Origin of the sequence: Inquilinus limosus DSM 16000 (assembly GCF_000423185.1) — a bacterium.
GTDB lineage: Bacteria > Pseudomonadota > Alphaproteobacteria > DSM-16000 > Inquilinaceae > Inquilinus > Inquilinus limosus.
The window spans coordinates 1-55,543 of the sequence record NZ_AUHM01000034.1 but is presented as its reverse complement, the minus strand read 5'-3'; the positions used below and the strand labels follow the sequence as shown (position 1 = coordinate 55,543).

Here is a 55,543-nt window from a genome sequence, read left to right as displayed (position 1 = left end):
CGCGGTCTCGACCACGGCGCTGGCGATCCTGCTGGGCACTCCGGCCGCCTACGCCCTGGCGCGCTTCGAGTTCCGCGGCAAGTCGGATCTGTGGTTCTGGTTCATCACCAACCGCATGGTCAGCCCGATCGTGCTGGCCCTGCCCATCTTCCTGCTCGCGCGCAGCCTGAACCTGATCGACACCCATCTGGTGCTGATCCTGCTCTATCTCACCTTCAACCTGCCGATCGTGGTCTGGATCTGCGCCGACCAGTTCCGCGGCATCCCGCGCGACCTGGACGACGCGGCGCGGATCGACGGCGCCTCGCGCTTCGCCACCTTCTGGCGCATCGCCCTGCCGCTGGCGGCGCCGGGCGTCGCCGTCTCGGCGATCTTCTCCTTCATCTTTTCCTGGAACGAGCTGCTCTATGCCCTGGTGCTGACGCGCAGTGCCAGCCGCACCGCGCCGGTCGCCGCGACCAGCTTCATGAGCGGCTACGACCTGCCCTGGGGCGAGATCATGGCCACCGGCACGCTGATCGTGCTGCCGGTCATCGTCTTCGCCCTGATCGTCTCGCGCCAGCTGGTGCGCGGCCTGACCATGGGCGCGGTGAAGTAGGGGAGCGGCTGCGTAGGTTGGGTTCGCGCCCGCGAACCCAACATTCACCAAGCACCGATCGGCCGGATGTTGGGTTCGCAATGCGAACCCAACCTACGCGGCACTACTGCCATTCGTCCCGAAGCCGCGTTTGATGCTCCGATCCGTCGACGGCAAGCCCATGCCGCTGCCACAGGCCGAAGGCATCGTCCTGGGCCCTTTGCCGGCGGGCTGCGAGGTAGCTGGCGATCGCGTCACGGATGATCGCTGCTCGGGAGGTGCCTTCCCGGGCGCAAATCTCAGCGAGTTCCCGAAGCTGCCCGTCAGGGATATCGATCGCGATGCGCATGTGAGTTGCTGGACTGGGGAGCCAGCCTCAAATTCTCCCCCAATCGTCATTCCCGCGAAAGCGGGAATCTCTGTCCGAAAGATCTGCGAGAGATCCCCGCTTCCGCGGGGATGACGTTCGAATCGAACGAAGAGGGCGTCTACGTCCCGGCCTTCCCCGGCCGGTAGAACTCGGCGTCGTCCGGGCCGATCCGCTCGGGCCGCCACCAGCGCGCCGGCTGGAAGGTCTTCTCGATGCCGTCGGCGACGTCCAGGGTCAGGGCGAACAGCGCCATGCGCACCGGCACGCCGTTGTCGGTCTGGCGGAAGATCGCCAGGCGCGGATCGGTGTTCAGGTCCTGCGCCAGGTCGTTGGCGCCCGGCCGGCTGTCGCGCGGCAGCGGGTGCATCACCACCGTGTGCGGCGCGCCGTAGCTGTCGAGGATGCCGAGGCTGATCTGGAAATCCGGCGCGTAGTCGGCCGAGATCTCGCCCTCGGCGAAACGCTCCTTCTGCACCCGCGTGGCGTAGATCAGGTCGGCCTTGGCGACGCCGCGGGGCACCTCGTCATGCTCCTCCACCATGTGGCCCCGGCTGCGGGCGTGCTCCACCAGCTCGGCCGGCATGCGCAGCGGCTCGGGCGAGACCAGGCTGAGGGTCAGGCCCTTGTAGAGCGACAGGATGTGGATCAGCGAATGGACCGTGCGGCCATACTTGAGGTCGCCGACCAGGGCGATGCGGGCGCCGTCGACCGGCCGGCCGATGCGCGCGAACTCCTTCTCGATGGTGTAGATGTCGAGCAGCGCCTGGGTCGGGTGCTCGCCGGCGCCGTTGCCGCCGTTGATCACCGGGATGTGGGTGGCGGCGGCGAATTCATGGATCGCCCGCTCCTCCGGGTGGCGCATCACCACCGCGTCGACATAGCCCGAGACCACGCGGGCGGTGTCGTAGATCGACTCGCCCTTGGCGATCGAGGAGAAGGTGAAGCCGGTGGTGTTGACCACGGCGCCGCCCAGGCGCTGGAACGCCGCCTCGAAGCTCAGCCGGGTGCGGGTCGAGGCCTCGAAGAACAGGCTGCCCAGCACCGCCCCCTCCAGCACCCGGGTGGTGGCGCGGCCCTGGGCGACCGGGGCCAGGAGGTCGGCAACGCGGAACACCGCGGCGAGCGAGTCGAGGGTCAGCTCGCGCGTCGAGAGGAAGTGCCTGCCTTGGAAGTCCATGGTGTCAGCCCGCATTCCGGAGAGGGGCGGCGCGGTCGGCGCCGATGCGGAGCCGAGTCATCTCAGCCTTCGCGATCTTCCGCAAGCCGTTCCGCCAGCTTCTCGTCGGTGATCAGGACGTTGACGCAGCGGCGGCGCAGCGCGGCGCGGATGATCTCGAACTTGTAGCTGCCGCCGGAGGCCAGGACCACGGTCGGGATCCGGGCCAGGTCCTCCAGCGACAGTGCCACCATGCGCCGGTTCAGCGGATGGTCGACCGGGCGGCCCTCCGCGTCCAGCCAGTTGCCGAGGATGTCGCCGACAGCGCCAGCCGCGCGCAGCGCCGCGACCTCGCGGTCGACGACGCCGAGCGCCAGCATGAGGTTCTGGTCGGAGACGTTGCCGACGCTGATCAGCGCCAGATCGGCCGATTTCGCCTTGTCGTAGATCTCGCGCAGCACGCCGCGGGCCAGGAGGCCCTCGCGCTGGGCCTCGTCATCGGCGTAGACTGGGGCGGCGAGGTAGAAGCGCTCGGCGTCGTGCAGGTCGGCGAAGCGCGAGACGATCTCGAAGGTGTTCTCGCCCGAGCCACGCGTCATGCTGCCGATCAGCGAAACCACCGACAGGTCGGTCATCCGCCGCCGCCGCATCGACTGCAGGCCGAGGCGCAGGGTCAGGCCCCAGCCGATGCCGACAAGCATGCCGTCATGCACGGCATTCTCGACATAGGATCCGAGAGCCACGCCGATGGCGGTGCGGATCTTGTCCTCGTCGCGCGGCGTCGGCACCACCACGGCGTCGCGCAGCCCGTAGCGGCGGATCAGCGCCCGCTCCAGCGCCACGCAGGAGGCGAGGGGGGACTGGATGCGGATCTGGATCACGCCGGTCTCGCGGCAGATCTGCAGGATCCGGTTGACCCGGAGGCGGGTCAGCCCCAGCCGTTCGGCGATCTCGGCCTGGGTCAGGCCCTCGACGAAATAGGCCCAGGCGATGCGGATCTGCTGCTGCTGCTCGGGGTCGACCGGGGTGTCGGCCGAATCCCGTTCCGGCACGCGTGGCGCCGGACGGGTCTTCACGGTCTCCAGGCGGCGGCGCGTCTCGCTCATGCGGTGTCCGGTCGGGCGTTTCTCCGCCGCCATGGTGCGGGCACGGGCGTCTCGCTGCAAGCGGTCCCGCAGCCGGAAGCGGAACGGGCCGCGTCGGCGTTTCCCGACGCGGCCCGCTGCCTTTCGATGAAGGGACAATAGCAAGTCCCGCCGCGGCCGACCAGCCGAGAAGCGGCAGGCCAGATCGGCTCGGCGCGGGCTTGCAGATGCCGCCGTCCCCGCCATGTCTGGGGGCGTGAGGCGGCAGGGAGAGACGGCATGCGCAAGGGCGATCTGACGCGGCTGATCCGGATCCTGGGGATGCTCGGTTCCGACCATGTCGGGGAACGCGCGGCCGCGGCCCTGGCGGCGGACAAGCTCGTGCGCGGCGGCGGCTGGAGCTGGTCGGACCTGCTGGCGCCGTCCCGGCCATCGCGGCCGGCCCGGACGGAATGGGGCGACCCGCTCACCGACCGCCTCGCCGCCGCGGAGTCGCGGATGCGGCAGCTGCGCAGCGAGAACGCCCGGCTGCAGGAGGAGGTCAAGCGGCTGAAGCGGCGGCTCGATCTGCGGAGCCGGCCGTTCCGTCCCGCCGAGGCGGCATCGCCGCCGGCATCGGGGGCTCGGACGGCCCATCCGGGGTCGTGTGAGTCAAACGATTCGAAGTGAAATATAAAATTCAAATAAACGTTCATCTTCATAAATAAACGAGAATCATTCGGCCCGAAAGGAACATAAGGCGCTTTGAATCGCTAAAATAGGGCTGTCATTCCAGAAGCGTGGGAGGGCGCGGACAGATGGCTTCTACCCATTGTATTCCCGATACTCGAATCGACAATCTGCAGAAGGTCAGCGATATCTATGATTGGTTCGATCCCGCCGTGGATCATATAGTGCGCCAGCATCTCAAGGTGGTGCCGGGCACGTCGCGCCGAACCTGGGAATTCGCGATGATCTTCCTGGCCCTGCATCGGGCCGGAAAGCTGCACGGCACTGCGCGGGGGCTGGCCCTCGGCGCCGGCACCGAGCGTCTGATCTTCGCCATCGCGGATCAGGTCGAGCACGTCGTGGTCACCGATCTGTACCAGACCGACAGCCGCTGGGTCGGGGTGCGGACCGACAATCCGCAGGACCTGGTGATGGCTCATGCGCCCTGGCCGGTCCCGGACGGGCGGATCCGGGCGATGCGGATGGACATGCGGCAGATCGAGCTCCCTGACGACAGCTTCGACTTCGCCTGGTCGACCGGCTCCTTCGAGCATATCGGCGAGGACGAGGACTTCATCCGCCACCTGAACGAGGTGCACCGCGTGCTGAAGCCCGGCGGCGTCTACGCCTTCACCACGGTTGTGTCCTACGGCAGCGAAAGCCACCGTATTCCCAACAACTACTATTTCCACCCGGAGCATTTCGCCGACCTGCTGCACGCCTCCAATCTGCGGCCGGAGCCGGTGTTCGACTGCGCCGTCCGCGAGCATCACTTCAACAAGCCGAGCCTGGAGACGCTCGAGGATTTCGGCTGCGCCGCCGCCGATGCGCAGCTGCACGCCGTGGTCGCCTGGCGGCGCGGCACGATCAACGTCGCCAACCTGGCGGTGCTGCGGAAGGACGACGCCCTGCCCAAGGTCCGGCCGGAGGTGCGGGGATTCGCCGAGACCAAGGCCCGGCTGTGGCGAGAGGCCGACATGCTGACCCGCCGCCTGTGGACCGATTGGCAGGAGCTGAAGCCGCATCGCAGCGGGACCGGCTACGTCACCGGCCCGCAGTATTTCGGCAGCGGGACGGTGGAGGTCGAGGTCGATGCGATCGACCGCAACGGCTCCGCGATCGAGGTGGAGGTGCTGGTGCGCCGTCCGGCCCCGCCGCTCGGCCGGCGGGTCATGGCGACGCTGCAGCACGATCCCGGCGACGCACCGCTGACCTTCCAGGCCAGGGCGGACCATCTCTACGCGCTGCGGGTCGCGCGGAAGGACGGCGGCGATGCCGGCTCCGTCCGGCTGCGCCTGCGCCGAGCGAGGAGGAGCGGTGCGCAGCTCAAACCGGTCGCGGCGACCGCCACGGCGGCCTGATCGTCGCTTCTCGGCATTCGATGCGGGCAGAATGGTTGTCTCGGAATCACTCGCCCGCATCGAGGTTCACGAACAATTCACGGTTGCTGCCGATGATGACGTCTGCCGGGGGTGAGCCGGATCAGCCGAGGGCAGTCGCATGTTCGGGGGAATATCCAGCTATTACGATCTGTTTTCAGCTTCGCTGGCGGGGCGGTATTTGCGGAAGCTCGATGACGTCCTGGATCACTGGGAGGCGCATTTCCTGCGCCGTGGGTATGAATTCCTGCAACGCGGGATTCCGGAAGGCGCAATTTCGGCGCTGAACTATCTCGAGCTGCCGCCCGAGCGCCGGGCGGCAGCCTTCGCCGGCCCCATGCCGGTCACGCCGATCACCGATCGCGAGGCACGGGGGATGCGTTACGGGCTCGAGCGCCTTCTCGCCGCGGAGGAGGCGCGGGTGGCGTTTCCGGCACCGCCCGCGGCCGCGCCCGGCGGCGAGAAGCTGGTTCGGTTCGCCTAGAGACCTCGCCGGATCAGACTTCGACCAGCGCCTTGATCACGCCGGTCTCGGGGCGGCTCCATCCCGGCACCAGGTCCGGCACCTCGGCCAGGGGCCCGCGATGGCTGGCCAGGGCCGCTGTCGGCACATGCCCGGACCGCATCGCCACCAGGACGGTCTCGAAATCCTCGCGCGTGGCGTTGCGGCTGGCCAGCAGGGTGGTCTCGCGCTTGTGGAACTCGGGGTCGGAGAAGCCGATCTCGCCGAGGACGATGCTCAGCAGCACATAGGCGCCGGCATGGGCGACATAGGAGAAGCCCTTGCGCATCGCCGCCGGGCTGCCCGTGGCGTCGACCACCAGATCGAAGAACTCGCCGTCCGTCGCCTGCTTCAGCCGATCGTCGATATCGCCGCCGCCCTCGAACACGGCATCGGCCTTCAGGACGTCGCGGCTGAAGGCCAGGCGCCCGGGATTCAGGTCCAACACGCTGACATGGGCGCCGCGCAGCTTGGCGAAGATGGTCGCGGCGATGCCGATGGGGCCGGCGCCGACCACCAGCACCCGGTCGCCGGCACCCGGCGCGCCGCGGCGGATGCCATGGGCGCCGATCGCCAGGAACTCGACCATCGCCGCCTGGTCCAGGCTCAGCCCCTCGGCCGGGACGACATTCTCCTCCGGCACCGACAGCCATTCGCACAAGCCCCCGTCGCGGTGCACGCCCAGCACCGACAGGCTCCGGCAGCAATTGGTGCGGCCGCGCCGGCAGGCGCCGCAGGTGCCGCAATGCAGATAGGGCTGGATGGCCACCGCCTGGCCGGGGCGGAGGGCGCTGCCGGCATCGGCTTCCACCACCTCGCCGCCGAGCTCGTGGCCGATGACGCGCGGGTATTCGAAGTAGGGCTGGTTGCCCTTGTAGATGTGGTAGTCGGTGCCGCAGACGCCGACCCGGCGGATCCGCACCAGCACCTCGCCCGGGCGCCGCTGCGGCTCCGGCCGGTCGATCAGGCGCAGGGTCTCGGGCTTCTCGCAGAGGATCGCTTTCATCGTGGTCCGTGCCGGTCGGGGTGGGTGGCCCCAAATTGATCGGACAAATCGCGATTGTCGAGCGCGTTTGACTGGAAAGCCGGGTCGGATCTGGGACAGACTGCCGCCCGAGTCCGAAAAGGCCCGTCCAGGGCCAGCCATCCGGGGGAAGCCAGGAGTGCAGAGAGTCGCCGAGGCGGCGCGCAGTGGGGAAGCCCCGCCGGCCATCGCGTTTTCCGGAGTTTCCGTCGCCTATCCGCTGAAGGGCGGCGGGCGCTACGTCGCGCTGGGCGAGACCGATCTGGTCGTGGCCGACGGCGAGTTCACCGCCATCGTCGGCCCGACCGGCTGCGGCAAGTCGACCCTGCTGAACGTCGCCGCCGGGCTGGTGCCGGCGGCCTCCGGCGGCTGCGCCGTGTTCGGCCGGAAGCTGCAGGGGCTGAACCGCGACGCCGGTTACCTGTTCCAGGCCGACCCGCTGATGCCGTGGAAGACCGCGCGCGACAATGTCGCCGTCGGCCTCTTGGTGCGCGGCGTGCCGCCGGCCGAGGCGCGGGAGCGGGCGCAGGCCTGGCTGGCCCGGGTCGGGCTGGCGTCGATGGGCGACCGCTACCCGCATCAGCTCTCCGGCGGCCAGAAGAAGCGCGTCGCCCTGGCCCAGGTGCTGATCCTGGAGCCGAAGCTGCTGCTGATGGACGAGCCCTTCGGCCCGCTCGACGCCCAGACCCGGATCGTGATGGGCGACCTCTTGCTGTCGCTGTGGTCGGCCGAGCGCAAGGCGGTGCTGTTCGTCACCCATGACCTCGAGGAGGCGATCGCCCTGGCCGACCGGGTGGTGGTGCTGTCGGCCGGGCCGCAGGCACGGATCATCGCCGACCACAAGATCGGGCTGGCGCGGCCGCGCGAGCTGGCCGAATCCCGGCACGACCCGGAATTCGTGGCGCTGCACCGGGCGATCTGGGCGGCGCTCAAGGACGAGGTGATGAAGGCCTATGGCGATGTCGTCTGAAGGCGGGCGCGGCCGCATCCTGTTCTGGCAGATCGCGGTCGCCGTGATCTGCCTTCTGCTCTGGCACGTGCTGACGGCGACGAAGATCCTCGACCCGTTCTTCTTCGCCACGCCGCTCGGCGTGATCGAGCGCACCTGGAAGGACTTTGCCTCGGGCGTGATCTGGCGCCATCTCGGCGTCACCCTGCTGGAGACGGTGCTGGCCTTCGCCATCGGCGCCCTCGGCGGCGTCGCGCTCGGCTTCTGGTTCGCCCGGCGGGCCATGGCGGCGGCGGTGTTCGACCCCTACATCAAGGCCGCCAACGCGCTGCCGCGGGTGGTGCTGGCGCCGATCTTCGCCCTCTGGTTCGGCCTCGGCATCTGGTCGAAGGTGGCGCTCGGCGTCACGCTGGTGTTCTTCATCGTCTTCTTCAACGTCTACCAGGGCGTGCGCGAGGTCAGCCCGACCGTGCTGGCCAACGCCCGCATGCTGGGGATGAACGACCGGCAGCTGCTGCGCCACGTCTATCTGCCTTCGGCGCTGTCCTGGGTGTTCTCCAGCCTGCACACCTCGGTCGGCTTCGCCCTGGTCGGCGCCGTGGTCGGCGAATATCTCGGCGCCACCGCCGGGCTCGGCTACCGCATCGCCCAGGCCGAGGGGGTGTTCGACGTGGTCGGCGTGTTCTCCGGCATGCTGGTGCTGGCGGCCTTCGTGGTGGCGATCGACGCCGCCGTCTCGGTGATCGAGCGGCGGCTTCTGGTGTGGCGGCCGGAGAGCGCAGCGAGCGCCTCGGCCCAAGGGTGATGGGAGGAAACGGATGAAAACCCTGCTGCGCGGAATGGCGCTGGCCCTCGGCCTGGCCCAAATTCTTTGCCTAACGCCAACGGTGCCGGCCATGGCGGCGCCGGAGAAGACGCATGTCACCATCGGCGTCGGCGGCAAGCCGCTGCTCTATTACCTGCCGCTGACCATCGCGGAGAAGAAGGGCTTCTTCAAGGAGGAGGGGCTGGACGTCGAGATCAGCGACTTCGCCGGCGGCGCCAAGAGCCTGCAGGCGATGATGGGCGGGTCGACCGACGTCACCACCGGCGCCTATGAGCACACCATCCTGATGCAGGCCAGGGGCCAGGACATCCGGGCGCTGGTCGAGCTCGGCCGCTTCCCCGGTATCGTGCTGGTGGTGCGCCAGTCCCTGGCCGGCGAGATCAAGTCGGTGGCCGACCTCAAGGGCCGCAAGGTCGGTGTCACCGCCCCCGGCTCCTCGACCAACTTCTTCGTCAACGCCCTCCTGGCGAAGGAGGGGCTGACGCCGGAGGACGTGTCCTTCGTCTCGGTCGGCGGCGGCCCCAGCGCCGTCGCGGCGATGCAGCATGGCGAGATCGACGCCATGGCCAATCTCGACCCGGTGATCTCGAAGCTGCAGTCCACCGGCGCTGCCACCGTCCTGGTCGACACGCGGACGGAGGAGGGGGTGAAGTCCGTGTTCGGCGGTCCGGTCCCGGCTGCGGTGCTCTATGCCAAGGAGGATTTCATCGAGGAGAATCCGGAGACGGCGCAGGCGCTGGTCAACGCCTTCATGAAGGCGCTGCGCTGGCTGTCCACCGCAAAGCCGGAGGATGTGGCGGCCGTGGTGCCGGAGGAGTTCCTGCTGGGCGACCGCGACCTTTACGTCCAGTCGGTGACGAACTCCCTGCCGATGTATTCCCGCGACGGGCTGATCAAGGCAGAGGGGATGCAGACCTCGCTCGACATCCTGCACCGCTTCAGCCCCGAGCTGAAGGATGCAGAGATCGACCTGTCGAAGACCTGGGATCCGCGCTTCGCCGAGAAGGCGCAGGCGATCAAGTAGCCGGCGGAGGCAGGTCGGGCTCGCCCGGGCGAACCCGACCTTCTTCTTGACTAGATATTTCTCTATGGCGTTAAATATTTCAATAGCAGTGAAGGAGCTGAGCGATGGCTGATCCCGCTTCGCGCCCGGCGCTGACGACGGGCGTGTTCTACAAGGACCCCTGGGCGGCGCTCGACTGGCTGGAAAAGGCGTTCGGCTTCGAGCGCAGCATGGTCATCACCGACCAGGGCGGGAACCTCGCGCATTCGGAGATGCGGTTCGGCGACGGCCTGATCTATGTCGGATCGGAATGGGCGGACTTCACCGCCAGCCCGGCCTCGATCGGCGGCAAGAACACCCAGTCGATCCATGTCCATCTCGATCACGGCATCGACGAGCATTGCGCCCGGGCGAGGGCGGCCGGGGCGGTGATCCTGCAGGATCCGACCGACCAGTTCTATGGCGACCGCACCTATCGCGCGCGCGATCCGGAAGGGCATGTCTGGACGTTCGGCCAGACCGTCCGCCAGGTCTCGCGCGAGGAGGCGGAGCAGGCGTCGGGGCTGAAGATCGAAGGCTGGGTGTGAGGACTGCCGCCCGACCCGACCAGACGCTGCTCGACCGGACCCTGGCGGCGCTCGCCGACCCGCATCGGCGGCGGCTGATCGAGCTGCTGCGCGAGCGGCCGCGGCGGGCGGGGGAGCTGGCGGAGGCGCTGGGCCTCAACCCGCCGGCGCTCAGCCGGCACCTGCGCACGCTGAAGGCGGGCGGGCTGGTCGAGGAGGCCCATCCGGAGTTCGATGCGCGGGTGCGCATCTACAGCCTGAGGCCGGAGCCGATGGCGGATCTGAAGGCATGGCTGGCCGAGACCGAGCGGCTGTGGGTCGACCAGCTCGCCGCTTTCAGGGCGCATCTGGAGCGGACGCCATGACGTCGAGCATCCTCGTCTCTCTGCGTGTCGCGGCGACGGCGGAACGGGCCTTCACCGCCTTCGTCGAGAATATCGGCCTGTGGTGGCAGCCGAACCCGTTGTTCCGGTTCACGCCGGGCGAGCCCGGGGTGCTGCGCTTCGAGCCCGGGCCCGGCGGCCGCTTCGTCGAGACGCGGCCGGACGGACACATCTTCGAGATCGGCCGGATCCTGGTGTGGGAGCCGGGCAGCCGCCTGGTCTTCTCCTGGCGGCAGGCGAGCTTCTCGCCCGGGCAGTCGACCGAGGTCGAGGTCCGGTTCGAGCCCGTTGGCGACCAGACGCGCGTGACCGTCGAGCATCGCGGCTGGGACAGCGTGCCGCAAGACCATGTCGCCCGGCACCATTTCCCGGACGCGGTCTTCCTGCAGCGGCACGGCGAATGGTGGCAGGCCCTCCTGGGGGCGTATCGGGCGTCGGTTTGACGAATCGGATCTCGTTTCCCCGGGCCCTGTCCGCAGTCAGCCCCGCGCTTCCGCGATCTTCTGCCGGATCTCCCCGGCGAAGGTCGCGGCCTGGATCGGCTTCTGGATGTAGGAGGAGCCGCCGGCGGTCAGGGCCTGGTCGATCAGGCTCATGTCGCGGGTGGCGCTGATCATGATCACCGGCAGGTCGCCATAGCCGGCATGGGCCCGGATCAGCGAGCACAGCTCGGTGCCCGACACCTCCGGCATGACGATGTCGATCAGCACGGCATCGAAGTCCCGTGCCGGCTTGCCTTCGTCGTCGAGGTTGAGCGCGGCGATGGCGTCGCCCGCGCTGGCGCAGGTCTCGACGGCGGCGCCGTCGGCGCGCAGCATGGCCGCCGCGAATTCCAGGAACAGCTCGTCGTCGTCGACGAGAAGGATCTTCATCGCAGTCGTGTGCTTCCTCAAAGCCATGTTGCCCGCCGGATCAAGATGGATGCCTTCCCCGAGGGCGAGGCCGGCGGCTTCCGACATGGCTCACTTCCCGTTGTTGCTCCGCTGACCGAGACGCCATAGCCCCACCCACACCGGACCGACTGGTCCCGGCCGGCGACGAGTTGCAGATCATCGATGCGGCGGCAAATGGTCCCGGTCACCGATGTGAACGTTACCATCGATCCGGTCCGGACGCTATGTGCAGCGGTGAACCGCGCGCACCGCGGCGGCGAGATCGCCGGCGGGCACGGGCTGGCCGAAGAGATAACCCTGGCCCTGCTCGACGCCCAGCCGTCGCAGGATGTCGCATTGCGCCTGGCTTTCGACATGCTCGGCGCAGAGCGAGACGCCGAAGGTCTCGGCGAAGCGGGCGACGCCGTCGATCAGCCTCTCGCAGCGGGGCTCGGTCGCCACAGTCTGCACGATCTCGCCGGCGATCTTGATGGCGGAGAAGGGCAGCCGCGACAGCGCCGCCAGATTGGCCTCGCCGCTGCCGAAATCGTCGAGCTCGAAGGTGACGCCGAGCCCGACCATGCGCGCCACCACCGCCTCGACCTCGGCGGGCATGCGGGTCAAGGCGCGCTCGACGATCTCGACCCGCAGCAGGCTCAGCGGCAGCCCGGCCTCGGTCATGCGGCCCAGCATGGCGGTGAACACGGCGTCCGACTGCATCACCGCGACCGGGATGTTGATCGAGATCGGCACCAGGGCGTCGCGCGGCAGCTGGATCAGGGTGTCGGCCAGCGCCCGCAGCAGCCATTCGGTGTATTTCACGGCCAGGTCGGGCCGGCGCTCGACCCAGGGGATGAAATGGCTCGGCGCCAGCACGCCGAGGGTCGGGTGGTTCCAGCGGGCCAGCGCCTCGAAGCCGGCCACCCGGCCGCTGGCGAGCTTGACGCGCGGCTGGAACACCAGCCCGATCTGGCCCGACTGCAGCGCCGCCGGAATGTCGAATTCCACCGCGGAGATCGACATCGCGCGGCGCACCTCCGGCGTGGCGGCGGAGGCGATGCCGGTGGCGGATTGCTTGGCGTAATACATCGCCATGTCGGCCAGGCGCTTCAGCAGGGCCGGGTCGGTTTCATGGTCGGGACAGGTGGCGATGCCGATGCTGCAATAAATCGGCAGCCGATACCCACGCAGCATCGCCGGTTCCTTCAGCGCCTTGGCGATCCGGCCGGCGGCGGTCAGCGCGGCGCCGGCATCGGCGGCGACGATGGCGGCGAATTCGTCGCCGCCCAGCCGGGCGACGAAGGCCTCGCTCGACAGCGCCCGGCGCAGCCGGCTGCCGACGATGGCCAGCAGCAGGTCGCCGACTTCGTGGCCCAGGGTGTCGTTGACCTTCTTGAACTCGTCCAGATCCATGAACAGGACCGAGACCGGGCAAGCGGCATCGACCCCACGGGCGAAGATCCGGGCCAGACGCTCCTCGAAGCAGCGTCGGTTCGGCAGGCCGGTCAGCGGGTCGCGATAGATCAGATCCTGCACCTCGCGATCGCGCCGGTCGCGCCGCAGGGCCATGGCGAACAGCCGGCCGACGGTCTGCCGCAGCGCCTCCGGCATCGCCACCGGGGAAGCCGTGCCGACGAACACCAGGGCGCCGGCGATCCGTCCGTCGTCGTCGGTCAGCGGCTCGGCGATGACGGCGACGGTATCATCGGCCGGGCCGAGGGAGCCGGTGGCCGGTGCGTTCGTGAACACGGCGACTCCCGGCGGCGGGCCGGACGGGCCGACGCGGATAGAGGCCAGCGCATCCAGCACGGGTCCCTGCAGCCCGCTCTGCGCCAGGAGGGAGAGGCTGGCGCCGCTTTCGTCGAGCCGCAGGAAGGCGATGCTGGCCGATGCGAGCAGACGGCCTGCCATCTCGGCCACGGTGGCCAGGATGGCCTCGATCGGGTCGCCGTCGACCAGGGCCTGGAGCGCGTCGCGCTCCAGCGCGATCAGGGATGGAGAGGAGGACGTTGTCGGATCGGGGGTGACCCTCTCTGCGGGCACGGCAGCACGCGCCGTCATGGAGAGCGGCTGGCCGGTCGAAGATCTGCCGCTCATATCTCCCCTGTCTCCCGATCGGACGAGTGGCCCGGCGGCGGCGCCGGTCCTCCGCCGATTAGAGCCGGATCAAGCCGGCGGCGGAAGGCAAATCAGATATATACAATTTTATTAAACTTCAATTTCTCCGCGCTGTCCAGCCGAGGCTCGCGGATATCCATGTTCACCGCTTTCCGCTCCTTGACAGCCGCGCCGGCTGCCTGTCGCGGGCTGTCAGGCCACCCTGGTGACGGCCGGCTCGGGCTCCCATTCCGCGCCCCAGAGCATCACCGCGTGGCCGGGCGAGACCTCGCGGTACTGCCGCGCCGGCGGCACGTAGTCGGGCGGGCGCACCGGGCTCTTAATCTCGTCATTAGAGACCGGCCGCTTCTGCAGCCGCCGTGCCGGGTCGGGGACCGGCACCGCCGCGAGCAGGCGCTTGGTGTAGGGATGCTGCGGATTGCTGAACACCGCCTCGCGCGGGCCGATCTCGACGATCTCGCCGAGATACATCACCGCGACCCGGTGGCTGACGCGCTCGACCACCGCCATGTCGTGCGAGATGAAGAGATAGGCGAGCTTCATCCGCTCCTGCAGCTCGAGCATCAGGTTGATCACCTGCGCCTTGACCGAGACGTCGAGCGCCGACACCGACTCGTCCGCCACGATCAGCCGCGGCTCGACCGAAAGGGCGCGCGCGATGCAGATGCGCTGGCGCTGGCCGCCCGAGAACTCGTGCGGGAAGCGGCCCGCCATGTCGGGCTGGAGGCCGACGCGGCGCAGCAACTCGGCGACCTTCTCGCGCGCCTGCGAACGGGTGGCGAGATTGTTGATCAGCAGCGGCTCGGCGATCGTGGCGCCGATATTCATGCGCGGATTCAGGCTGGCGAACGGGTCCTGGAAGATCATCTGCATACGCTTGCGCCGTTCGCGCAATCTGCGCTGGTCGAGCTTGAGGATGTCCTCGCCGTCGAGCAGGACCGAGCCGGAGAGCGGCTCGATCAGGCGCATCACCGAGCGGCCGGTCGTCGACTTGCCGCAGCCGGATTCACCGACCAGAGCCAATGTCTCGCCGGATCGCAGGCTGAACGAGACGTTCTCGACCGCGTGCACCCGGCCCTTGAGGCCGCCGAGCAGCCCGGAGCGGATCTCGAACCGCGTCGTCAGCCCGCTGACCTCGAGCACCGGCCGCTCGCTGACGCCGACGGTGTCGGCGGTCTCGGTCGGCGTGTCGGAGAGGCCGGTGGCGCGGTCGACGACCGGAAAGCGCATCGGCCGCCGGTGGCCGGCCATGGAGCCCAGCTTCGGCACGGCCGAGAGCAGCGAGCGGGTATAGGGATGGTTGGCGCGGGCGAAGATGTCGTCGGTCCGCCCGCTCTCGACGGCCCGGCCGTCATACATCACGACCGTGCGGTCGGCGATCTCGGCGACCACCCCCATATCGTGGGTGATGAAGAGGACGGACATGCCCTCTTCCTCCTGCAGCAGCTTGATCAGCGCCAGGATCTGGGCCTGGATCGTCACGTCGAGCGCCGTCGTCGGCTCGTCGGCGATCAGCAGCCTCGGCTTGCAGGCCAGCGCCATGGCGATCATCACGCGCTGGCGCATGCCGCCGGAGAAGTGGTGCGGATATTCGTGGAAGCGCGATTTCGCCGCCGGAATGCGCACCTTCTCGAGCAGCCGCACGGTCTCGGCCTCGGCCTCGGCGCGCGACAGGCCGCGATGCAGGACCAGCGCCTCGGCGATCTGGAAGCCGATGGTCAGCACCGGGTTCAGCGAGGTCATCGGCTCCTGGAAGATCATCGCGATATCGTCGCCGCGGATCTTGCGCATCCCGGCATCGGGCAGCCTGAGCAGGTCGGTGCCGCCGAGCCTGACGCTGCCTTCGACCTTACTCGAGCCGGCCGGCGTCAGCCGCATGATCGACAGCGCCGTGACGCTCTTGCCCGACCCGGATTCGCCGACCAGCGCGACGGTCTGCTTCGGTGCGATGTCGAAGGAGACATCGCGGACGACGGTGCGCCACCGGCCGTCGACGCGGAAGGCGGTGGTCAGGTTGGAAACGGACAGGATCGGGCTTGTCATGTGCGGTCCGATCGTTCTGGTCAGACGACGCGGCGGGGATCGAGCGCGTCCCGCAGGCCGTCGCCGATGAAGTTGATGGCGAGGACGGTGAGGAAGATCGCCGCCCCCGGGAACAGCGCCCAGTGCGGGGCGACGTCGAGGTAGTCCTTGGCGTCGAACAGGAGCCGCCCCCAGGTCGGGATGTCCGGCGGGAAGCCGAGGCCGAGGAAGGACAGGGTCGATTCCGCGATGATCGCGGACGACACCTCGATCGAGCTGGCGACGATGACCGGGCCGACGGCGTTGGGCAGGATGTGGTGGACCGTCTGCCGCCAGCGCGTCGCGCCCGCGGCGCGCGCCGCCTCGACGAACTCCTTCTCGCGCAGCGACAGGAACTGCGCGCGCACCAGCCGCGCCACCGGCATCCAGCGCAGCCCGCCGATCACGATCACGATCAGGACGAAGACGCCGCCCTCGACCCCGAACACGGCCTTCAGCTGCTCGCGGAACAGATAGATCACCAGCAGCAGCAGCGGCAGCTGCGGCAGCGACAGGAACAGGTCCGTCACCCACATCAGAAACGGATCGAGCGCGCGGCGGGACATGCCGGCCAAGGCCCCGACCACGACGCCGACGACGGTGGACACCACCATGGCGGCGAGCCCGACGGCGAGCGAGATGCGTCCGCCATAGATCATCCGCGCGAGCAGGTCCTGGCCGAGATCGTCCGTGCCGAAGGGATGGGCCCAGGACGGGCCCTCAAGCTGGGCGGCGAAGTCGATCTCGTTGATCGGCACCGGCCAGAACAGGGGGCCGACGAGGACGCCGATGACGAGCAGGCCGAGCACGGCCGTGCTGACCATCGCCAGGCGGTGGCGTCGGAAGCGGCGCCACGTCTCCCGCGCGGGCGAAACCGAGACGCTCTGCCCCGGCGCCGTCGCCTCAGCGGAAGGAGATGCGAGGGTCGAGCCAGCCATAGAGCAGATCCGCGATCAGGTTGAAGAGGACGACGAGGCAGGCGAAGACGAAGGTGACCGCCATCACCACGGGCGTGTCGTTGGCGAGGATGGCGGTGATCAGCAGCGAGCCGATGCCGGGCACCCGGAAGATCTGCTCGGTGACGATCGCGCCGCCGAAGACGGCCGGCATCTGCAGCGCGACCATCGTCACCACCGGGATCAGCGCGTTGCGGGCGACGTGCCGGCGGGTGATGATCCTCTCGCTGAGGCCCTTGGCGCGCGCCGTGGTGACATAGTCGAGCCTGACGACGTCGAGCACGGCCGAGCGCACATAGCGCGTGTAGGACGCCGCCTGGAACAGGCCGAGCACGGTGATCGGCATGATCGCCTGCCGCAGCATCTCCCAGTACCAGCGCCACCCCGTCGCCGCGATGTCGGAGCGGTAGACGAAGGGCAGCCAGTCCAGCTTGATCGAGAACAGCAGGATGAAGAGGAGGCCGGTGAAGAAGGTCGGCAGCGAGAAGCCGATGAAGGCGAAGGTGTTGGCGATCTGGTCGAACACCGAATAGGGCCGCGTCGCGGCGTAGATGCCGATCGGCAAAGCGACCGCGAGCGCCAGGATCTGGGACGAGCCGACGACGAAGAGCGTGGCCGGGAGGCTCTGCAGGATGAGATCGTCGACGTCGATCCGGCTGGCGAAGGAAAAGCCCCAGTCGCCCTGCGCCATCGCCGTCAGCCAGCGCAGATAGCGCACCATCACCGGGTCATCCATGCCGAACTTGGCGCGCAGGGCCATCCGCACCTCGGGGGGCACGTTGGGGTTGGTCGCGAGTTCGGAGAACGGATCGCCCGGCGCCAGCGCCAGGATCGTGAACAGGATCAGGCTGATGGCCAGAAGGCTCGGAATGGCGATCAGCAGTCGCCGCAGCAGGTAACTCGCCATGAGCGATCTCCTCGGCCCGGTCGCGAAGGGGGCGGATCCGATGGAGCGGATCCGCCCGTGCGAAGAGGAGCTAACGCGTCATGCGGGACCGTTGCGGTACCAGCTCGCCAGCGCCCAGAGATCGTTGTCCCAGCCGCTGAAGTTCGGGGTCAGCGTGTTGGAGGCCGAGGCCACGCGGTTGCGCGACAACAGCGGCAGGATGACGTTGGCCTCGCAGAAGATCTCGTTGACCTTGATCAGCAGCTCGGCGCGCTTGGCCGGGTCGAGCTCCCGCTGCGCCGCCCGGTAGGCCTCGTCCGCCTCCTTGCTGGAGTAGCGCGAGATGTTGCGGCCCAGCCACTTGTTCTCCTTGCTGGCGATTTCCCACGACACGAGCTGGTTCAGGAAGCGCTCGGGGTCGGGCGAATCCTGGGTCGTGGTGTACATCTCCATGTCGGCATAGAGCTTGGTGTAAGTGTCCGGATTGGCGACGTCGGAGGAGAAGAACACCGAGGCGGTCACCGATTTCAGCTCGAGCTCGATGCCGGCCTTCTGACAGGCCTGCTTGATGATCGCCTGCGTCTTCTGGCGCGGCGCGTTGATCGAGGTCTGGAACACGTATTTCAGCTTCTTGCCGTCCTTCTCGCGGATGCCGTCGCTGCCGCGCGTCCAGCCGGCTTGGTCGAGGATCGCGTTCGCCTTCTCGATGTTGAACTCGTAGGTCAGCTTCTTCGACTTGAACCGTTCCGGCTGGTTGACGAAGCTCGCCGTCGCCGTGCCGCCGCGCCCGTAGATGAACTTCTGGATCGAATCGCGGTCGATCAGCAGGTTGATCGCCTGGCGCACCGCCGGGTCGCTCAGGGTCGGGTGCTTGGTCTTGACGCTGGAGCGCTCGCCGTCGACCTCGGTCCAGGGATCGGTGGTGTTGAGGATGATGAACTCGATATTGCCGCTGGCGACGGTCAGCACCCGGCCGCGCCCGCCATCCTCCATGCGCTTCAGGACCTCGTCCTCGACCTGCATGTTCCAGGCGTAGTCGTATTCGCCGGTCTGCAGCACGGCGCGCGCCGCCGAGACCGCATCGCCGCCGCCCTTGATCTCGATCGTGTCGAAATGCGGCTGGTTCTTGACGTGGTAGTCGGGGTTGCGCTCGCCGAGGACGATGTCGCCCGGCTTGAAGTCGACGAATTTGTACGGTCCGGTCCCGACCGGCTTCAGGTTCGCCGGGGCATCGCGCGAATTGGCGCCTTTGTAGTCGCCGAAATGGTGCTTTGGGATGATCGGGCCGACGATGCCGACGAAGGGGCCGGCCCAGAAGGGCTGCGGCTGCGGGAAGATCACCTTGACGGTGTGATCGTCCACCTTCTCGAACTTGATGCCCGCGTAGGACCCGGTGGTATAGGCGGCCGTCTCCGGATCGGCCGCGTATGCGGCGGTGAACATGACGTCGTCGGCGGTGAACGGCTGGCCGTCATGCCATTTGACGTCGCGTTTCAGCTTCCAGGTCACGGTCGTGCCGTCGGCCGAGAGGCCGCCGTTCTCGCGGGTCGGAAGTTCCGCCGCCAGGATGGGAACGAGATTGCCCTCGCGGTCCCAGCCGGCGAGCGGCTCGTAGAACACGCGGGAGGCTTCCTGGTCCTTGGTGCCGCTGGCGAAATGCGGGTTCAGCAAGGTCGGCGCCTGCCACAGAAGGATCTTGAGCGGTCCGCCGCCCCCCGCCTGGGTCGGTTTGTAGTCGGTCGCCGGCTGCGCCATCGCGACGCCGTGCCAGACCAAGAGCTGGCTGGCCACCGGGGCACCGATCCCCGCCGCCACCATCGTCCTGATGAAGTCGCGCCGCGACAAGGCGCCCTGCTTCACATCTGTGATCAGATCTCGCAGAGACTTTTCAGTCACGTCAGGCCCCCTCTGTTTACTGTCGTTGCAATTTGATCCGATTTCTTTGCGATCGGGCTCCCAACCCATATTTCTTTAGTCAGACATAGGGGCATAGGAGGCCCTCTTCGTCAATCTTGGGAACAGCCTCCTCACGCCACTGTGCAAGTCTGCGAGCCGGGCCGCGCGACCGCCGCCATGCGCGTTGACGAATCGACCGGCAGCCGCCAAAGGTGGGGCGGCCGGTGCCGGCGCCCGGTCTGCAGAACCGCCGCCGGCGGTTCCGGGTGTGCCGGCGATCGCGAGGGGAATGGGGAAGGCCATGCGCAACCAGGGACGACCGCGGCATCTGATGGGTTCGATCGCGGCCGCCGCGGCGGCCCTCGTCATCGGCGCCGCCGCGCCGGCCCAGGCGGCGGGCGGCAAGCTCGTCTACGTCTCGCCCGACCCGCTCGGGGTGAACGACTTCCTGAAGCTCGGCAAGAAGGGCATCGAGGACGCCGCGGCCGCGATCGGCGGCGAGGCCAGGGTGTATGAGAGCACCGACCCCGCCACCCGCCGCCAGAATGTCGAGGCCGCGGCGCGCGAAGGCGCCGCGGTGGTGGTCGTGCTGGGCTTCGAGTTCGGCGACATCGTGCCGGATGCGGCGGCCAAGTTCCCGGACGTCAAGTTCCTGATCGTCGACCAGTGCATCCAGAAGCCGATGCCGAACGTCTACTGCGCCGTGTTCCGCGAGCACGAGGGCGCCTATCTGGCCGGCGCCGAGGCGGCGCTGACCTCGGAGAGCGGCACGATCGGCGCCATCGGCGCGCTCGACATCCCCTTCCTGCACCGCTTCACCGACGGCTTCGCCGCCGGCGCCAAGGCGGTCAATGACGAGGTCGTGGTCAGCCCGACCCTCTGGGTCGGCGGCGACAACCCGTTCTCCGACCCGGTGCGCGCGCAGCAGCAGGCGGTGTCGCTGATCAGCGAGGGCGCCGACCGGGTGCTGGCCGCCACCTCCGGCGGCAATGGCGGCATCTTCAAGGCGGCGGAGGCGACGCCCGGGACCCTGACCTTCGGCGTCGACGTCAACCAGTGCCCGCACGCGCCGGGCGTGGTCATGGACAATATCGAGAAGAAGGTCGACATCGCGCTGGTCGAGGCGGTCAAAGGCATCCTCGCCGGCACGCAGGCGCCGCTGACCTCCTACGGGCTGAAGGAGGGCGGCATCACCCTGACCGGCCTCGGCGACGACGTCGCCGGCTCCCAATGCCTGATCGCCGAGCATCCCGACGTGATCGCCAGGGTGCGCGAGATCCGCGACGCCATCGTCGCCGGCACGGTGACGGTGCCCGACCCGATGACGGCCGGCCAGTAGATCCCGGGGAGACGGCGCCGTGGCGTTCCTGGAGATGCGCGGCATCGTCAAGCGCTATCCCGGCGTGCTGGCGAACGACCGTATCGACCTGTCGGTCGAGGCCGGCGAGATCCATGCGGTGATGGGCGAGAACGGGGCCGGCAAGTCGACCCTGATGGGCATCCTCTACGGCCTCGTGCATCCGGACGAGGGCGACATCGTGATCGACGGCCGGAAGCGGCCGTTCCGTTCGCCGATCGACGCCATCGCCGCCGGCCTCGGCATGGTGCACCAGGCGTTCAAGCTGTTCGACAGCCTGACGGTGTGGGAGAACGTGGCCTACCGGGCCGAGCCGCGGCGGGGGCCGTTCATCGACCGCGCCGCCGCCCGCAGGCGGGTGGCGGAGCTGGCGCGGCGCTACGGCCTGCCGGTCGATCCCGACGCCCGGGTCGGCGCCCTGCCGGTCGGGGTGAAGCAGCGGATCGAGATCCTGAAGGCGCTGTACCGCGACGCCCGCATCCTGATCCTGGACGAGCCGACGGCGGTGCTGACCCCGGGCGAGCGCGACGGGCTGTTCCAGGTGATGCGCAGCCTGGCGGCGGACGGGCGCACCATCCTGTTCGTCACCCACAAGATCCACGAGGTGATGGCGGTGACCGACCGCATCACCGTGCTGCGCGACGGCCGGGTGGCCAACCGCATGGTCACCGCCGGGACCGAGCCGCAGGCGATCATCCGGGCGATGACCGGCCGCAACGTCACCCTCACCGTCGCCAGGACGCCGGCCGAGCCCGGCCGGCCGCTGCTGGAGGTCGAGGGGCTGACCCTGAACGCATCGGGCGGTCGACCTGTGGTCGACGGCGTTTCCTTTGCCGTGCGAGCAGGGGAGATCGTCGGCGTCGCCGGCGTCGCCGGCAACGGCCAGACCGAGCTGATCGAGATCGTCGCCGGGCTCAGGGCGGCCGACGCGGGGACGGTGCGGGTCGACGGGCGCGACGTCACCGCCGCCGGGGTGGCCGGCCGCCGCGCCGCCGGCATCGCCTATGTGCCGGAGGACCGCGCCCACACCGGCACGGCGCTGCGCGCCAGCGCCACCGACAACCTCGGCATGGGCTTCCACCGCCGGCCGCCGCTGTCGCGCCGCGGTGTGCTCGCCCCCGCGGCGATGCGGGACCGGGCGCGCGGCCTGATCGCGCGCTTCGGCATCAAGATCCCGGGCGAGGGGACGGCGGTCGGCACCCTGTCCGGCGGCAACCTGCAGAAGGTGGTGGTGGCGCGCGAGCTGGCTCACGAGGCGCCGGTGCTGATCGCCGAGCAGCCGACCCGCGGCGTCGATGTCGGCGCCATCGAGTTCATCCACGCGCAGCTGGTGGCGGAGCGCGACAAGGGCCGCGCCGTGCTGCTGGTCTCGGCCGAGCTAAGCGAGATCCTCGCCCTCTCCGACCGGGTGCTGGTGATGTATGAGGGCCGGGTGATCGCCGAGGTGCCGGGCGCCGCCGCCAACGAAACCAATCTCGGCCTGCTGATGGCCGGCGTCACCGGGGCCGCGGCGTGACCGCCGTATCCGGACCATGCTTATTCTTGTCCCCCCTCCCCTTGCGGGAGGGGGGTAGGGGGAGGGGGCTCGCGCCGAAACTCCGGCGGGCGGTGGCACGCGAGGCCCTTCCATCCGTGTTTCGAGCCCACCGGTCCCGTCCGGCTCCCTTCGTCGACAACCCCCTCCCCCTACCCCCCTCCCGCGAGGGGAGGGGGGACTCACTTTGTTTCAACCCGAGGCTCTCATGACCGCCGCCGGCATGCTGCGCGGCGCCGCGACCTCCTCCGTGCTCTGGGCGATCCTCGGCGGGCTCGTCATCGGGGCGCTGATCACGCTCGCCGCGGGGCACGATCCGGTCGCGGTCTATCGCGAGATCCTGGCCGGCGCCGTCGTCGGGCCGAACCTCGCCGAGACCATCGCCCGGGCGGTGCCGCTGGTCGGCATGACCCTGGTCGCGGCCATCCCGCTGCGCGGCGGCATGGTCAATCTCGGCGGCGACGGCCAGCTGGTGCTGGGCGGGATGGTGGCGGCGCTGGTGGCGCTGTACCTGCCGGCGCCCGGCGCGGTGCGGCTGGTGGCCGCGATCCTGGCGGCGATGGCCGTCTCCGGCGCCTATGCCGCGCTGGCCGCCTGGGGCGAGGTGCGGTTCGGCGTGCCGCTGCTGATCTCGACCCTGCTGCTCAGCTACCCGGCCCAGGGCGTGACCTCCTACCTGGCGCGCTTCCCGCTGCGCGACCCGTCGACCGGCCTGCCGGAGACCTTCCGGGTCGAGGAGGCGGCGCGGCTGCCGGTGCTGGTGCCGGGCACGCCGATCACCTGGGGCCTGGTCCTGCTGCTGCTGGTGATCGCGGCGGTCGTCTTCATCGACCGGCGCGGTGCCGCCGGCTACGAGCTGCGGCTGCGCGGCCTGAACCCGCGCTTCGTCGCCTATGGCGGCGTCGATCTCGGCCGCCAGACCATACGGACGCTGTTCGCCAGCGGCGCCGTCGCCGGGCTGGTCGGCGCCATGCTGGTGCTGGGCGACCAGTTCCGCTTCACCGACGGGGCGCTGCTGTCGCCGGCCTATACCTGGTCCGGGCTGATGGCGGCCCTCCTGGCGATGGGCGAGCCGGTCGGCGCCGTCTGCGCCGGGCTGTTCTTCGCCGCGCTGCAGACCGGCGGCTTCGCCATGGAGCGGGCGACCGAAGTGCCGCGGGTGCTGACCCTGGTGCTGCAGGCGGTGATCATCCTGCTGCTGGCGATGCGCCACGGCCTGCGCCGCCGAAACCTGCGGGGGCGCTGACGCCATGGACTGGCTGTCCCTGCTCAACGCCGTCCTGTTCGCCCAGACCATCCAGGCTGTGACGCCGATCCTCCTGGCCGCGCTGGCCGGGGTGCTGTGCGACCGCGCCGGCGTGTTCAACATCGCGCTGGAAGGCCAGATGCTGATCGGCGCCTTCGCCGCCATCGCCGGCACCTGGTACACCGGCAGCGTCGCCGGCGGCGTGGCGGTCGCGCTCGTCGGCACCATGGCCTTCTCCGCCATCCTGGCGTTCGGCGCCACCTGGTTCCGCGGCGACCCGATCGTCATCGGCATCGGCCTCAACCTGCTGGCCTCTGGCCTGACCGCCTTCCTGCTGCGCATCCTGTTCGGCGTCTCCGGCACCTTCACCGACCCGGCGATGCAGGACCTGCCGCGCGTGGTGCTGCCGCGGATCGCGGCGGTGCCCTGGTTCAACCGCGTCTTCGGCAGCCACAGCGTGCTGACCTGGGCGGCCTGGATCCTGGTGGCGCTGATCGCCGTGTTCCTGTTCCGCACCGTCTGGGGGCTGCGGCTGCGCGGCGTCGGCGAGCGGCCGGACGCGGCCGAGACGCTGGGCGCCGACGTCGGCCGCACCCGCATCGCCGCGGTGCTGGCCGGCGGCGCCCTGTGCGGCCTGGCCGGGGCGCAGCTGTCGCTCGGCAGCGTCACCCTGTTCGCCGAGGACATGAGCGCCGGGCGCGGCTGGATCGCCGTGGTGGCGGTGATGCTGGGCCGCGGCCACCCGGTCGGCGTCGCCCTGGCCTGCCTCTTGTTCGGCTTCGCCGACGCCGCCGGCCTCAGGCTGCAGGGCAGGGGGCTGCCGAACCAGCTGACCGATATGGCACCCTATGTCATCACCCTGGTCGCGCTGGTCGTCGCCCGTGCGCGGCGCCGGCGCGGCGCCATGGCCTGAAGTCGAGAGAGGAGACGCCGCGATGGAAGACCCGTATGCCCTGGCGGAAAGCGCCGCCGCGGCGCTGAAGGCGAAGCTCGGCGCCGACCACCACGCCGCGATCGTGCTCGGCTCCGGCTGGGCGCCGGCGGTGGACCGGATCGGCGAGACCGTGGCCGAGGTGCCGTTCACCGAGATCCCGGGCTTCCCGCCGACCACCGTGCTGGGCCACAAGGGCGTGTTCCGCAGCGTCAAGGCGGGCGACCGGCGCATCCTGGTGATGGCCGGGCGGGTGCATCTCTATGAGGGCCACCCGCCGGCCAAGGTGGTGCACGGCGTGCGCAGCATGGTGCTGGCCGGGACGAAGATCGTGGTCCTGACCAATGCCTGCGGCGGGCTGCGCCCCGGAATGAAGCCGGGCGAGCCGGTGCTGATCCGCGACCATATCAACTTCACCGGCGTGTCGCCGCTGACCGGGCCGAACCCGGAGCGGCTGGGCCCGCGCTTCGTCGACCTGACCGGCTGCTATTCGCCGCGGCTGCGGCAGGCGGCGCAGAAGCTGGATCCGACGCTGACCGAAGGCGTCTATGTCGGCTTCCCCGGCCCGATGTTCGAGACGCCCGCGGAGATCCAGATGGTCGGCCGCTGGGGCGGCGACATGGTCGGCATGTCGACGGTGCTGGAGGCGATCGCCGCCCGCCATCTCGGCGCCGAGGTGCTGGGGCTGTCGCTGGTCACCAACCTCGCCGCCGGCCTGCCGGGCGCCGATCTCGACCACGAGCACATCCTCGACGTCGCGCGCGGCACCGCCGAGCGGATGGGCGGGCTGTTCCACGACCTGGTGCGGGTTATTTGATACCGATCCCGCCCGTTCCTCCTGCCGTCATGGCGAGCCCCGAAGGGGCGTGGCCATCCAGGGCCGCTCGCACCGGCCCCTGGATGGCCACGGCGCTGCCGCGCCTCGCCATGACGATGAGGGTCGACCCGACGCGCGTCAGTGGTTGTTGCGCGGCACGCCCATGGTCTGGGCGACGCGCTGGTACTTGAGAGCCGGCCTGAGCGCCATGCCCTCGGCCAGCTGGTCGGTCATCCCGCGCTGGATCTCCTGCCACGGGGTCTGGCTGGCCGGATACTTGTAGCCGCCCTGGGCCTCCAGCTCGGCCCGGCGGCGCGCCAGCTCCTCGTCGGAGATGAGGACGTTGACGCTGCGCTGGCGCAGGTCGACCCGGACCTTGTCCCCGGTCTTGAGCAAAGCGAGGCCTCCGCCGGCTGCGGCCTCGGGCGAGGCGTTCAGGATCGACGGGGACCCGGACGTGCCGGACTGCCGGCCGTCGCCGATGCAGGGCAGGGCGTGGACGCCCTTCTGGATCAGGCGCGCCGGCGGCTGCATGTTCACCACCTCGGCGGCGCCGGGATAGCCGATCGGCCCGGTGCCGCGGATCACCAGGATCGAGAACGCGTCGATCTCGAGCGACGGGTCCTCGATCCGGTGGTGGTAGTCCTCGGGCCCGTCGAAGACCACGGCCTTGCCCTCGAAGGCGTCCGGGTCCTGCGGGTTCGACAGGTAGCGGTCCCGGAACTCCGGCGAGATCACGCTGGTCTTCATGATCGCGCTGTCGAACAGGTTGCCCTTGAGGTTGAGGAAGCCCGCCTTGGCCTTCAGCGGCCGGTCGACCGGTCGGATCACCTCGGGGTTCAGGTTCTCGACGTTGCGGCAGTTGTCGCCGATGCTGCGGCCGTTGACCGTCATCGCCTCGGGATGCGGCAGCAGGCCGGCTTTCAGCAGCTCCGCCACCACGGCCGGCACGCCGCCCGCCTGGTGGTAGTCCTCGCCGAGATACTCCCCGGCCGGCTGCAGATTGACCAGCAGCGGGATGTCGTGCCCGACCTTCTCCCAGTCGTCATTGTCCAGCTTCACGCCGAGATGGCCGGCGATGGCATTCAGATGGATCGGCGCGTTGGTCGACCCGCCGATGGCGGAGTTGATGACGATCGCGTTCTCGAACGCCTCCCGGGTCATGATGTCGGACGGCTTCACGTCCTGCTGCACCAGCTCGACGATGCGCTTGCCGGTCTCGAAGGCGATCTGGCCGCGCTCCCGGTACGGGGCCGGGATGGCGGCCGAGCCCGGCAGCTGCATGCCCAGCGCCTCGGCCAGCGAGTTCATGGTCGAGGCCGTGCCCATGGTGTTGCAGTAGCCGACCGACGGGGCCGAGGCCGCGACGATGTCCATGAACTCGTTGTAGTCGATCTCGCCGGTCGCCAGCCGCTCGCGCGAGCGCCAGACGATGGTGCCGGACCCGACCCGTTCGCCCTTGTGCCAGCCGTTCAGCATTGGGCCGACCGACAGGGCGATGGCCGGGACGTTGACGGTGGCGGCCGCCATCAGCAGCGCCGGGGTGGTCTTGTCGCAGCCGACGGTCAGCACCACGCCGTCGATCGGATAGCCGTACAGCACCTCGACCAGCGAGAGATAGGCGAGGTTGCGGTCCAGCGTGGCGGACGGACGCTTGCCGGTCTCCTGGATCGGATGGCAGGGGAACTCGAACGGCACGCCGCCGGCGGCGCGGATGCCGTCGCGCACGCGCTTCGCCAGCTCCAGGTGATGCCGGTTGCAGGGCGACAGGTCCGACCCGGTCTGGGCGATGCCGATCATCGGCTTGCCGGACTGGAGCTCCTCGCGCGTGATCCCGAAGTTCAGGTAGCGCTCGATGTAAAGGGCGGTCATCCCGGGATCGTCCGGGTTGTCGAACCACTGCTGGGACCGCAGCGGCCGCGATCGGTCTGGGCCGGCCATCGTTCTTCTTCCTCCAAGCACCGCTCTTACGTCGGCGCTGAACAGCAACGAAATTGTACGACGATATTATGGCACCGGTGCGCCGGTCGGAACCATGCCGATTTGTCGGGCCGGAACCCGGCCGGGCGGCCGTCCATTCTGGTGAAGGAAGAGCAGCATCCGGGAGGCCGTTCCATGCGGCGCCGCATCGGGCGGGTCCCGACGGATTCCAGCGCCGTCGCATCCGTCGGCTACGACCCGAAGAGCAAGGCGCTGGACGTCGAATATGCCGGCGGGGCCGTGTACCGCTACTACCCGGTCCCGGACCGGGTCTACCGGCAGCTGCTGCAGGCCGAATCGAAGGGCCGGTTCGTGAATGCCCGGATTCGTGACGCCTACCCGTTCCGCCGTGTCACTTGAACGGTCTGCCGCAATCCGGCCACCCGATGTTGTTCCGATGGCCGGATGCGACGCCGATTCTTCCTCTCCCTCGGTCTCCTCCTGCCGATCGCCGGCCGTGCCGCCCGGGCGGAGCCGCCGGACTGGCCGCATCGTCTGGTGGCCGCGGCGGAGAGCCAGATCGGGGTGACGGTGACCTACGATCCGGCCTATGTCCGCCTGGCCTATCCAGGCGGCGACGTGCCGCGCGACCGCGGCGTCTGCACCGATGTGGTGATCCGGGCCTATCGCGACGCCTTCGGCATCGATCTGCAGCGCCTGGTGCACGAGGACATGAAGGCGAATTTTTCCCGCTATCCGAGGAACTGGGGGCTGTCCCGGCCGGATCGCAACATCGACCACCGGCGGGTGCCGAATCTGCAGGTCTTCTTCCGCCGGCACGGCCGCGCCCTGCCGGCGGACGCCGCGCCGGCCGGGTTCGCCAAGGGCGACCTCGTCACCCAGATGCTGCCGGGCAACCTGCCGCACATCGCCATTGTGACCGGTCGTCGCGGGGCCAGCGGCGCCCCGCTCGTGGTGCATAATATCGGCGGCGGGACTCGGCTCGAGGACCGGCTGCCCGATTTTCCGATCACCGGCCGCTACCGTTTCATCGGCTAGGGCCACTCTGAGAGGCCCTGCATGAAAGCCGCGATCTTCGATCTCGACGGCACCCTGGTCGACAGCGCGCCGGACATCACCCATGCGGTCAACCGCATGCTGGCCGACCGCGGCGCGCCGGCGCAGGAGGTGTCCTTCATCGAGACCCTGGTGGGGGAGGGGGCGCGGGCGCTGGTGGCCAAGCTGCACAGGGCGCTGGACCTGCCGGCCGAGGATGTCGACCGCGACACCCGGATCTATCTCGATTACTACGCCGCCCGGCCGGTGGCCGAGTCGCGGCTCTACGCCGATGCGGCGACGGCGCTGCCGGCGCTGCGGGCGGCCGGCATCCGCCTCGGCGTCTGCACCAACAAGCCGCAGGCGCTGGCCGAGCAGGTGCTGGACCGGCTCGGGCTGCTCGCCCACCTCTCCGCCGTGGTCGGCGCCGACACCACGCCGCATGTGAAGCCGGACCCGCGGCCGCTGCTGCACACGCTCGACGCGCTGGGGGCGGCGCCGGGCGAGGCGGTCTATGTCGGCGACACCGGCATCGACCTGGCCTGCGCCCGGGCGGCCGGGGTGCCCTGCCGGATCGTCGACTGGGGCACGGGCCGGGCGGTGCCGGTGGAGGATTCCGCGCGGCTGGCCCGCTTCGGAGACCTGCTGCCCGCCTCGGTCCCGGCCGCCTAGAGGGTCAGCGCGACAGGGCGAGGCGCCCGCCGCGATGGGCGAAGGCCCGTTCGGTCAGGGCGCCGAACACCAGGCCGATCGTCGCCCACAGCACGGCGTGCATGCCCAGCGAGGCGATCCGGAACTGCCACAGCAGGTCGGCGGGGAAGCCTTCCGGCACGTCGTTCACCACCGGCAGGGCGACCTGCGCGACGGCGATGATCGCGATGTAGACGGCGCCGCCGATCAGGCCGGCGGACCAGCCGCCATGGCGCCGGGCCAGGCCGAGGGCGAGGTTGACCGCCAGCACCAGGGCCGCGACCGAGATCGCCAGCATGATGAAGAACAGCGCGGTGCGCTGGCCGATCGTGTCCGGGTTGCCGACCGCGGGCGGGTTGGCCGGGTATTTCAGGCCGGGCACCAGAACCAGCGCGATGAAGGCGGCGAGCGCCAGCAGCGCCGCGGTGGCGCGGGCGTCGAGCCGGCCGACACGGCCATAGGTGAAGGCGAAGGCCAGCGCGAACAGCCCGCCGATGGCGGCGCCGTAGACGACCGTGCCGGTCAGGAGGCCGAGCCCGGCCTGGGTCTCGCGGCTGACCGGCCCGGGCTCCTCCGCCCCGCCGGCGGCATGGTCGTGCGGGGCGCCGGCGTCCCCGTGGTCATGGGAATGGCCCAGCGTCCCTTCCAGGGCGATGGCCCGGTCCACCTGCGGCTCGCCGAAGATCCGGGCGAATCCGAAGGCGAGCAGCCCCGCCAGCACGCCGACCAGCATGCCGCGCAACAGAAGGCGTCCAACCATGGAGGCTGGCCTCAGTGGCAGGGGAAACCGAGCAGATGGCGGCCGTCATGCACGAATTCGTGCACGGTGCTGCCGGAGAAGATCGCGGTCGCGCCCTGCTCGGCGCCGACGAAATAGACCGCCAGCAGCAGGAGCAGCCCGGCGAACACCGCCCAGGGCAGCACCTCGCCGACCGGGATCGGGCCGACCGGAACGGAGACCGGGCGAACTGTGGCGGTGATGTCGGACATGATCGAGGCCCCCTGGGAGAAACGCGTCCCGTTGATGTGCACCAGGCCATGGCGAGGTCTGACTTCCGGAACCGCGTCGGGCGACGCGGTCCCGGTCACAGTGGCGCGACCGTGCCGGAGTTGCACCGGCTTCCGCATCCATGGCGACCGCAGCCAGCATGGGTCGCGGCCCGGCTCCTGTCAATCGGAGCCGCCGGGCGGCTGCGGGTCGGCAGGGTGCTGCGCCGCCCATGGCGATGCCCTCAAGGGGTTGCCCGGCGGCGCGGTCCGCATCCCCCCTCACCCTCCCATTCGCTGACGCGAATGGGCCCCTTCCTCTCCCCGAGGAGAGGGGAACTGAGGCCGCGCCATCTACACCTCTCCCCTGGGGAGAGGTCGAAATCGCGCAGCGATTTCGGGTGAGGGGGCGGTCCCGGCCCGACCGCGGCCAGCGCCGATGGCCGGCTGACGCGGGGCGTCAGCCGTACCGGCCCAGGCTGCGGGCGATGATCTGCATCGCGGTCCATTCCCCGCCGGCCTGGCGGCGGCCGCGGTCTTCGGATTTCGGCGGCCCCGGATCGGGCTCGGGCAGGGGCGGTGCGGCGCCGCCGGGATCAGCCCGTGCGGCCCTGGCCAGCCTGACGACGTCGGCGGCACCGGCCCCCCAGGGATTGTCGGGCACGGGCAGCCTCATGATGACGTTGTCGTCGTCGTCGAAGACTTCACCGGTATCGATCCTGACCCGGCAGCCTCCGTCCCCCGGGAGGCCGAGATCGGCGGCGGCGATGTAGCAGTAGTGTGCGGACTCGGTGACGGGCGGCTCGGGTGGTTCGGGCGGCGGGGAGGCCCAGGCGGCCGGCCCGGCGGCGGGGCTGCGGCCCTTGTCCTGCGGACCGGCCCGATCGGCCTTGGCCCCGTCGGGGTCGAGGCCGGCGGCGAGGGCGCGGCGGGACAGGCCGATGTCGCGGCCCAGGCGCAGGATCAGGGTCTCGAGCGGCAGGACGGTATCGGCGAGGTCGGCGTCGATGCGCTCGTCCTCGGTGAGGCGGGTCCAGAGCTCGGTGGTCAGCCGTTCCTTCGCCTCGGGCTTGCCGACGGCGACATCTATGGCGCGGGACAGTCTCTGGGCGACGGCTTGGCGCCGGTCGTCCTTCCCGGCCTGCCGCCGGTCGCGGCGGTCCTCGGCCGCGCGCTGCGCCTCCTCCCGCTGCTGGCGCAGCTTCGCCTTCAGCGCGACGGCGCGGCGGATGCCGAGGAAGAGATTGCTGAAGCGGGTCTCGGCCTTTTCGGCGCGATCGAGGTCGCCGGCCTTGAGGGCGGCGACGCCCGGCGCCTGGAAGCCGCGGGCCATTTCCATGGCGAGCCCGGCCAGCTCGGACAACATCGCGAGGTCGGCCTCGTCCGTGGCCGGCGGAGCGGCGGGCGAAGTCCCGGCTTTGATCGCAGCATCGACCATCGCTGCATTAGAACAAAACAGGAACAAAAAGTCAAGCGAAGCCGTTCGGCGAAGCGCCGATGCGGCAAGCTATGCGACGCAGATGCCCGGCACGGCGATCTTCTGGAACAAATGCGGGGACGCCACGGCCGAGGATGGATAGGCGGACAGCTTCGCCCTGAACTCCGGATGCGTGAAGGCGGCCCGGAACGCGGCGGTCGATTCCCAGACGGCATAGTTCAGATAGGTCGGGCTGTCGCCGATCGCGCGGTGCAGCTGGGTCGAGATGAAGCCCGGCTGGCGCTTCATGATCTCCGCATCGGCCTGCCAGGCCCGGAGGAAGGTCTGCTCGTCGGCCTTGTCGAGCGTGAAGACGTTGACCAGCACGACGGGGGAGGCGTCGACGGCGATCTGGCGGTCGATCGGGAAGGCGGGATCCAGGGGGCGCATCTGCGGCATGACAGGCTCCGTCCGATATGGTTGCATGATGTCAACAAACCATATTGACACTATGGTGTCAATATTGCTGCATGGTGACCTATGGACGAAACGACGCGAACGCCGGCGGGAACCGCTTTGACCGACCTCTTCCTCGACCTGTTCAGGCTGAACAACCGGGTGCTCGCTGCGGGAGACCGGCTGGTCGCCGGGCTCGGCCTGACGAGCGCCCGATGGCAGGTGCTCGGCACCGTCGTCGCGGCGGACCGGCCGCAGCCGGTCGCGTGGCTGGCGCGCGACATGGGGGCCAACCGCCAGAACATCCAGCGCATCGTCAACGACCTGGAGAAGGAGGGGCTGGTCGCCTTCCGGCCCAACCCGCATCACCGGCGGGCTCAGCTGGTCGTGCTGACGGACAAGGGAAGAGAGACCTTCGACGCCGCGATGCGCCTGCAGGCCCCTTGGGTCAACGGGCTGTCTGAAGGGCTCCGGGCCGAGGATATCCGGACAACGCACGGCGTCATCGCGGCGCTCCGCCGGACGCTGGAGGGACATGGAGATGCCGAAGAGTCGGGCTGACTGTTACGGTGCGGCCGCGCCCTTTCGAGGCGCGACCGCGACGCCGCTCGCGTCCGGGAGGTAGATGTCGGGCGTCGTAGAAAAGCAGGCATATCGAAAGGTCGCCGATGGCGGATGCCTCTCCGGGTTCCAGCCTCGATGTTGGAGAAGCGATGAAGCACATTTGTCTGGCATTTGGTTGCGATTTTCAGTTCTGCAAAGATAAGTCCGACAAATAGGTTTAACCGAATATAAGTTTCCAGAAAACGATAATCATTTTCTTGAAAAAGTGGCGTATATCCATTTGCATTTAATGCAATATGGTGCCGTCGCTATCTTGCAGATGATGATGAGGGGCATTTCTATCCTTCTTATTCGGAATGGCGTACCACCCTCATCTGAATTGGCGATGCCGTGTTGGGTTGGGCAGAATTGGTTCGTTGTGAGAAGAGCATCCTATGAGCGCGACCAGTTCTGCCACGAGATCCGCTGCAAGTTACGAACGGGTGCAGAACCTCAATCGGATCACGCGTTTCCTTCATTCCGGCCGATATGCATCTCTCCTCCGCATCGCCGGGGAGCTCAGCACGCAGTCGTCGGGCGCTCCGATGAGGGCCCTGGAAATCGGATGCGGCACGGGCACGGCCGTCGGACCGCTTCTCGATGCATATGACGTCGACTATCTCGGCATCGATCACAATCCGCTGTTCATCGAAGCGGCTCGCCGCTCTCACGGGCATCGGTCGCACTGCACGTTTCTGGAGGCCGATGCCGCCGATCCACGCCACTATCAGCCGGAGAGCGCCGACATCGTGTTTGCGCTCGAGACGCTGGAGCACATCCCCGAAGGAGATGTCGTCCGCATCGTCGAGAACGTCTGCAGGATCGTACGACCGAAGCGCTTCGTGGTCACAGTCCCCGTCGAAATCGGGCCGGCGGTCTGGATCAAGAATCTCGGGTCGGTGATGATGGGGCATAGTCGCCAGTCCGGGAACTTCAGCCAGACGCTGTGGGCCGGGCTCTATCGGATGGACCGCATCCCGGTACACACGGACGGACATTTGGGTTTTGATTGGCGTTGGCTGGCGCAGACGATCAGGCACAATGCGCGGATGGTGGAACTGAGCAGCCTGCCGTTCGGCTGGTTGCCGCGGACGATCGCACCCACCATACTCATGGTGGCAGAGCCTCGATAAGGCGCAGGCTCGGCTGCGGTCGCTGGCGGCCGGCCCGTGCGATTGCGGTGCTGCCGACCGCCGGCGGGCTGTGCTTTGCTGACGGCAAGCACCGCCGCCGAACGGTCCCGCCATGCCGACCCGCCTGACCCTGATCTGCCACGCCGCCACCGCCGCCACCCGATCCGGATCCTTTCCGGGCGACGAGCCGCTGGAGCCGCGCGCCCTGGCCGAAGCCGCGGCCCTGCGCCCCGCGATCCGGCGGGCGGACCGGGCCTGGACCAGCCCGGCGCTGCGGGCGCGGCAGACGGCGGCGGCGCTGGGGCTCGAAGCGGCGGAGGAGCCGGCGCTGCGCGAGGTCGACCATGGCCGCTGGGCCGGGCGGCGGCTGGAGGAGGTGCAGGCCGAGGAGCCGCAGGGAGTCGCCGCTTGGCTGGCCGATCCGGACGCCGCGCCGCATGGCGGGGAAACGCTGTCGGACGTGCTGCGCCGGGCCGCTTCCTGGCTCGACGCCCGCGCCGGCGAAAGCGGCCACGGCATCGCCGTCACCCATGCCGCGGTGATCCGGGCGGCGATCCTGCACGTCCTGGACGCGCCGGCGTCGTCCTTCTGGCGCCTCGACATTGCGCCGCTGAGCGCCACCGAGCTGAGCCATGACGGCCGGCGCTGGGTGTGGAAGGCGGGGAGGCGGTTCATCGATTGACCGGATGGCGGGGGCTTGTTCCGCCGGGCCGGCGATCTCATCCTTTAGCCATCCACGCTCGCGGCCGCGCCCGGCCGCCGGAGACATCCCATGGCCCTGAAGATCGATCCCTGGTCCTTCCCCGACCCCGAGCTGGACGCGGCCGAAGAGGGCCGCCGCTCGATCGTGCTGGGCGGCGGCTGCTTCTGGTGCACCGAGGCGGTGTACAGCCAGCTCGACGGCGTGCTGTCGGTCCGCCCGGGCTATGCCGGCGGCACCCGCGAGACCGCCGACTACCGCACCGTCTGCAGCGGCACCACCGACCATGTCGAGGTGATCGAGGTGGTCTACGACGCCGGCCGGATCAGCCTGGGGCAGATCCTGAAGCTGTTCTTCTCGATCGCGCACGACCCGACGCAGAAGGACCGGCAGGGCAACGACGTCGGCCGCCAGTACCGCTCCGCGATCTTCTATGCCGACCAGGAGCAGAAGCGGGTGACCGAGGCCTATATCGCCCAGATCGAGCGGGCCCGGCTGTTCGACGCGCCGGTGGTGACCGAGGTGGTGCCGCTCGAGGCCTTCTACGAGGCCGAGGAGTATCATCACGATTACGCCGCCCGGAACCCGAACCAGCCCTATATCCGCGCGGTCTCGGCGCCGAAGGTGGAGAAGCTGAAGGCGGTGCATGCCGGCATGCTGAAGCCGGCGGCGAAGGCGGGCTGAGGAGTCAGACCCCGTTGCGCGGGCACAGGCCGCGCAGCGGGCAGGCGCCGCAGGCCGGCGCCTGGGCGGTGCAGACGGTCTGGCCCAGCCGCTTCATCAGCCGGTGCAGTTCGCTGAGATCATCGGCGTCCCACGCATCCGGAAGCCGGCGCATGAACAGCTCGAATCCGGCGTCGTAATCCGCATCGGACGGCAGCAGCCCGAGCCGCTTCCCGAGCCGCAGCAGATGCGTGTCGACCACCAGGGCGCGCTTATGCAGCGTGCTGAAGTTCAGCACCGCGGCGGCGATCTTCGACCCGACCCCGGGCAGGCGGCGCAGCCACTGCATCGCCGCCTCCTCGTCCAGATCGGCCAGGTGGTCGAGGGCGAGGCGGCCGGTGCAGGCGACGATCATGCGCAGGGCCTGGGGCAGCTGCTCCGCCTTCGGCTCCGCCAGGTTGACGGGCCAGATGATGCGCAGGATGACCCGGGGTTCCGCTTCGCGCAGCCGGTCCCAGGAAGGGTAGTGCCGCCGCAATTCCTTGAAGACCCGGCGCGAGACCTCGTCCCGGGTCTTGAAGCCCAGCATGCTGCGGACCAGCTGGCTGACCGGATCGCGGCGCCTTCCGTCGCGCCGCGGTCCGAACCGGGCCAGCAGTCGGCCCCGGATCCGCGGCAGAAGCGGATGGTCGTCGAGGGCGAGGGAGAGCTGCATGGCGGGGTACCGGCCGGTCATCCCCTGTCATATTAGGAACAAAAAGCGAACATATCAAGCCGGGGGCAGTCCGCCTTCGCGGTCCCGCCCCGCTCAGCCGCGGCCGCCGGCGCGATGGCGCGTGATCGCCTCGGCCTCGGCCGCCGCCGGCGCCTGCACCTCGCCGCGCCAGCGGGGCAGGGCGCCGGGATGGGCCTGCTGCAGCCAGGTGACCATCTTCTCCCGCACCTCGCAGCGCAGGTCGAAGGCCCGGCCGGAGGAGCGGGCGCTGACCAGCATGCGGATCTCCATCGTCTGCTCGCGGAAATCCGTCACCTGCAGCACGGCGACCTGGCCGTCCCACAGCGGCGTGGCCTTGACGATCTCGTCCAGCCGGCGCCGCATCTCCTCCACCGGCGCGGTGTAGTCGGCGTAGAGAAAGACGCTGCCGATCAGGGCCGAGCCCTCGCGCGTCCAGTTCTGGAACGGGTGCTCGATGAAGTAGCTGAGGGGCAGCACCAGCCGGCGCCAGTCCCATAGCCGGACCACGACATAGGTCGAGGTGATCTCCTCGATATTCCCCCATTCGTTCTCGACCAGGACGGCATCGTCGATCCTGATCGGCTGGGTCACCGCCAGCTGGATGCCGGCGATCATGTTCTTCAGCATCGGCTGCAGCGCCAGGCCGATGACGAGGCCGGCGGCGCCGGCCGAGGCCAGGAGGCTGATGCCGTATTGCCGCACCTGCTCGAAGGTCATCAGCGCGGCGGAGAGGGTGACCGTCACGATCAGCGTCGCCACCACCCGGCGCAGGATCCGGGTCTGGGTGACGTGCTTGCGCGCCAGCAGGTTGTCCTCGGCATCCAGCGTGAAGCGGCGCAGATAGACCGTCATCCAGATGTGCAAGGCGGTCAGCGCCACCCAGCCGAGCAGGGCGATGAAGGCCAGCAGCAGGATGTGGCGCACGATGCCGACCTGGGCATCGGACAGCGGCGCGACGGTGGCCGCGGCGGATGTGGCCACGATGATGGCGGCGAGGCGCGTCGGCCCATGGGTGCGCGACACCAGGGAGCGCCAGAACAGGTCCTTGCTGGCGACGATGTCGGTCGCGATCCGGAACAGGATCCTGTGCACGGCGATGGCGACGGCCACCGCCAGGGCCAGCAGGCCGGCGCTGATCGCCCAGGACGGCATCCAGGGCAGCTTGGCCTGGACCCAGTCCAGCCAGCGGTCGATGGCGTCGATCATTCGGCGGTCCCCGCGGTTCCTTCTCTGCATGGCAATGCACAGGACCGCAGTCGGTTCCGCCCGGCCGGGACGTCGCTGGCGCGGGATTTTCCGTCGCCGCGGACCTGGATCGGCCGGGCGCCGCGATCCATGATGGCCCGGGCCGCGCGCGCCGGGCGCCGGCCCCAGCGAAAGGCCGCCGCATGAAGATCGCGTCGCTCCGGACCCATGTCGTCGCCGTCCCGCCGCCGCATCTCGGCGGCATGTACTGGATCTTCGTGCAGCTGCAGACCGATGACGGGATCGAGGGTGTCGGCGAGGTCTACACCACCGCCTTCCACCCGAAGGCGGTGGTGCCGCTGATCGAGGACGTGTTCGAGCGGCACCTCTTGGGCCACGACCCGCACCGGATCGAGCGCTTCTGGCGCCAGGCTTATTCCAGCGGCTTCACCCAGCGGCCCGACCCGACGATGATGGGCATCGTCTCGGGTCTCGAGATCGCCTGCTGGGACATCGTCGGCAAGGCGGCGGGCCGGCCGGTCCACGACTTACTGGGCGGGCTGGTGCACGAGAAGCTGCGGGCCTACACCTATCTCTATCCGAAGACCGCGGCCGGGGAGCTCGACTTCAACGACCCCGACCTTGCCGCGGAGTGCGCGGCGGAGATGGTGGCGATGGGCTTCACCGCGGTGAAGTTCGACCCGGCCGGGCCCTACACCGCCTATTCCGGGCACCAGCTCTCCTTGGGCGTGCTCGACCGCTGCGAGACCTTCTGCCGCAAGGTGCGCGAGGCGGTGGGCAGCAGCGCCGACCTGCTGTTCGGCACGCATGGCCAGATGGTGCCGTCCTCGGCCATCCGCCTGGCGAAGCGGCTGGAGCCGTACGACCCGCTGTGGTTCGAGGAGCCGGTGCCGCCGGGGCAGGAGGCGGCGATGGCCGAGGTGGCGCGCGCGACCTCGATCCCGATCGCGACCGGCGAGCGGCTGTGTACGAAATACGAGTTCCAGCGGGTGCTGGAGCTGGGGGCCGCGTCGATCCTGCAGCCGGATGTCGGGCGGGTCGGCGGCCTCCTGGAGAGCAAGAAGATCGCCGGCATGGCCGAGGCCTGCTACGCCCAGATCGCGCCGCATGTCTATTGCGGCCCGATCGTCGCCGCCGCCAGCCTCCATCTCGGCGCGGCCTCGCCGAACTTCCTGATCCAGGAGGCGATCCTCGATTTCGGCGGCTTCCACGCCGAGATCCTGAAGAAGCCCCTGGCCTTCGAGGACGGTTACCTGCTGCCGCCGCACGAGCCGGGGTTGGGGGTGGAGCTGGATCTGGAGGTGGTTGCGAGGCACTCGCCCTACACCGGCGAGCGGCTGCACCTGCAGATGGCGCCGGATCCGGCCGATGTGAAGCAGTTCGCTCCGGCACGGGGCTGAGGCCCCGGGCCTCACGAATGAGCCATACGCCCGTCCCAGAACCGTCATGGCGAGGCGCGCAGCGCCGTGGCCATCCAGGGGGCCGGTGCGGCTGGATGGCCACGCCCCTTCGGGGCTCGCCATGACGGCCCGGAGCGGGGAAGAGCCGGCCCGTAACATAGAGAGCCCAGCCATGACCTACGACTACGTCATCGTCGGCGCCGGATCGGCCGGGTGTATCCTGGCGGCGCGGCTGAGCGAGGGCGGCCGGCACAGCGTGCTGCTGCTGGAGGCCGGCGGCCGCGACGATTCCTTCTGGTTCCGCATCCCGGTCGGCTATGCCCGCAGCTACTACGACCCGCGGGTCAACTGGATGTACTGGTCGGAGCCCGAGCCGGCGCTGGGCGGCCGCCGCATCTACTGCCCGCGCGGCAAGGTGCAGGGCGGGTCCGGCTCGATCAACGCCATGATCTTCGTCCGCGGCGCGGCGGCGGATTTCGACGACTGGGCCGCGGCCGGCAACCACGGCTGGGCCTATGGCGACGTGCTGCCGGTCTTCCGGAAGCTGGAGACCCATGCCGGCGGCGCCTCGGAGTGGCATGGCGGCGACGGCCCCATCCATGTCACGCCGATGCGCGGCATGACCCACCCGGTCACCGACGCCTTCCTGCAGGCCTGCCGCGAGCTGCAGCTGCCGCTGAACCCCGACTTCAACGGCGCCACGGTGGAAGGGGCGGGGGTCTACGACATCAACACCCGCGACGGCAGGCGGTCCTCCTCCAGCGCCGAATATCTGCGCCCGGCGCTGGGGCGCCGCAACCTGACGGTCGAGCGCGGGGCCCTGGCGCTGCGGGTCCTGCTGGACGGCGACCGTCGGGCGACCGGGGTCGAGGTGCGGCAGGGACCGGAGACCCGGACCTTCACCGCGCGGCGCGAGGTGATCCTTGCGGCCGGGGCGGTCGACACGCCGAAGCTGCTGCAGCTCTCCGGCATCGGCGACGGCGATGACCTGAAGGAGGCCGGCATCGCGGTGGCGCACCACCTTCCGGCGGTCGGCCGCAACCTGCAGGACCATCTCTGCGCCAGCTTCTATTACCGGTCCCGCGTGCCGACCCTGAACGGTTCTTTCGGCAGCCCATGGGGCCAGACCCGGCTGGGGCTGCAATACCTGCTGACGCGCAAGGGTCCCTTCGCCATGAGCGTCAACCAGGCCGGCGGCTTCTTCCGCGGCGCGCCGGAGGAGGCGCGGCCGAACATCCAGCTCTATTTCAACCCGCTGTCCTACCGCATCCCGGACAGCCCGAAGGCGGGGCTGAAGCCGGAGCCCTATCCGGGGTTCCTCCTGGCCTTCAACTCCTGCCGGCCGACCAGCCGCGGCCGCATCACCATCGGCTCGCCCGATCCGGCGGCGCCGGCGCGGATCCGGCCGAACTACCTGTCGACCGACCGCGACATCGCGGAGGTGCTGCAGGGCAGCCGGTTGGCGCGCCGGATCATGGCCGCGCCGGCCCTCGCGGCGATCACGGCGGAGGAGATGCCGCCCTCCGCCGGGGCCGAGAGCGACACGGCGCTGCTGGACTGGTTCCGGGCGAACAGCGGCTCGATCTACCACCTGTGCGGCAGCTGCGCGATGGGGCCGGATCCAGCGACCGCGGTGGTCGACGCCCGGCTGCGGGTGCATGGAATGCAGGGGCTGCGGGTGGTCGACGCCTCGGTCTTCCCCAACATCACCGCCGGCAACATCAACGCCCCGACCATGATGGTGGCGGAGAAGGGGGCGGGGATGATCCTGGAAGAGGCGGGGTGAGGAGGTCGACGTCTCCCCCGCACCCTCTCTCAATCGCCACCATCGTCATTGCGAGCGTAGCGAAGCAATCCAGGGCCGTTTGGCGTAGCCCCTGGATTGCTTCGTCGGCTTCGCCTCCTCGCAATGACGGTGAGGAGCAAAAAGGCGGCACGACGAAGCATCACACAATCGGCAGCCCGACATAGTTCTCGGCCAGCACGGTCTGGGCGGCGCGGGAGCCGCGGATGTAGTCCAGCTCGGCCCGCTGCAGCCGGCGCTCCAGCGGGCCGGTGTCGGGGAAGCGGTGGGTCAGGCCGGTGAACCACCAGGAGAAGCGCTCTGCCTTCCACACCCGGGCCAAAGCGCGGGCGGAGTAGGCGTCGATGCCGGCGGACGAGCGCTCGCCGTAACATTCCTCGAAGGCCTCGGCCAGCATGACCACGTCGGAGACGGCAAGGTTCAGCCCCTTGGCGCCGGTCGGCGGCACGATATGGGCGGCGTCGCCGGCCAGGAACAGCCGGCCGTGGCGCAGCGGCTCGGCGACGAAGCTGCGCAGCGGCGCGATGCTCTTCTCGAAGGACGGGCCGCGCACCACCCCGGCCGCGGCCTTGGGCCCGAGGCGCAGGCAGAGCTCGTCCCAGAACCGCTCGTCCGGCCAGTCCTCGACCCGCTCGTCCAGCGGACACTGCACGTAGTAGCGGCTGCGGTGGGGCGAGCGCATGCTGGCCAGGGCGAAGCCGCGCTCATGGTTGGCGTAGATCAGCTCGTGATGGGCCGGCGGCACCTCGGCCAGCACGCCAAGCCAGCCGAAGGGGTAGACCCGCTCGAACTCCCGCCGCGCCCCGTCCGGGATGCAGCCGCGGCTGACGCCGTGGGAGCCGTCGCAACCGGCGATGAAGTCGCAGTCGAGGCGCTGCTCGACGCCGTTCCGACGCCAGGTGACGTAAGGCCGTTCGGTCTCGATGTCGTGCGGGCGGACGTCCTCGGCCTCGAACACCACCGACAGGCCGCGCTCCTCGGCGCCGTCGAACAGGTCCCGCATCACCTCCTGCTGGCCGTAGACGGTGATGCAGCGGCCGGTCAGGGCCTGCATCTCGATGCGGAACAGCTCGCCGTCCACCGCCAGGTTGGTGCCGGCATGGGGCAGCCCCTCGCGGCGCAGCCGGGCGGCGAGGCCGAGCTGGTCCAAGAGGTCGACCGTGCCCTGCTCCAGCACCCCGGCGCGGACCCGGCCTTCGACATAGTCGCGGCTGCGGCGCTCGAGCACCACGGCCTCGATGCCGGCCCGGTGCAGCAGATGGGCCAGGACCATTCCGGCCGGCCCGGCGCCGATGACGGCGATCTGGGTGCGCATTCAAGGGCCCTCCCGAACCCTGCCGTTCTTTCCGGCAGGGTAAGCCGGGCGCGGCGGAAGGCCATGGACGAGCGGTCAGAAAAGTTGGACTCTTCTTCCCGTGCAGACGCCAACGATCCCGAACTTCTTCCTCTATGGCGAGGCGCCGCGGACGGTCGACGACCGGTTCCTGCACCTGGAGGCGCTGGAGGACCGCAGCCGCCCTAGCGGCTGGACCATCCGGGCGCATGCCCATGCCAACCTGAACCACATATTCCATTTCACCCGCGGCGGCGGCATCGCCCGGGCCGAGGCGCAGGCGATCCGGCTGCAGGCGCCCTGCCTGTTCTTGGTGCCGGCCGGGGTGGTGCACGGCTTCGACTTCGAGCCGGAGACGGTCGGCTCGGTGCTGACCGTGTCGGACGCCACTTGGCGCGAGCTGGTGCGGCGCGAGCCGGAGTTCCGGCCGCTCTTCGCCGCGCCGGCGGCGATCCCCGCGCCCGGGCACGGCTTCATCCGCGCCAGCCTCGGGCGGCTGTCGCGCGAGCTGGCGTGGCTGGCGCCCGGCCGCGCCGCGGCGGTGGAGGCCCTCCTGGTCGGCATCCTGGTCGAGGTTCTGCGCCTGGCGCAGGCCGGGGGCGGAGAGACCGCGGCGCCGGGCCCGCAGGCGCTGCTGGTGGCCCGCTTCCGCGAGCGGATCGAGGAGCGCTACCGCGCCCACGACGCGGTCGAGGATTACGCCCGGGCGCTGGCGGTCAGCCCGAAGCAGCTCTGGGCCGCCTGCCGCCGGGTGGCCGGCGTGCCGCCGGCCCGGCTGATCCAGGACCGGCTGCTGCTCGAGGCCAAGCGCCTGCTGCTCTACACCAATGCCTCCGTGGCGGAGGCAGCATACACCCTCGGCTTCAACGACCCGGCCTATTTCTCGCGGCTGTTCGCGAAGGAGACCGGCCGGTCGCCGCGCGCCTTCCGCCGCGGCGGCGACCGCCGGGCCTCGACAGGTCAGGCGATCGTGTCGACCACGCCGCCGTCGACGCGCAGCGCTGCGCCATTGGTGGCCGCGGCCTGGGGCGAGACGGCGTAGACCACCATGTTGGCGACCTCCTCCGGCGTCGCCATGCGGGCGATGATGGAGGTCGGGCGATGGGTGCGCACGAACTCGGTCGCGGTCTCGTCGATCGACCTGCCGGATTCCTGCGCCATCTCGCGCAGGAACTCCTTGACTCCGTCGGTCATGGTCGGGCCGGGCAGCACCGAATTGACGGTGACGCCGGTGCCGCGGGTGAGCTTGGCCAGGCCGCGGGCGATCGAGATCTGCGCCGTCTTGGTGAAGCCGTAATGCACCATCTCCACCGGGATGTTCAGGCCGGATTCGGAGGAGATGAACACCACTCGGCCCCAGTTCCGCGCCAGCATGCCTTTCAGATAGGCGCGCGACAGGCGCACGCCGGACATGACATTGACCTCGAAGAAGCGGGCCCAGTCCTCGTCCGGGATGTCGAAGAAGTCCTTCATCTCGAAGATGCCGACATTGTTGACCAGGATGTCGACATCCGGCACCGCCGCGACCAGCTCGTTGCAGCCCGCGGCGGTCGAGACGTCGGCCACGGCGGCGCGCAGCGCGGCGCCGGGCACGGCCTGCCCGATCCGCTCGACGGCCTCCGCCACCGCGGCGGGCTTGCGGCCGTTCACGATCACCTCGGCGCCGGTCCCGGCCAGGCCCTGGGCGATGGCGAAGCCGATCCCGGTGGTGGAGCCGGTGACGAGGGCGGTCTTGCCCGACAGGTCGATCTTCATGTCGTGTCTCCGCGGTCTTGCCCGCATGAGTGGGAGGATCGCCGCATCCGGTCGATGCGCGCCGTCTGGATATAGGCCGCGACGGCGGCGGTGTCAGGGTGCGGCGGCCACGCCTTGCCAGCGGGGATCGGGGCTGCTCAACTGCCCTCTTCGGCCGATCCGCGGCCGCGCTCCCGAGACGATGGACCCTGATGACCGAGCCCATTCCCGTCTTCGACGGACACAACGACGTCCTGCTGCGCCTCCTGAAATCCCATGCCGGCTCGGCCGAGACCGCCTTCATCGAGGGCACGGCGACCGGCCATCTCGACCTGCCGCGGGCGCGGCGGGGCGGCTTCGTCGGCGGCATGTTCGCGATCTTCCCGCCGTCGCCGCACTCCTCCGGCTCGATCGACCGGATGCAGGGCGGCGCCTACGCCGTGCCGCTGCCGCCGGAGCTGGGGCTGGCCGAGGCCCAGGCCTCGACCACGGCGATGGCCTCGATCCTGCTGCGGCTGGAGCGGGCCGGGGGCCTCAGCGTCTGCCGCAGCGTGGCGGAGATCCGTGCCGCGATCGCGCGCGACTCGCTGGCCACGGTGTTCCACATCGAGGGCTGCGAGGCGATCGACACCGATTTCCGCATGCTCGACCTCCTCTATGCCGCGGGCCTGCGCTCGCTCGGCATCGTCTGGAGCCGGCCGAACGCCTTCGGCCACGGCGTGCCGTTCCAGTTCCCGAGCGCGCCCGACACCGGGCCGGGCCTGACCGATGCCGGGCGCGCGCTGGTGCGGGAGTGCAACGAGCGCCGCATCCTGATCGACCTGTCGCATCTGAACGAGAAGGGGTTCTGGGACGTGGCGGAGCTGTCGACGGCGCCGCTGGTCGCGACCCATTCCAACGCCCATTCGGTCTGTCCGCATGCGCGCAACCTGACCGACCGGCAGCTCGACGCGATCCGCGACAGCGGCGGGCTGGTCGGGCTCAACTTCGCCACCGCCTTCCTGCGTCCGGACGGGTCGATGAACGCCGACACCGATCTCGAGATCATGGTGCGGCACGTCGATGCGCTGGTCGAGCGTCTGGGCGAGGACGGGGTCGGGCTCGGCTCCGATTACGACGGAGCCACCGTGCCGGCGGCGATCAAGGATGCGGCGGGGCTGCCGCGGCTGTTCGAGGCGCTGCGGGCGCGCGGCTATGACGAGCCGCTGCTGCGCAAGATCGGCACCGAGAACTGGTTCCGGGTGCTGGAGCGGACCTGGGGCGGGTGACGGCAGGGCGGCCGCGGGGGATCCGCGACCGCCTCCGTCGATCCGCAATTGCGAGTGATTTGCATTTGAACTAAGGTCGCGCCGATCTCATCCCCGGGGGAAATCAAGGTCGGATGGCCGAGCAGGATCGGTCCTCGCTGCTGGCGCTGCTGACGCGCCACTACCAGGAGCTGCTGCGCCATCTGACCCGTCGGCTGGGCAGCGCCAGCGCGGCGGCGGACGTGGCCCAGGACACCTGGCTGCGGCTGCGCCGGGCCGAGGCGGTGCCGGAGCTGCAGAACCCCGAGGCCTATCTGTTCCGCATCGCCGACAACCTGGCGCGCGACCGGCTGCGCGGCGACGCGGCGCGGGCCCGCACCCTGCTGCCGGCCGAGCTCGGCGAGGACCGCCCCTCCGACGCGCCGGGGGCGGATGCGGTACTGGACCACCGGCAGCGGCTGAAGCTGCTGGAGCGGGCGGTGGCGGAGCTGTCGCCGAAATGCCGGGAGGTGTTCCTGCTGCACAAGTTCGACGGGCTGAGCCATGGCGAGATCGCCGCCAGGCTCGGCATCTCCAGGAGCATGGTGGAGAAGCATGTGATGAAGGCCCTGGCCCATTGCCGCGACCGCATGCGCGGCCTGCTCGACTGACCGAGGTGAGGGGAGGGCCTGGCGGAATCGTCATTCCTGACGGGTGCCGCCCTGATCGACCGAAGACATGACCATGGATCTCCAGCCAGACGCCCGGGACCAGGCCCTCCAGTGGTTCGTCCGGATGAACGCCGGCGACGCCTCGGCCGCCGACCGTGCGGCCTTCGAGGCCTGGCTCGCCGCCGATCCGGCCCATGGCCGCGAGATCGACGTCCTGGCCGGGCTGTGGGCGGATCTCGGTCGCATTCCCGATCCGCGGCCGCGCCCCGTGCCGCGGGCGAAGGCGCCGCTGTTCGGCCGCCGCCGGGTCCTGGCCGGTGGCCTGGCTTTCGCCGGGCTCGGCGGCGTGGTGGCGCTGACCGGCCTGCCGGCGGCGCTGACCAGCGACATCTGGACCGGCACGGGCGAGCTGCGCACGGTGACGCTGGCGGACGGCACCCGGGTCGATCTCGACGCCGGCTCGGCTCTGTCGCTGGCTTTCTCGGACTCGGCACGGGAGGTCTCGCTCGACCGCGGCCGGGCGCTGTTCACCGTGGCGAAGGACGCGGCGCGGCCGTTCCGCGTCCTGGCCGGGCCGGGGCGCAGCACCGCGCTCGGCACCCAGTTCGTGGTGCATCGCTGGGCCGATGAGGTGACGGTGGCGGTCACGGAGAGCGCCGTCGGCGTCGCCGCACCGGGGGCCGGCGGCATGGCGGAGATCCGGGTCTCCGCCGGGGAGCAGGTGTCCTACGGTCACGCCGGGCTGGGCGCCGTGCGGAAGGCCGACGGGCAGGTCGAGACCGCGTGGCGGCGCGGCAAGCTGGTGTTCGAGGACCGGCCGCTGCGCCAGGTGGTGGCGGAGCTCGGGCGCTACCGCAGCGGGACGATCGCGATGACCGATGGCGCGCTCGCCGATCTGCGGGTCAGCGGCATCTTCGATGTCAGCGACCCGGATGCGGCGCTCGACGCCATCACCCGCACCCTGCCGGTGCGGGTGGTCGCGCTGACCCGCTATCTCGTGCTGCTGCGGCCGGCCTGAACTTTTTTCGTCGGGCGAGGTGAGGGGGCAGCGGGGCCGATCCGTCATCTCGGCGAGGCGAGGCGCGATTGCGTCTCACTCTGAACTCGGATGCGACGCGTGGGATGATGATGCAGAGTGATCGGACCGCCTTGCCGGACAGGGCGCGCAGGATGTCGGGCGGCGTGGCCGCAGTGCTGCTGGCCTGCACGGCGCTGGCGCCGGCCCAGGCCTTCGGCCAGGCCGCGACGGAGGTCGCGCAGGCGGCGCCGGCTGTCCGCTTCGACATCCCGGCCGGGCCGCTGGCCGCCGCCCTGGCGCAGTTCGGAGATGCCGCCGGGGTGCAGGTCCTGTATCCGGCCGAGCTGGCGCGCGGCGTGGCCTCGCCCGGTGTCACCGGCGCGATGTCGCGAAACGAGGCGCTGCGCCGTCTTTTGTCCGGCACCGGCCTGACCTGGCGCTTCACCGGCGCCGACACCGTGACGCTGGAGCGGCTGCCGAGCGGCGATGCCGCCTCCGGCGGGCTGGTGCTGGAGCCGATCGTGGTCACCGGCGCCGGGGGCAGCGCCTGGGGCCCGGTCGACGGCTATGTCGCGGAGCGCAGCGCCACCGGCACCAAGACCGACACGCCGCTGCTGGAGACGCCGCAATCGGTCTCGGTGGTCGGCCGGACGCAGATGGAAGACCAGGCGATCCGCACGGTGGACGAGGCGCTGCGCTACTCGCCCGGCATCCGCACCCAGCCCTACGGCACCGACACCCGCTTCGACTGGTTCTTCATCCGCGGCTTCCGCGCCTATCAGGACGGGCTGTTCCGCGACGGGCTGTCGCTGTTCTCGACCGCTCTGGCCGGCTGGCGCGCCGAGCCCTACGGGCTGGAGCGGATCGAGATGCTGCGTGGCCCGTCCTCCTTCCTCTATGGCGGCGGGTCGCCGGGCGGCCTGGTCAACCTGGTCAGCAAGCGGCCGCCGGAGGAGACGCTGCATTCGGCCGAGGCCGGGATCAACGAATACGGCCGGGCCTTCGGCGCCTTCGACATCGGCGGCCCGCTGGACGACAGCGGCGAATGGTTCTACCGGCTGACCGCGCTGGTCCATTCCGGCGGCACCGAGACCGAGAAGGCCGAGGACTTCCGGGGCTTCATCGCCCCCAGCCTGACCTGGAAGCCGAACGAGGACACGACGCTGACCATCCTGGCCAGCTATCAGCATGACGATCTGAACCAGGCGGCCGGCTTCCTGCCCTACGTCGGCACGGTGAAGCGGGCGAGCTTCGGCCGGATCCCGACCGACCTGTTCACCAGCGAGCCGGGCTACGACAAGTTCGTCCGCAACCAGGCGATGATCGGCTATCAGCTGGAGCACCGCTTCGACGACACCTGGACCGTGCGGCAGAACTTCCGCTACGCCCATCTCGACCTCTACAACGACGGCATGTTCGGCGTCGGCTATGCCGATGCGGCCCAGACCCAGCTGGCGCGCCTGAACTACCAGACCCTGCCCGAGGTCAACTTCGTCACGGTCGACAACCAGGCCGAGGCGCGCTTCGACACCGGCCCGCTGCAGCACACCATGCTGTTCGGGCTGGACTACAAGCGCTACCAGATCGACGACGACCAGGCGTCCGGCCCGGCCGCGCCGCTCGACATCGTCCATCCGGATTACGGCCAGATCCCCGGCCGGGCGTCGCGCTACATCCTGAACCGGCAGGTGATGGGCCAGCTAGGGGTCTACGTCCAGGACCAGATCAGCTGGGACGACCGCTGGTTCCTGACGGCGTCCGGCCGCTACGACTGGGTCACCTCTGACATCGACAACCATCTGACCGACACCAGCACCAGCTCGACCGACGGCGCCTTCACCGGCCGGATCGCGCTGCTCTACAAGTCCGGGATCGGCCTCGCCCCCTATGTCAGCTACGCCACCTTCTTCAACCCGGTGGTCGGCACCAATGTCTACGGCCAGCCCTTCGAGCCGGAGACCGGCGACCAGATCGAGGTCGGGGTGAAGTACCAGCCCGAGAGCATGCGCAGCTTCATCTCCGCCGCCGTGTTCGACCTGCGGCGCGAGAACGTCACCACTGTGGATCCCAACAACGTCCTGAACCAGGTGCAGACCGGCGAGGTCCGCTCCCGCGGGGTGGAGCTGGAGGCGACCGCCAGCTTGGCGGAAGGCCTGGACCTGATCGCCTCCTACACCCGTTACGACCTCGAGATCACCGAGAGCAACGACGTCGATCGGGGCAAAGTGCCGATCGGCGTGCCGGAGGAACTCGGCTCGCTCTGGCTCGACTACAAGGTGCAGCACGGCGCGTTCGAGGGCTTCGGCCTCGGCGGCGGCGTGCGCTATGTCGGCGCCAGCTGGGCGGACGCCGCCAACACGCTGAAGGTGCCGGCCTCCACCGTGTTCGACGCGGCGGTCAGCTATGCCCGCGACAACTGGCGGGTGGCGCTGAACGTCTCCAACCTGTTCGACCGCACCTATGTCGCCGGCTGCAACGGCCCCAATGCCTGCTACTACGGCGACCGGCGCACCGTGAAGCTGACGCTGGGCTATACATGGTGAGACGGCTGGCGCTCTCCGCGCTGCTCCTGCTGGTTGCGGCGCTGCCGGCCCGGGCGGAGTGGCCGCGGACCGTCACCGACATCCTGGGGCGGACGGTGACGATCGGGCATGAGCCGCGCCGCATCCTGCTGGCCGAAGGCTTTCAGCTGATCGCCCTGGCGCTGATCGACCCCGATCCGGTGTCGCGGCTGGCCGGCTGGGGCGGCGATCTGGAGAAGCAGGACCCGGCGACCTATGCCCTGTTCAAGGCGCGCTTCCCGGCCGTGGCCGACCTGCCGGTGGTCGGGCTGGGCAGCGGCGAGACCTTCTCGATGGAGAAGGCGCTGGCTGTGGCGCCCGACCTTGCGATCTTCAGCGCCTGGCAGGCGCAGGCGACCAGCCCCGAGGCGGTGGCCGCGCCGTTCGAGCAGGCCGGCATCCCGGTGATCTTCGTCGACTTCTACCAGTCGCCGCTGGAGCACACGGCGCCCAGCCTGCGGCTGCTCGGCCGGGCGCTGGGGCGGGAAGAGGTGGCGGAGGGGTTCGTCGCCTTCACCGAGGACCGGATGCGCCGGATCCGCGACCGGATGGCCGGCGCCGGGCCGGGCCCGCGGGTGATGCTGCACGCCTATCCGGGCCTGTGGCCCTGCTGCTGGTCGGCCGGCAGCGGCAGCCTGGGGGAGGTCGTCAGCCTGCTCGGCGGCACGAACATCGGTGCCGACCGGTTCCCGACCCCGAATGGCGGCCAGCTGGACCTGGAATATGTGCTGGCGGCCGACCCCGAGGTCTACATCGCCACCGGCCTGCCGCAGCTCGACCAGACCGGCAGCATCAGCATCGGCAGCGGGGTGGATGCGGCGACGGCAAGGAGCCGGCTGGCCGCCCTGGCAGCCGAGCCCGGCCTGGCCGGGCTGTCGGCGATGCGGCAGGGGCGGGTGCATGCGCTGTGGAACTTCTTCAACGGCGGCCCGCTCAGCATCGTCGGCATCGAGGCGATGGCGCGCTGGATCCGGCCGGAGCTGTTCGGAGACCTGGACCCGGCGGCGACACTGGACGAGATCAACCGCCGCTTCCTCGCCGTCCCCTTCACCGGCACCTACTGGTTCAGCCTCAAGCCGGCCGCCGGCCTTTCGCAGCCTTCCTTTCCGTGATAGTGGCGGTCCCGCACGCGACGGGAGTGCCTCATGACGGATTCGGATCTCGATCGATATCGCGCCGCGATCCTCCACGCTTTCCCGGACCTCGCCGCGTCGGAGTTCCGGGTGCTGGCGGAGAGCTGGGATTCGACGGCGGTCGAGGCGGACGGCCGGCTGATCTTCAAATTCCCGCGCCACGAGGCGGCGGCGGGGCGGCTGCGGAAGGAGGCCGCCCTCCTTGCCGTGATCCGGCCCGCGGTCTCGCTGCCGGTTCCCGACCTCGCGCTGGTGGAAGGGCCGCCCCTGTTCTCGCGCCACACCAAGGTTCCGGGGGAGCATCTGCTGACGGCGCAGTACGACCGGCTGCCGGAGGAGGCCCGCCGGCGGCTCGCCGAGGATCTGGCGCGCTTCCATGCCGAGCTGCACCGGCTCGACCTCGACCGGATGGCGGCGGCCGGCGCCGAGCCCGAGATCTGGGGACCGACGGAGGAGATCGGCGCGAAGGCCCTGCCGGCCCTGACGCCGGAGCTGCGTCCGGCGGCGGAACGGTTGCTCGCGGCCTATGACCGGCTGCCGCCCGATCCCCACGGAACGGTCTACGCCTTTCTCGACGGGCATGGCTGGAACATGGCGTTCGACCATGCGCGGCAGCGGCTCAACGGCATCTACGACTTCGCGGATTCGGGCATCGGGCCGCTGCATCAGGAGTTCATCTACTCGACCTTCGTCTCGCCCGACCTGACCGCGCGGCTCGTCGCGGCCTATGAGGCGCTGACCGGCCGCATGCTCGACCGCCGGCGGATCGCCCTCCTCACCGGCATGCACCGCCTGTGGGAGCTGGCCGAGCTCGCCGGCGATCCCGAGCATGTGCCGATGATGGTCCGCAGCTTCGCGGACTGGGTCGCGACAGGGGATCGCGTCTAGCGGATCACAGGGTCGGCTGGCTGGGTTCGCCGGCGCTGCGGCCGGGTCGTGCCGGCACGGCAGCGGGGGCCGGAAGCCGGTATTGGTCGATCAGCATCGCCGCCTGGGTCCGCAGCGTGTCGCTCAATTGCGAGACGCCACGGTCCATTTCCTCCGTCACGCGGAACAGCAGCCGTTCGATCGTGTCGAGATGCTTCGCCCGGAGTGAACCGGCGATCTGCGCTTCCCGGCGCTTCGGATCGAGGATCGTGTCGTAGAGTGCGTCGAGATGATCGACCAGCGCCGCGGCGACGGTGATCGAAGCCTCGTCGCCGGTGGACGAGGTGAAACGGATCGGTGGAACGATATGCGTCGGCCGATCCATGGCACGAACCCTCCTCGGACATCAATGATCCACGATCCCTTGGATCGTGGCATTTGGCAACTCCGAAGCGGATGTTCGAGAATAATTTATCTTACGGATTTTTCAGGGATTTTAACGGCTGTCGAGATATCGTTCCCGGAAGGCGGAGAGATCGCGGCGAAAGCTGTCGAGACTGTAGTCTCCTGCTGCGGGAGGCGGAGCCAGATCCTGCAGGATGGCGTGCAGAATGCATTCCTGCACCCGCCCGAGACTGCCCTGCCGCGCCGCTTCCATCGCCAGGCCGATCCAGCATGTCTCCTCGGGGCTGGGCGGAAAACCGTCCTCCCAGTTCTGGCCCTGGATGCGAAGCCAGAAGTGCAGAGTCTGCGCAAGGCTTCGGCCGTCGTTCATCATTCGGTTTGCCGTCAGCATCGTCTCCACAAAAGACGTGGGCAGGCGATTTGTTCCGGCGGGGCGTAACAATATGACAGCTGACGGAAACGGATGAGCCGCCGTGCGGGGCGGGCACGAAGGGGCGATCTTAGGCCTTAAATGCAATCAACTCTCATTTGCATTTCTTCATTGACTCTATGACCGCCGGTCAGTCATCGTCGATGGCGAGTGAGCAACAGCGGCTTCATCGGTTGCGGAGCGTGCCATCATGATGATCAACCGGACGATGCTGTCCCTGGCCGGGCCGGTCGGGGGCGAGGTGGCGCTGGGCGCCGGGCTGGGGCTGGCCGTCACCGCGGCCAATCTCGGCCAGGGCGTGCTTCTGGCCGTGGTGGCCGGCACGCTGCTGCAGGGGCAGGGGCTGACGGCGGTGATGCCCTGGATCGGGCTTCTGGCCGGCCTCGTCCTGCTGCGGGCGGTGCTGGTCTGGCTGAGCGAGCTGGCGGCCCAGCGCGCCGCCCAGAAGACCAAGCTGGCGCTGCGCCACCGGCTGTTCGAAAGGCTGCTGGAACTCGGCCCCGGCTTCGCCACCGAGCGCCGGACCGGCGAGATCCAGGCGACGCTGGTCGGCGGGGTCGAGGCGGTCGAGGCCTATGTCGCGCGTTACCTGCCTGCGGTGATCGTGGCGGTGCTCGGGCCGGTCGCCGTGCTGGCCTGCCTGGCCGCGCTGGACCTGACCTCGGCCGCGATCCTCGCCGCCTTCGTGGTGCTGGCGCCGCTCGCCAACTCGCTGTGGCTGGCCTGGCGCATGCCGAAGTCGACCGGCATCTTCGCCGCGATGGCCGCTTTCGGCGCCTTCCTGCTCGACAGCATCCAGGGGCTGGTGACGCTGAAGGCGTTCAACGCCGTCGGACGCCGCAGGCAGGAGTTGTCGGAGCACGCCGCCAGGCTGCGCCGGGAGTCGATGCGCGAGCTCAGCGTCACGTTGATGCGCGATGGGGTGACGACCCTGTGCTCGCTCGGCGGCGTGGCCGCGGTGCTAGCCTGGGGTGCCTGGCGCGTCTCCTCGGGCGAGCTTGCGCCGATGGCGCTGCTGACGGCCCTGTTCCTGGCGCGCGAGGCGTTCCGGCCGATCGAGCGCATGGACCAGGCGCTACATGCCGCCTGGGCCGGCGTCGGCGCCGGCAAGGAGATCGCGGCCTTGCTGGCGGCGCAGCCGACGGTGATCGACGCGCCGCGGCTGCCGACCCCGGCGCCGCTGGCCGCCACCATCTCCTTCGACCGCGTCGGTTTCGCCTATGAGGAGGCGGAGGGGCCGACGCTGGACGAGGTGTCGTTCCGGGTGGAGGAAGGCGAGATGGTGGCCCTGGTCGGCCCCTCGGGCTCGGGCAAGTCGACCATCGTGGCGCTGCTGCTGCGCTTCTTCGATCCGGCGCGCGGCGGCATCCGGGTCGGCGGCATCGACATCCGCGACCTGCCGCTGGCGGTGCTGCGCGAGAAGATCGCCGTGGTGTCGCAGGATACGCATCTGTTCCCCGGCACGGTCGCCGACAACCTGCGCATCGCCAGGCCGAAGGCAGGGCTGGACGAGCTGGTCGCGGCGGCCCGCGCCGCCAACGCCCACGACTTCATCCAGGCTCTGCCCGAGGGCTATGACACCGAGGTCGGAGAACGCGGCGCGCTGCTGTCCGGCGGCCAGCGCCAGCGCATCGCCATCGCCCGCGCCCTCTTGAAGAACGCGCCGATCCTGGTGCTGGACGAGGCGACGTCGAGCGTCGACGCCGCCAGCGAGCAGGCGATCCAGGACGCGCTGGAGCGGCTGCTGCGCAACCGCACCACCCTCGTCATCGCCCACCGTCTGTCCACCATCCGCAAGGCCGACCGCATCCTGGTGCTCGATGGCGGCCGGGTGGTGGAGGAGGGGCGGCACGAGGCGCTGCTGGCACAAGGCCACCGCTATGCCCGTCTCGCTCATGTCCAGGGAGCCGTCGCATGACCGCCATGGACCCGACCGCCGGAACCGCCGAGCCCCGCTACCGCCTGCGCGACCTGCTGCCGGTCGCCGCCCGCCGGCCCGCCGGGCTGGCGCTGACCGCCCTCTGCGGCACCCTGGCCCAGCTCGGGATGCTGGCGACGCTCGCCACCGGCGCTTGGCTGGTCGGCGGCGCCGTCACCGGCACCGCCGGGCCGATGCTGCAGCCCGCCGCCTGGGGCCTCGCCGCCGGGGTGCTGGTGACGGCCCTGGCGCGCTGGGGCCAGTCCTATTTCGGCCACGACCTGGCCTTCGCGCTGATCGAGCAGCTGCAGCTCGGCCTGTTCGACGGGCTGGAGCGCGCCGCGCCCGGCTACGTCCTCGGCCGCCGCACCGGCGACCTTGCCGGCACCGCGACCGGCGACGCCGAGATGCTGGAGAGCTTCTTCGCCCATCTGCTCGGCGATTATGTCGGCGCCGCGCTGGTGCCGTTGGCGGCGCTGGTCGCGCTGGCGCTGATCCATCCGCTGCTGGCGCTGGTGCTGGTCCCCTTCCTGCCGCTGGTGGCCTCGGTCCCGTTCTGGCTGGCACGCAGGGCCGGGCAGCAGGGCGAGGCCCTGCGGGACGAGCTGGGCCGGCTCAATGCCGAGGCGGTGGAAGGTGTGCAGGGCCTGCGCGAGCTGGCGATCTTCGGCGCAGGCCGCCGCTATCTCGACCGGCTGATGCGGCGGACGGCGGATCTCAACGGCCACCAGCTGCGCTACGGCGCCCGGGCGGGGCTGGAGGCGGCGGCGATCGACATCCTGCTGGCGCTCGCCGTGCTGGCGGTGCTGGCCACCGGTGCCGGCCTCGTGGTCCAGGGGACCCTGCCGATGGCCCTGTTTCCACTCACCCTGGCCCTGGCCGGGGCGGCGCTGGCGCCGATCACGCAGGTGACCGAGACCGGCCGCCAGCTCGGCGCGCTCAAGGCGGCGACGCAGCGGGTGCTGACCATCCTGCATCAGAGGCCGCAGGTCGAGGATCGCAGCCGGGCGCGGCCGGACGACGCGCTGGCGCCCGAGGTCCGGTTCGAGGGCGTCGCATTCGGCTACGACGCCGAGCGGGGGCCCGTGCTGCGCGGCCTCGACGCTGCGATCGCCGCCGGCGAGACTGTGGCGCTGGTCGGCGGCTCCGGCGCCGGCAAGAGCACCTGCGCCAGCCTTCTGGTGCGGTTCTGGGATCCGGCGGCGGGACGCATCACCCTCGGCGGCCGCGACCTGCGCGACCTGCCGCTGGCGGAGCTGCGCCGGCGCGTCGCCATCGTGCCGCAGGACGTGCATCTGTTCGATCTCCCGGTGCGCGACAACATCCGCCTCGGCCGGCCGGACGCAACGGAGGAGGAGGTGCAGCAGGCGGCCCGGCTGGCCCAGGCCGACGGCTTCGTCCGCGCCCTGCCGCAGGGCTACGACACGCGCTGCGGCGAGCGCGGGGCGCGGCTGTCCGGCGGACAGCGCCAGCGCATCGCCATCGCCCGCGCCTTCCTGCAGAACGCGCCGGTGCTGGTGATGGACGAGGCGGTATCGAACCTGGACACCGAGAGCGAGCAGGCGCTGCAGGCGGCAGTGCGCGAGCTGCGCCGCGGCCGCACCACCCTGATCATCGCCCACCGCCTGTCGACCATCCGCAGCGCCGACCGGATCCTGATGCTGGAGGGCGGCCGCATCGTCGAGACCGGCGGGCACGAGGAGCTGCTGCGCCGCGGCGGCGCCTATGCCCGGCTGGTCGCGGCCGCGGTCGATGGGGTGCTGGAGGCGTGAGGGGCCTTGTCACCCCAAGCACCTTTGGCTGGAGAAGAGCGTGGCCTCTCCCGCCTGCGGGAGAGGTCGGCCATCCGAAGGATGGCCGGGTGAGGGCCAGCCGGCCTGACCGCAAGCAGAGATTTCTCAGGAAAGGGCGGCTGATCCGCTCGCGCTTCTGATGCTGCGGTTCCCGGCGTCTCGGCCCATGGCCCTTGTCTGATGAGGTTTGTGAGAAGCTGAGCCCAGGCTGGGGATCCGGATCCCCAGCCTGGGCCGCCGAGACCGTACACAGCCCTAGGGATTGCCGCCCGAGGGTGAGCTGGGTCCGGCGGCCTCCCGCTGTGCAGCCCGAACGGTTGCAAGGTCTCCAGACCGCAGACAAGGGAGGTCTCTCAGCATGGCGCGGAAGACATCGCCGGTCCATATCGGGATCGATACATCCAAGCGCGAGCTCGTGGTCGCCAGCCGTCCCGCAGGCACGGCCTTCACCGTGAGCAACACGATGGCCGGCATCACCGTT

General features: G+C 69.9%; 54 protein-coding genes (1 of these 54 cut by a window edge). 33 read left to right on the top strand and 21 right to left on the bottom strand.

Annotation, left to right across the window (positions count from 1 at the left end; genetic code table 11):
* Positions 1–598 carry the 3' portion of a carbohydrate ABC transporter permease gene (locus G537_RS0124620; protein WP_051249067.1) on the top strand. The gene continues 266 nt to the left of window position 1, outside the view, so the window shows 598 of its 864 coding nt (coding positions 267–864); the start codon falls outside the window, past its left edge; its stop codon occupies positions 596–598.
* A gap of 103 nt (positions 599–701) precedes the next feature.
* Here G537_RS0124620 and G537_RS0124615 read toward each other — a convergent pair whose 3' ends face one another.
* The 3 genes from G537_RS0124615 to G537_RS44330 form a co-directional block, all read right to left on the bottom strand.
* Positions 702–926, bottom strand: a complete 225-nt coding sequence (locus G537_RS0124615) for a CopG family ribbon-helix-helix protein (RefSeq protein ID WP_026872375.1) — start codon at positions 924–926, stop codon at positions 702–704.
* A 139-nt stretch (positions 927–1,065) separates the two neighbouring features.
* Positions 1,066–2,124, bottom strand: a complete 1,059-nt coding sequence (pyrB, locus tag G537_RS39695; protein ID WP_034852888.1) for an aspartate carbamoyltransferase — start codon at positions 2,122–2,124, stop codon at positions 1,066–1,068.
* Positions 2,125–2,186: 62 nt separating this feature from the next.
* Positions 2,187–3,209, bottom strand: coding sequence for a sugar-binding transcriptional regulator (locus G537_RS44330; protein ID WP_034852886.1), 1,023 nt, complete (start codon positions 3,207–3,209; stop codon positions 2,187–2,189).
* Between the two features lie 258 nt (positions 3,210–3,467).
* On the opposite strand from G537_RS44330, the gene G537_RS44325 reads away from it, so the two are divergent.
* From G537_RS44325 to G537_RS0124590, 3 genes are all read left to right on the top strand, one after another.
* Positions 3,468–3,857 carry a hypothetical protein gene (locus tag G537_RS44325; RefSeq protein WP_026872373.1) on the top strand — a complete coding sequence of 130 codons (390 nt, stop codon included), beginning with the start codon at positions 3,468–3,470 and terminating at the stop codon, positions 3,855–3,857.
* Positions 3,858–3,985: 128 nt separating this feature from the next.
* A complete protein-coding gene (locus G537_RS0124595) occupies positions 3,986–5,257 on the top strand; it encodes a methyltransferase domain-containing protein (protein WP_081689014.1) in 1,272 nt (423 codons plus the stop codon).
* A 139-nt stretch (positions 5,258–5,396) separates the two neighbouring features.
* Positions 5,397–5,759, top strand: coding sequence for a hypothetical protein (locus G537_RS0124590; RefSeq protein WP_026872371.1), 363 nt, complete (start codon positions 5,397–5,399; stop codon positions 5,757–5,759).
* A 13-nt stretch (positions 5,760–5,772) separates the two neighbouring features.
* Here G537_RS0124590 and G537_RS0124585 read toward each other — a convergent pair whose 3' ends face one another.
* Positions 5,773–6,783 (bottom strand): zinc-binding alcohol dehydrogenase family protein, encoded by a 1,011-nt coding sequence (locus G537_RS0124585; protein ID WP_026872370.1) that lies wholly within the window; start codon positions 6,781–6,783, stop codon positions 5,773–5,775.
* A gap of 157 nt (positions 6,784–6,940) precedes the next feature.
* On the opposite strand from G537_RS0124585, the gene G537_RS0124580 reads away from it, so the two are divergent.
* The 6 genes from G537_RS0124580 (at position 6,941) to G537_RS0124555 (ending at position 10,971) form a co-directional block, all read left to right on the top strand.
* Entirely contained in the window at positions 6,941–7,771 is an 831-nt protein-coding gene (locus G537_RS0124580) for an ABC transporter ATP-binding protein (protein WP_026872369.1), read from the top strand.
* Positions 7,761–8,555, top strand: coding sequence for an ABC transporter permease (locus G537_RS0124575; protein WP_162146146.1), 795 nt, complete (start codon positions 7,761–7,763; stop codon positions 8,553–8,555). Before G537_RS0124580 ends, G537_RS0124575 begins: the two co-directional genes overlap by 11 nt.
* 13 nt (positions 8,556–8,568) lie before the next feature.
* Positions 8,569–9,600: an ABC transporter substrate-binding protein gene (locus G537_RS0124570; RefSeq protein ID WP_026872367.1), complete on the top strand. Its 1,032-nt coding sequence runs from the start codon at positions 8,569–8,571 to the stop codon at positions 9,598–9,600.
* 104 nt (positions 9,601–9,704) lie between these two features.
* Positions 9,705–10,166: a VOC family protein gene (locus G537_RS43880; RefSeq protein ID WP_026872366.1), complete on the top strand. Its 462-nt coding sequence runs from the start codon at positions 9,705–9,707 to the stop codon at positions 10,164–10,166.
* A complete protein-coding gene (locus G537_RS43875; RefSeq protein WP_026872365.1) occupies positions 10,163–10,510 on the top strand; it encodes an ArsR/SmtB family transcription factor in 348 nt (115 codons plus the stop codon). Before G537_RS43880 ends, G537_RS43875 begins: the two co-directional genes overlap by 4 nt.
* Complete coding sequence (locus G537_RS0124555) at positions 10,507–10,971, top strand: SRPBCC family protein (protein ID WP_026872364.1); 465 nt, start codon at positions 10,507–10,509, stop codon at positions 10,969–10,971. Before G537_RS43875 ends, G537_RS0124555 begins: the two co-directional genes overlap by 4 nt.
* 36 nt (positions 10,972–11,007) lie before the next feature.
* Here the strand turns inward: G537_RS0124555 and G537_RS39690 are convergent, their stop codons facing one another.
* From G537_RS39690 to G537_RS0124525, 6 genes are all read right to left on the bottom strand, one after another.
* Positions 11,008–11,400 carry a response regulator gene (locus G537_RS39690; protein WP_162146145.1) on the bottom strand — a complete coding sequence of 131 codons (393 nt, stop codon included), beginning with the start codon at positions 11,398–11,400 and terminating at the stop codon, positions 11,008–11,010.
* Positions 11,401–11,643: 243 nt separating this feature from the next.
* On the bottom strand, positions 11,644–13,497 hold the full coding sequence (locus tag G537_RS0124545) for a putative bifunctional diguanylate cyclase/phosphodiesterase (protein ID WP_026872363.1): 1,854 nt from the start codon (positions 13,495–13,497) through the stop codon (positions 11,644–11,646).
* Positions 13,498–13,710: 213 nt separating this feature from the next.
* On the bottom strand, positions 13,711–15,561 hold the full coding sequence (locus G537_RS0124540) for an ABC transporter ATP-binding protein (RefSeq protein WP_026872362.1): 1,851 nt from the start codon (positions 15,559–15,561) through the stop codon (positions 13,711–13,713).
* 20 nt (positions 15,562–15,581) lie between these two features.
* Entirely contained in the window at positions 15,582–16,517 is a 936-nt protein-coding gene (locus tag G537_RS0124535; RefSeq protein ID WP_026872361.1) for an ABC transporter permease, read from the bottom strand.
* Positions 16,483–17,442 carry an ABC transporter permease gene (locus G537_RS0124530; RefSeq protein ID WP_026872360.1) on the bottom strand — a complete coding sequence of 320 codons (960 nt, stop codon included), beginning with the start codon at positions 17,440–17,442 and terminating at the stop codon, positions 16,483–16,485. Before G537_RS0124530 ends, G537_RS0124535 begins: the two co-directional genes overlap by 35 nt.
* Before the next feature lie 78 nt (positions 17,443–17,520).
* Complete coding sequence (locus G537_RS0124525; RefSeq protein ID WP_026872359.1) at positions 17,521–19,317, bottom strand: peptide ABC transporter substrate-binding protein; 1,797 nt, start codon at positions 19,315–19,317, stop codon at positions 17,521–17,523.
* A gap of 331 nt (positions 19,318–19,648) precedes the next feature.
* Between G537_RS0124525 and G537_RS0124520 the strand changes: the two genes are divergently transcribed.
* The 5 genes from G537_RS0124520 to G537_RS0124500 all read left to right on the top strand — a co-directional run bounded on the left by G537_RS0124520 (position 19,649) and on the right by G537_RS0124500 (position 25,202).
* Positions 19,649–20,656: a BMP family ABC transporter substrate-binding protein gene (locus tag G537_RS0124520; RefSeq protein ID WP_026872358.1), complete on the top strand. Its 1,008-nt coding sequence runs from the start codon at positions 19,649–19,651 to the stop codon at positions 20,654–20,656.
* A gap of 19 nt (positions 20,657–20,675) precedes the next feature.
* Positions 20,676–22,190 carry an ABC transporter ATP-binding protein gene (locus G537_RS0124515; RefSeq protein ID WP_026872357.1) on the top strand — a complete coding sequence of 505 codons (1,515 nt, stop codon included), beginning with the start codon at positions 20,676–20,678 and terminating at the stop codon, positions 22,188–22,190.
* A gap of 226 nt (positions 22,191–22,416) precedes the next feature.
* Positions 22,417–23,454 (top strand): ABC transporter permease, encoded by a 1,038-nt coding sequence (locus tag G537_RS0124510; RefSeq protein WP_081689012.1) that lies wholly within the window; start codon positions 22,417–22,419, stop codon positions 23,452–23,454.
* Between the two features lie 4 nt (positions 23,455–23,458).
* A complete protein-coding gene (locus G537_RS0124505) occupies positions 23,459–24,367 on the top strand; it encodes an ABC transporter permease (RefSeq protein ID WP_211230498.1) in 909 nt (302 codons plus the stop codon).
* Positions 24,368–24,389: 22 nt separating this feature from the next.
* Positions 24,390–25,202 (top strand): purine-nucleoside phosphorylase, encoded by an 813-nt coding sequence (locus G537_RS0124500; protein WP_026872354.1) that lies wholly within the window; start codon positions 24,390–24,392, stop codon positions 25,200–25,202.
* A 138-nt stretch (positions 25,203–25,340) separates the two neighbouring features.
* Here G537_RS0124500 and G537_RS0124495 read toward each other — a convergent pair whose 3' ends face one another.
* Positions 25,341–27,143 (bottom strand): IlvD/Edd family dehydratase, encoded by a 1,803-nt coding sequence (locus G537_RS0124495; RefSeq protein ID WP_026872353.1) that lies wholly within the window; start codon positions 27,141–27,143, stop codon positions 25,341–25,343.
* A gap of 174 nt (positions 27,144–27,317) precedes the next feature.
* Here G537_RS0124495 and G537_RS0124490 point away from each other — a divergent pair, with 174 nt between their 5' ends.
* The 3 genes from G537_RS0124490 to G537_RS0124480 are packed head-to-tail and all read left to right on the top strand — an operon-like array spanning position 27,318 to position 28,850.
* Positions 27,318–27,542 carry a KTSC domain-containing protein gene (locus tag G537_RS0124490; protein WP_051249061.1) on the top strand — a complete coding sequence of 75 codons (225 nt, stop codon included), beginning with the start codon at positions 27,318–27,320 and terminating at the stop codon, positions 27,540–27,542.
* 45 nt (positions 27,543–27,587) lie between these two features.
* The gene (locus tag G537_RS0124485; protein WP_051249059.1) at positions 27,588–28,181 is read left to right on the top strand and encodes a DUF1287 domain-containing protein; all 594 of its coding nucleotides are present in this window, start codon (positions 27,588–27,590) and stop codon (positions 28,179–28,181) included.
* Between the two features lie 21 nt (positions 28,182–28,202).
* The gene (locus G537_RS0124480; protein WP_026872350.1) at positions 28,203–28,850 is read left to right on the top strand and encodes an HAD-IA family hydrolase; all 648 of its coding nucleotides are present in this window, start codon (positions 28,203–28,205) and stop codon (positions 28,848–28,850) included.
* A gap of 4 nt (positions 28,851–28,854) precedes the next feature.
* Here the strand turns inward: G537_RS0124480 and G537_RS0124475 are convergent, their stop codons facing one another.
* The 4 genes from G537_RS0124475 to G537_RS0124460 form a co-directional block, all read right to left on the bottom strand.
* Positions 28,855–29,628, bottom strand: coding sequence for a CbtA family protein (locus tag G537_RS0124475; protein ID WP_026872349.1), 774 nt, complete (start codon positions 29,626–29,628; stop codon positions 28,855–28,857).
* 11 nt (positions 29,629–29,639) lie between these two features.
* Complete coding sequence (locus tag G537_RS0124470; protein WP_026872348.1) at positions 29,640–29,858, bottom strand: CbtB domain-containing protein; 219 nt, start codon at positions 29,856–29,858, stop codon at positions 29,640–29,642.
* Positions 29,859–30,315: 457 nt separating this feature from the next.
* Entirely contained in the window at positions 30,316–31,221 is a 906-nt protein-coding gene (locus G537_RS0124465; protein WP_155888752.1) for a hypothetical protein, read from the bottom strand.
* 141 nt (positions 31,222–31,362) lie between these two features.
* Positions 31,363–31,731 (bottom strand): antibiotic biosynthesis monooxygenase family protein, encoded by a 369-nt coding sequence (locus G537_RS0124460; protein WP_026872346.1) that lies wholly within the window; start codon positions 31,729–31,731, stop codon positions 31,363–31,365.
* A 117-nt stretch (positions 31,732–31,848) separates the two neighbouring features.
* Between G537_RS0124460 and G537_RS0124455 the strand changes: the two genes are divergently transcribed.
* The 4 genes from G537_RS0124455 (at position 31,849) to msrA (ending at position 34,848) form a co-directional block, all read left to right on the top strand.
* Positions 31,849–32,289: a MarR family winged helix-turn-helix transcriptional regulator gene (locus G537_RS0124455; RefSeq protein ID WP_245579127.1), complete on the top strand. Its 441-nt coding sequence runs from the start codon at positions 31,849–31,851 to the stop codon at positions 32,287–32,289.
* A 437-nt stretch (positions 32,290–32,726) separates the two neighbouring features.
* Positions 32,727–33,464: a class I SAM-dependent methyltransferase gene (locus tag G537_RS39685; protein ID WP_081689011.1), complete on the top strand. Its 738-nt coding sequence runs from the start codon at positions 32,727–32,729 to the stop codon at positions 33,462–33,464.
* Positions 33,465–33,576: 112 nt separating this feature from the next.
* Positions 33,577–34,146 (top strand): histidine phosphatase family protein, encoded by a 570-nt coding sequence (locus tag G537_RS0124445; protein WP_026872344.1) that lies wholly within the window; start codon positions 33,577–33,579, stop codon positions 34,144–34,146.
* A gap of 90 nt (positions 34,147–34,236) precedes the next feature.
* A complete protein-coding gene (msrA, locus tag G537_RS0124440) occupies positions 34,237–34,848 on the top strand; it encodes a peptide-methionine (S)-S-oxide reductase MsrA (RefSeq protein WP_026872343.1) in 612 nt (203 codons plus the stop codon).
* A gap of 4 nt (positions 34,849–34,852) precedes the next feature.
* Here the strand turns inward: msrA and G537_RS39680 are convergent, their stop codons facing one another.
* The gene (locus G537_RS39680; protein WP_155888751.1) at positions 34,853–35,563 is read right to left on the bottom strand and encodes an endonuclease III domain-containing protein; all 711 of its coding nucleotides are present in this window, start codon (positions 35,561–35,563) and stop codon (positions 34,853–34,855) included.
* A gap of 72 nt (positions 35,564–35,635) precedes the next feature.
* A complete protein-coding gene (locus G537_RS0124430) occupies positions 35,636–36,769 on the bottom strand; it encodes a mechanosensitive ion channel family protein (RefSeq protein ID WP_034852881.1) in 1,134 nt (377 codons plus the stop codon).
* A gap of 182 nt (positions 36,770–36,951) precedes the next feature.
* Between G537_RS0124430 and G537_RS0124425 the strand changes: the two genes are divergently transcribed.
* Positions 36,952–38,169, top strand: coding sequence for a mandelate racemase/muconate lactonizing enzyme family protein (locus G537_RS0124425; RefSeq protein ID WP_026872341.1), 1,218 nt, complete (start codon positions 36,952–36,954; stop codon positions 38,167–38,169).
* A gap of 172 nt (positions 38,170–38,341) precedes the next feature.
* Entirely contained in the window at positions 38,342–39,955 is a 1,614-nt protein-coding gene (locus tag G537_RS0124420) for a GMC family oxidoreductase (RefSeq protein WP_026872340.1), read from the top strand.
* A 160-nt stretch (positions 39,956–40,115) separates the two neighbouring features.
* Here the strand turns inward: G537_RS0124420 and pobA are convergent, their stop codons facing one another.
* A complete protein-coding gene (gene pobA, locus G537_RS0124415) occupies positions 40,116–41,288 on the bottom strand; it encodes a 4-hydroxybenzoate 3-monooxygenase (protein WP_026872339.1) in 1,173 nt (390 codons plus the stop codon).
* Between the two features lie 100 nt (positions 41,289–41,388).
* Here pobA and G537_RS45465 point away from each other — a divergent pair, with 100 nt between their 5' ends.
* Entirely contained in the window at positions 41,389–42,348 is a 960-nt protein-coding gene (locus G537_RS45465; protein WP_064742205.1) for a helix-turn-helix domain-containing protein, read from the top strand.
* On the opposite strand, the gene G537_RS0124405 is transcribed toward G537_RS45465, so the two are convergent.
* Complete coding sequence (locus tag G537_RS0124405; protein WP_026872338.1) at positions 42,267–43,061, bottom strand: SDR family NAD(P)-dependent oxidoreductase; 795 nt, start codon at positions 43,059–43,061, stop codon at positions 42,267–42,269. The genes G537_RS45465 and G537_RS0124405 overlap by 82 nt on opposite strands.
* Positions 43,062–43,252: 191 nt before the next feature.
* Between G537_RS0124405 and G537_RS0124400 the strand changes: the two genes are divergently transcribed.
* The 6 genes from G537_RS0124400 to G537_RS43865 all read left to right on the top strand — a co-directional run bounded on the left by G537_RS0124400 (position 43,253) and on the right by G537_RS43865 (position 50,537).
* On the top strand, positions 43,253–44,308 hold the full coding sequence (locus G537_RS0124400; protein WP_026872337.1) for a dipeptidase: 1,056 nt from the start codon (positions 43,253–43,255) through the stop codon (positions 44,306–44,308).
* A gap of 113 nt (positions 44,309–44,421) precedes the next feature.
* Positions 44,422–44,937, top strand: coding sequence for a sigma-70 family RNA polymerase sigma factor (locus tag G537_RS0124395; protein ID WP_026872336.1), 516 nt, complete (start codon positions 44,422–44,424; stop codon positions 44,935–44,937).
* A 73-nt stretch (positions 44,938–45,010) separates the two neighbouring features.
* Positions 45,011–45,955, top strand: coding sequence for a FecR family protein (locus G537_RS0124390; RefSeq protein ID WP_211230497.1), 945 nt, complete (start codon positions 45,011–45,013; stop codon positions 45,953–45,955).
* 164 nt (positions 45,956–46,119) lie between these two features.
* Positions 46,120–48,498 (top strand): TonB-dependent siderophore receptor, encoded by a 2,379-nt coding sequence (locus tag G537_RS0124385; protein WP_162146144.1) that lies wholly within the window; start codon positions 46,120–46,122, stop codon positions 48,496–48,498.
* The gene (locus G537_RS43870; RefSeq protein ID WP_026872333.1) at positions 48,492–49,628 is read left to right on the top strand and encodes an ABC transporter substrate-binding protein; all 1,137 of its coding nucleotides are present in this window, start codon (positions 48,492–48,494) and stop codon (positions 49,626–49,628) included. Before G537_RS0124385 ends, G537_RS43870 begins: the two co-directional genes overlap by 7 nt.
* A 33-nt stretch (positions 49,629–49,661) precedes the next feature.
* The gene (locus tag G537_RS43865) at positions 49,662–50,537 is read left to right on the top strand and encodes a phosphotransferase family protein (RefSeq protein WP_026872332.1); all 876 of its coding nucleotides are present in this window, start codon (positions 49,662–49,664) and stop codon (positions 50,535–50,537) included.
* 4 nt (positions 50,538–50,541) lie between these two features.
* Here G537_RS43865 and G537_RS0124370 read toward each other — a convergent pair whose 3' ends face one another.
* Together G537_RS0124370 and G537_RS0124365 are read right to left on the bottom strand one after the other, a co-directional pair.
* On the bottom strand, positions 50,542–50,901 hold the full coding sequence (locus G537_RS0124370; RefSeq protein WP_026872331.1) for a hypothetical protein: 360 nt from the start codon (positions 50,899–50,901) through the stop codon (positions 50,542–50,544).
* A 111-nt stretch (positions 50,902–51,012) separates the two neighbouring features.
* Positions 51,013–51,312: a hypothetical protein gene (locus G537_RS0124365; protein ID WP_155888750.1), complete on the bottom strand. Its 300-nt coding sequence runs from the start codon at positions 51,310–51,312 to the stop codon at positions 51,013–51,015.
* A 229-nt stretch (positions 51,313–51,541) separates the two neighbouring features.
* On the opposite strand from G537_RS0124365, the gene G537_RS0124360 reads away from it, so the two are divergent.
* Together G537_RS0124360 and G537_RS39670 are read left to right on the top strand one after the other, a co-directional pair.
* Positions 51,542–53,269, top strand: coding sequence for an ABC transporter ATP-binding protein (locus tag G537_RS0124360; RefSeq protein ID WP_026872329.1), 1,728 nt, complete (start codon positions 51,542–51,544; stop codon positions 53,267–53,269).
* Entirely contained in the window at positions 53,266–55,041 is a 1,776-nt protein-coding gene (locus G537_RS39670; protein WP_034852879.1) for an ABC transporter ATP-binding protein, read from the top strand. The genes G537_RS0124360 and G537_RS39670 overlap by 4 nt, the downstream gene beginning before the upstream one ends.
* The last annotated feature ends 502 nt before the right edge of the window (positions 55,042–55,543 follow it).

Coding starts and splice junctions, on each gene's coding strand:
- G537_RS0124615 (WP_026872375.1), bottom strand. CDS start 926: ATGCGCATCGCGATCGATATCCCTGACGGGCAGCTTCGGGAACTCGCT.
- pyrB (WP_034852888.1), bottom strand. CDS start 2,124: ATGGACTTCCAAGGCAGGCACTTCCTCTCGACGCGCGAGCTGACCCTC.
- G537_RS44330 (WP_034852886.1), bottom strand. CDS start 3,209: ATGAGCGAGACGCGCCGCCGCCTGGAGACCGTGAAGACCCGTCCGGCG.
- G537_RS44325 (WP_026872373.1), top strand. CDS start 3,468: ATGCGCAAGGGCGATCTGACGCGGCTGATCCGGATCCTGGGGATGCTC.
- G537_RS0124595 (WP_081689014.1), top strand. CDS start 3,986: ATGGCTTCTACCCATTGTATTCCCGATACTCGAATCGACAATCTGCAG.
- G537_RS0124590 (WP_026872371.1), top strand. CDS start 5,397: ATGTTCGGGGGAATATCCAGCTATTACGATCTGTTTTCAGCTTCGCTG.
- G537_RS0124585 (WP_026872370.1), bottom strand. CDS start 6,783: ATGAAAGCGATCCTCTGCGAGAAGCCCGAGACCCTGCGCCTGATCGAC.
- G537_RS0124575 (WP_162146146.1), top strand. CDS start 7,761: ATGTCGTCTGAAGGCGGGCGCGGCCGCATCCTGTTCTGGCAGATCGCG.
- G537_RS0124570 (WP_026872367.1), top strand. CDS start 8,569: ATGAAAACCCTGCTGCGCGGAATGGCGCTGGCCCTCGGCCTGGCCCAA.
- G537_RS43880 (WP_026872366.1), top strand. CDS start 9,705: ATGGCTGATCCCGCTTCGCGCCCGGCGCTGACGACGGGCGTGTTCTAC.
- G537_RS0124555 (WP_026872364.1), top strand. CDS start 10,507: ATGACGTCGAGCATCCTCGTCTCTCTGCGTGTCGCGGCGACGGCGGAA.
- G537_RS39690 (WP_162146145.1), bottom strand. CDS start 11,400: ATGAAGATCCTTCTCGTCGACGACGACGAGCTGTTCCTGGAATTCGCG.
- G537_RS0124545 (WP_026872363.1), bottom strand. CDS start 13,497: ATGAGCGGCAGATCTTCGACCGGCCAGCCGCTCTCCATGACGGCGCGT.
- G537_RS0124540 (WP_026872362.1), bottom strand. CDS start 15,561: ATGACAAGCCCGATCCTGTCCGTTTCCAACCTGACCACCGCCTTCCGC.
- G537_RS0124535 (WP_026872361.1), bottom strand. CDS start 16,517: ATGGCTGGCTCGACCCTCGCATCTCCTTCCGCTGAGGCGACGGCGCCG.
- G537_RS0124530 (WP_026872360.1), bottom strand. CDS start 17,442: ATGGCGAGTTACCTGCTGCGGCGACTGCTGATCGCCATTCCGAGCCTT.
- G537_RS0124520 (WP_026872358.1), top strand. CDS start 19,649: ATGGGTTCGATCGCGGCCGCCGCGGCGGCCCTCGTCATCGGCGCCGCC.
- G537_RS0124510 (WP_081689012.1), top strand. CDS start 22,417: ATGACCGCCGCCGGCATGCTGCGCGGCGCCGCGACCTCCTCCGTGCTC.
- G537_RS0124505 (WP_211230498.1), top strand. CDS start 23,459: ATGGACTGGCTGTCCCTGCTCAACGCCGTCCTGTTCGCCCAGACCATC.
- G537_RS0124500 (WP_026872354.1), top strand. CDS start 24,390: ATGGAAGACCCGTATGCCCTGGCGGAAAGCGCCGCCGCGGCGCTGAAG.
- G537_RS0124495 (WP_026872353.1), bottom strand. CDS start 27,143: ATGGCCGGCCCAGACCGATCGCGGCCGCTGCGGTCCCAGCAGTGGTTC.
- G537_RS0124490 (WP_051249061.1), top strand. CDS start 27,318: ATGCGGCGCCGCATCGGGCGGGTCCCGACGGATTCCAGCGCCGTCGCA.
- G537_RS0124485 (WP_051249059.1), top strand. CDS start 27,588: ATGCGACGCCGATTCTTCCTCTCCCTCGGTCTCCTCCTGCCGATCGCC.
- G537_RS0124480 (WP_026872350.1), top strand. CDS start 28,203: ATGAAAGCCGCGATCTTCGATCTCGACGGCACCCTGGTCGACAGCGCG.
- G537_RS0124475 (WP_026872349.1), bottom strand. CDS start 29,628: ATGGTTGGACGCCTTCTGTTGCGCGGCATGCTGGTCGGCGTGCTGGCG.
- G537_RS0124470 (WP_026872348.1), bottom strand. CDS start 29,858: ATGTCCGACATCACCGCCACAGTTCGCCCGGTCTCCGTTCCGGTCGGC.
- G537_RS0124465 (WP_155888752.1), bottom strand. CDS start 31,221: ATGTTGTCCGAGCTGGCCGGGCTCGCCATGGAAATGGCCCGCGGCTTC.
- G537_RS0124460 (WP_026872346.1), bottom strand. CDS start 31,731: ATGCCGCAGATGCGCCCCCTGGATCCCGCCTTCCCGATCGACCGCCAG.
- G537_RS39685 (WP_081689011.1), top strand. CDS start 32,727: ATGAGCGCGACCAGTTCTGCCACGAGATCCGCTGCAAGTTACGAACGG.
- G537_RS0124445 (WP_026872344.1), top strand. CDS start 33,577: ATGCCGACCCGCCTGACCCTGATCTGCCACGCCGCCACCGCCGCCACC.
- msrA (WP_026872343.1), top strand. CDS start 34,237: ATGGCCCTGAAGATCGATCCCTGGTCCTTCCCCGACCCCGAGCTGGAC.
- G537_RS39680 (WP_155888751.1), bottom strand. CDS start 35,563: ATGACCGGCCGGTACCCCGCCATGCAGCTCTCCCTCGCCCTCGACGAC.
- G537_RS0124430 (WP_034852881.1), bottom strand. CDS start 36,769: ATGATCGACGCCATCGACCGCTGGCTGGACTGGGTCCAGGCCAAGCTG.
- G537_RS0124425 (WP_026872341.1), top strand. CDS start 36,952: ATGAAGATCGCGTCGCTCCGGACCCATGTCGTCGCCGTCCCGCCGCCG.
- G537_RS0124420 (WP_026872340.1), top strand. CDS start 38,342: ATGACCTACGACTACGTCATCGTCGGCGCCGGATCGGCCGGGTGTATC.
- pobA (WP_026872339.1), bottom strand. CDS start 41,288: ATGCGCACCCAGATCGCCGTCATCGGCGCCGGGCCGGCCGGAATGGTC.
- G537_RS0124405 (WP_026872338.1), bottom strand. CDS start 43,061: ATGAAGATCGACCTGTCGGGCAAGACCGCCCTCGTCACCGGCTCCACC.
- G537_RS0124400 (WP_026872337.1), top strand. CDS start 43,253: ATGACCGAGCCCATTCCCGTCTTCGACGGACACAACGACGTCCTGCTG.
- G537_RS0124395 (WP_026872336.1), top strand. CDS start 44,422: ATGGCCGAGCAGGATCGGTCCTCGCTGCTGGCGCTGCTGACGCGCCAC.
- G537_RS0124390 (WP_211230497.1), top strand. CDS start 45,011: ATGGATCTCCAGCCAGACGCCCGGGACCAGGCCCTCCAGTGGTTCGTC.
- G537_RS43870 (WP_026872333.1), top strand. CDS start 48,492: ATGGTGAGACGGCTGGCGCTCTCCGCGCTGCTCCTGCTGGTTGCGGCG.
- G537_RS43865 (WP_026872332.1), top strand. CDS start 49,662: ATGACGGATTCGGATCTCGATCGATATCGCGCCGCGATCCTCCACGCT.
- G537_RS0124370 (WP_026872331.1), bottom strand. CDS start 50,901: ATGGATCGGCCGACGCATATCGTTCCACCGATCCGTTTCACCTCGTCC.
- G537_RS0124365 (WP_155888750.1), bottom strand. CDS start 51,312: ATGCTGACGGCAAACCGAATGATGAACGACGGCCGAAGCCTTGCGCAG.
- G537_RS0124360 (WP_026872329.1), top strand. CDS start 51,542: ATGATGATCAACCGGACGATGCTGTCCCTGGCCGGGCCGGTCGGGGGC.
- G537_RS39670 (WP_034852879.1), top strand. CDS start 53,266: ATGACCGCCATGGACCCGACCGCCGGAACCGCCGAGCCCCGCTACCGC.